This is a genomic window from Marinobacter sp. M5B, from assembly GCF_042604615.1.
GTDB lineage: Bacteria > Pseudomonadota > Gammaproteobacteria > Pseudomonadales > Oleiphilaceae > Marinobacter > Marinobacter salarius.
In genome coordinates this window covers 3,563,808-3,621,478 of record NZ_CP156894.1, presented here as the reverse complement: position 1 = coordinate 3,621,478, position 57,671 = coordinate 3,563,808, and the positions used below count along the sequence as shown (strand labels likewise).

General features: G+C 57.5%; 48 protein-coding genes (2 of these 48 cut by a window edge). 26 read left to right on the top strand and 22 right to left on the bottom strand.

Annotation, left to right across the window (positions count from 1 at the left end; translation table 11 throughout):
* The 6 genes from fabB to AAGD24_RS16380 all read right to left on the bottom strand — a co-directional run.
* On the bottom strand, window positions 1–1,169 hold the 5' portion of the coding sequence (gene fabB, locus AAGD24_RS16405; protein WP_085679192.1) for a beta-ketoacyl-ACP synthase I. The gene continues 43 nt to the left of window position 1, outside the view; only the first 1,169 of its 1,212 coding nucleotides appear in the window; it begins with the start codon at window positions 1,167–1,169; its stop codon lies beyond the left edge, outside the window.
* Window positions 1,170–1,179: 10 nt separating this feature from the next.
* Complete coding sequence (fabA, locus tag AAGD24_RS16400) at window positions 1,180–1,689, bottom strand: bifunctional 3-hydroxydecanoyl-ACP dehydratase/trans-2-decenoyl-ACP isomerase (protein WP_007153372.1); 510 nt, start codon at window positions 1,687–1,689, stop codon at window positions 1,180–1,182.
* Between the two features lie 159 nt (window positions 1,690–1,848).
* Window positions 1,849–2,679 carry an ion transporter gene (locus AAGD24_RS16395; RefSeq protein ID WP_041334003.1) on the bottom strand — a complete coding sequence of 277 codons (831 nt, stop codon included), beginning with the start codon at window positions 2,677–2,679 and terminating at the stop codon, window positions 1,849–1,851.
* A 79-nt stretch (window positions 2,680–2,758) separates the two neighbouring features.
* Window positions 2,759–3,214, bottom strand: coding sequence for an EVE domain-containing protein (locus tag AAGD24_RS16390; protein ID WP_379865710.1), 456 nt, complete (start codon window positions 3,212–3,214; stop codon window positions 2,759–2,761).
* A gap of 79 nt (window positions 3,215–3,293) precedes the next feature.
* The gene (locus tag AAGD24_RS16385; RefSeq protein ID WP_081899296.1) at window positions 3,294–3,983 is read right to left on the bottom strand and encodes a hemolysin III family protein; all 690 of its coding nucleotides are present in this window, start codon (window positions 3,981–3,983) and stop codon (window positions 3,294–3,296) included.
* Window positions 3,984–4,074: 91 nt separating this feature from the next.
* Window positions 4,075–4,785, bottom strand: a complete 711-nt coding sequence (locus AAGD24_RS16380) for a Crp/Fnr family transcriptional regulator (RefSeq protein ID WP_085679204.1) — start codon at window positions 4,783–4,785, stop codon at window positions 4,075–4,077.
* Between the two features lie 147 nt (window positions 4,786–4,932).
* Between AAGD24_RS16380 and AAGD24_RS16375 the strand changes: the two genes are divergently transcribed.
* Window positions 4,933–5,853 (top strand): AEC family transporter, encoded by a 921-nt coding sequence (locus tag AAGD24_RS16375; RefSeq protein WP_379865708.1) that lies wholly within the window; start codon window positions 4,933–4,935, stop codon window positions 5,851–5,853.
* Here the strand turns inward: AAGD24_RS16375 and rrtA are convergent.
* The gene (rrtA, locus tag AAGD24_RS16370; protein WP_127401852.1) at window positions 5,843–6,430 is read right to left on the bottom strand and encodes a rhombosortase; all 588 of its coding nucleotides are present in this window, start codon (window positions 6,428–6,430) and stop codon (window positions 5,843–5,845) included. The two genes, AAGD24_RS16375 and rrtA, sit on opposite strands and share 11 nt — an antisense overlap.
* A 93-nt stretch (window positions 6,431–6,523) precedes the next feature.
* Between rrtA and AAGD24_RS16365 the strand changes: the two genes are divergently transcribed.
* A complete protein-coding gene (locus tag AAGD24_RS16365; protein WP_228210152.1) occupies window positions 6,524–8,185 on the top strand; it encodes a M12 family metallo-peptidase in 1,662 nt (553 codons plus the stop codon).
* Here AAGD24_RS16365 and AAGD24_RS16360 read toward each other — a convergent pair.
* The 3 genes from AAGD24_RS16360 to thpD all read right to left on the bottom strand — a co-directional run bounded on the left by AAGD24_RS16360 (window position 8,157) and on the right by thpD (window position 10,288).
* Window positions 8,157–8,807 carry a cation transporter gene (locus tag AAGD24_RS16360; protein WP_041334016.1) on the bottom strand — a complete coding sequence of 217 codons (651 nt, stop codon included), beginning with the start codon at window positions 8,805–8,807 and terminating at the stop codon, window positions 8,157–8,159. The two genes, AAGD24_RS16365 and AAGD24_RS16360, sit on opposite strands and share 29 nt — an antisense overlap.
* 80 nt (window positions 8,808–8,887) lie before the next feature.
* Window positions 8,888–9,340, bottom strand: a complete 453-nt coding sequence (cadR, locus tag AAGD24_RS16355) for a Cd(II)/Pb(II)-responsive transcriptional regulator (protein WP_085679212.1) — start codon at window positions 9,338–9,340, stop codon at window positions 8,888–8,890.
* Window positions 9,341–9,373: 33 nt separating this feature from the next.
* Complete coding sequence (gene thpD, locus AAGD24_RS16350) at window positions 9,374–10,288, bottom strand: ectoine hydroxylase (RefSeq protein ID WP_036208857.1); 915 nt, start codon at window positions 10,286–10,288, stop codon at window positions 9,374–9,376.
* A gap of 282 nt (window positions 10,289–10,570) precedes the next feature.
* On the opposite strand from thpD, the gene AAGD24_RS16345 reads away from it, so the two are divergent.
* Together AAGD24_RS16345 and AAGD24_RS16340 are read left to right on the top strand one after the other, a co-directional pair.
* Window positions 10,571–11,164 (top strand): DUF2845 domain-containing protein, encoded by a 594-nt coding sequence (locus tag AAGD24_RS16345; protein ID WP_036208860.1) that lies wholly within the window; start codon window positions 10,571–10,573, stop codon window positions 11,162–11,164.
* Between the two features lie 2 nt (window positions 11,165–11,166).
* Window positions 11,167–12,855 carry an HAD family hydrolase gene (locus AAGD24_RS16340; RefSeq protein ID WP_228210153.1) on the top strand — a complete coding sequence of 563 codons (1,689 nt, stop codon included), beginning with the start codon at window positions 11,167–11,169 and terminating at the stop codon, window positions 12,853–12,855.
* A gap of 2 nt (window positions 12,856–12,857) precedes the next feature.
* On the opposite strand, the gene AAGD24_RS16335 is transcribed toward AAGD24_RS16340, so the two are convergent.
* Window positions 12,858–14,105, bottom strand: a complete 1,248-nt coding sequence (locus AAGD24_RS16335; protein WP_228210154.1) for an ABC transporter substrate-binding protein — start codon at window positions 14,103–14,105, stop codon at window positions 12,858–12,860.
* 141 nt (window positions 14,106–14,246) lie between these two features.
* Between AAGD24_RS16335 and AAGD24_RS16330 the strand changes: the two genes are divergently transcribed.
* From AAGD24_RS16330 to AAGD24_RS16300, 7 genes are all read left to right on the top strand, one after another.
* Window positions 14,247–14,963, top strand: a complete 717-nt coding sequence (locus AAGD24_RS16330; RefSeq protein ID WP_075194409.1) for a response regulator — start codon at window positions 14,247–14,249, stop codon at window positions 14,961–14,963.
* A complete protein-coding gene (locus tag AAGD24_RS16325) occupies window positions 14,950–16,419 on the top strand; it encodes an ATP-binding protein (RefSeq protein WP_379865705.1) in 1,470 nt (489 codons plus the stop codon). The genes AAGD24_RS16330 and AAGD24_RS16325 overlap by 14 nt, the downstream gene beginning before the upstream one ends.
* 109 nt (window positions 16,420–16,528) lie before the next feature.
* Window positions 16,529–17,965 carry a carbohydrate porin gene (locus AAGD24_RS16320; RefSeq protein WP_379865703.1) on the top strand — a complete coding sequence of 479 codons (1,437 nt, stop codon included), beginning with the start codon at window positions 16,529–16,531 and terminating at the stop codon, window positions 17,963–17,965.
* Between the two features lie 41 nt (window positions 17,966–18,006).
* Entirely contained in the window at window positions 18,007–19,266 is a 1,260-nt protein-coding gene (locus AAGD24_RS16315; RefSeq protein ID WP_379865701.1) for an ABC transporter substrate-binding protein, read from the top strand.
* 54 nt (window positions 19,267–19,320) lie between these two features.
* On the top strand, window positions 19,321–20,247 hold the full coding sequence (locus AAGD24_RS16310; RefSeq protein ID WP_075194413.1) for a carbohydrate ABC transporter permease: 927 nt from the start codon (window positions 19,321–19,323) through the stop codon (window positions 20,245–20,247).
* A complete protein-coding gene (locus AAGD24_RS16305) occupies window positions 20,240–21,109 on the top strand; it encodes a carbohydrate ABC transporter permease (RefSeq protein ID WP_036208880.1) in 870 nt (289 codons plus the stop codon). Before AAGD24_RS16310 ends, AAGD24_RS16305 begins: the two co-directional genes overlap by 8 nt.
* 6 nt (window positions 21,110–21,115) lie before the next feature.
* The gene (locus AAGD24_RS16300) at window positions 21,116–22,231 is read left to right on the top strand and encodes an ABC transporter ATP-binding protein (RefSeq protein WP_228210156.1); all 1,116 of its coding nucleotides are present in this window, start codon (window positions 21,116–21,118) and stop codon (window positions 22,229–22,231) included.
* Window positions 22,232–22,253: 22 nt separating this feature from the next.
* Here AAGD24_RS16300 and AAGD24_RS16295 read toward each other — a convergent pair whose 3' ends face one another.
* Together AAGD24_RS16295 and moaA are read right to left on the bottom strand one after the other, a co-directional pair.
* On the bottom strand, window positions 22,254–23,786 hold the full coding sequence (locus AAGD24_RS16295; RefSeq protein ID WP_228210157.1) for a cryptochrome/photolyase family protein: 1,533 nt from the start codon (window positions 23,784–23,786) through the stop codon (window positions 22,254–22,256).
* 100 nt (window positions 23,787–23,886) lie between these two features.
* Window positions 23,887–24,879 (bottom strand): GTP 3',8-cyclase MoaA, encoded by a 993-nt coding sequence (moaA, locus tag AAGD24_RS16290; RefSeq protein WP_228210158.1) that lies wholly within the window; start codon window positions 24,877–24,879, stop codon window positions 23,887–23,889.
* A 185-nt stretch (window positions 24,880–25,064) separates the two neighbouring features.
* Between moaA and AAGD24_RS16285 the strand changes: the two genes are divergently transcribed.
* A complete protein-coding gene (locus tag AAGD24_RS16285) occupies window positions 25,065–25,502 on the top strand; it encodes an Rrf2 family transcriptional regulator (protein WP_036208891.1) in 438 nt (145 codons plus the stop codon).
* Here AAGD24_RS16285 and AAGD24_RS16280 read toward each other — a convergent pair.
* Together AAGD24_RS16280 and AAGD24_RS16275 are read right to left on the bottom strand one after the other, a co-directional pair.
* The gene (locus tag AAGD24_RS16280) at window positions 25,499–26,593 is read right to left on the bottom strand and encodes an acyl-CoA desaturase (RefSeq protein ID WP_228210159.1); all 1,095 of its coding nucleotides are present in this window, start codon (window positions 26,591–26,593) and stop codon (window positions 25,499–25,501) included. The two genes, AAGD24_RS16285 and AAGD24_RS16280, sit on opposite strands and share 4 nt — an antisense overlap.
* Before the next feature lie 68 nt (window positions 26,594–26,661).
* Entirely contained in the window at window positions 26,662–27,765 is a 1,104-nt protein-coding gene (locus tag AAGD24_RS16275; RefSeq protein ID WP_228210160.1) for a ferredoxin reductase, read from the bottom strand.
* Window positions 27,766–27,947: 182 nt separating this feature from the next.
* Here AAGD24_RS16275 and AAGD24_RS16270 point away from each other — a divergent pair, with 182 nt between their 5' ends.
* Window positions 27,948–28,574, top strand: coding sequence for a TetR family transcriptional regulator (locus tag AAGD24_RS16270; protein ID WP_007153344.1), 627 nt, complete (start codon window positions 27,948–27,950; stop codon window positions 28,572–28,574).
* A 19-nt stretch (window positions 28,575–28,593) separates the two neighbouring features.
* Here the strand turns inward: AAGD24_RS16270 and AAGD24_RS16265 are convergent, their stop codons facing one another.
* Both AAGD24_RS16265 and AAGD24_RS16260 read right to left on the bottom strand, forming a co-directional pair.
* Entirely contained in the window at window positions 28,594–29,187 is a 594-nt protein-coding gene (locus AAGD24_RS16265; RefSeq protein WP_007153343.1) for an HD domain-containing protein, read from the bottom strand.
* Between the two features lie 13 nt (window positions 29,188–29,200).
* Window positions 29,201–29,971 carry a class II aldolase/adducin family protein gene (locus tag AAGD24_RS16260; RefSeq protein WP_007153342.1) on the bottom strand — a complete coding sequence of 257 codons (771 nt, stop codon included), beginning with the start codon at window positions 29,969–29,971 and terminating at the stop codon, window positions 29,201–29,203.
* Between the two features lie 110 nt (window positions 29,972–30,081).
* Between AAGD24_RS16260 and AAGD24_RS16255 the strand changes: the two genes are divergently transcribed.
* On the top strand, window positions 30,082–30,774 hold the full coding sequence (locus AAGD24_RS16255; RefSeq protein ID WP_007153341.1) for a Crp/Fnr family transcriptional regulator: 693 nt from the start codon (window positions 30,082–30,084) through the stop codon (window positions 30,772–30,774).
* Window positions 30,775–30,801: 27 nt separating this feature from the next.
* Here AAGD24_RS16255 and AAGD24_RS16250 read toward each other — a convergent pair whose 3' ends face one another.
* On the bottom strand, window positions 30,802–32,259 hold the full coding sequence (locus AAGD24_RS16250) for a wax ester/triacylglycerol synthase family O-acyltransferase (RefSeq protein WP_007153340.1): 1,458 nt from the start codon (window positions 32,257–32,259) through the stop codon (window positions 30,802–30,804).
* Window positions 32,260–32,526: 267 nt separating this feature from the next.
* Between AAGD24_RS16250 and AAGD24_RS16245 the strand changes: the two genes are divergently transcribed.
* From AAGD24_RS16245 to AAGD24_RS16230, 4 genes are all read left to right on the top strand, one after another.
* On the top strand, window positions 32,527–33,438 hold the full coding sequence (locus tag AAGD24_RS16245) for a bile acid:sodium symporter family protein (RefSeq protein WP_036208907.1): 912 nt from the start codon (window positions 32,527–32,529) through the stop codon (window positions 33,436–33,438).
* Window positions 33,439–33,502: 64 nt separating this feature from the next.
* On the top strand, window positions 33,503–33,883 hold the full coding sequence (locus AAGD24_RS16240) for a CidA/LrgA family protein (protein WP_085679244.1): 381 nt from the start codon (window positions 33,503–33,505) through the stop codon (window positions 33,881–33,883).
* Window positions 33,876–34,601, top strand: a complete 726-nt coding sequence (locus AAGD24_RS16235) for an LrgB family protein (RefSeq protein WP_036208912.1) — start codon at window positions 33,876–33,878, stop codon at window positions 34,599–34,601. The genes AAGD24_RS16240 and AAGD24_RS16235 overlap by 8 nt, the downstream gene beginning before the upstream one ends.
* A 43-nt stretch (window positions 34,602–34,644) precedes the next feature.
* The gene (locus AAGD24_RS16230; protein WP_323133528.1) at window positions 34,645–36,693 is read left to right on the top strand and encodes a TonB-dependent receptor; all 2,049 of its coding nucleotides are present in this window, start codon (window positions 34,645–34,647) and stop codon (window positions 36,691–36,693) included.
* Between the two features lie 16 nt (window positions 36,694–36,709).
* Here AAGD24_RS16230 and AAGD24_RS16225 read toward each other — a convergent pair whose 3' ends face one another.
* The 4 genes from AAGD24_RS16225 to tmpT form a co-directional block, all read right to left on the bottom strand.
* The gene (locus tag AAGD24_RS16225) at window positions 36,710–38,257 is read right to left on the bottom strand and encodes a SpoVR family protein (protein ID WP_041334047.1); all 1,548 of its coding nucleotides are present in this window, start codon (window positions 38,255–38,257) and stop codon (window positions 36,710–36,712) included.
* The gene (locus AAGD24_RS16220; RefSeq protein ID WP_206512165.1) at window positions 38,254–39,543 is read right to left on the bottom strand and encodes a YeaH/YhbH family protein; all 1,290 of its coding nucleotides are present in this window, start codon (window positions 39,541–39,543) and stop codon (window positions 38,254–38,256) included. Before AAGD24_RS16220 ends, AAGD24_RS16225 begins: the two co-directional genes overlap by 4 nt.
* Before the next feature lie 39 nt (window positions 39,544–39,582).
* Window positions 39,583–41,505, bottom strand: coding sequence for a PrkA family serine protein kinase (locus AAGD24_RS16215; protein ID WP_036208922.1), 1,923 nt, complete (start codon window positions 41,503–41,505; stop codon window positions 39,583–39,585).
* 233 nt (window positions 41,506–41,738) lie between these two features.
* Entirely contained in the window at window positions 41,739–42,392 is a 654-nt protein-coding gene (gene tmpT / locus AAGD24_RS16210; protein ID WP_228210161.1) for a thiopurine S-methyltransferase, read from the bottom strand.
* Between the two features lie 97 nt (window positions 42,393–42,489).
* Between tmpT and AAGD24_RS16205 the strand changes: the two genes are divergently transcribed.
* From AAGD24_RS16205 to AAGD24_RS16170, 8 genes are all read left to right on the top strand, one after another.
* Window positions 42,490–43,422, top strand: a complete 933-nt coding sequence (locus tag AAGD24_RS16205) for a D-2-hydroxyacid dehydrogenase (protein ID WP_228210162.1) — start codon at window positions 42,490–42,492, stop codon at window positions 43,420–43,422.
* 155 nt (window positions 43,423–43,577) lie between these two features.
* On the top strand, window positions 43,578–44,405 hold the full coding sequence (locus AAGD24_RS16200; RefSeq protein WP_075194428.1) for a sulfotransferase: 828 nt from the start codon (window positions 43,578–43,580) through the stop codon (window positions 44,403–44,405).
* A 33-nt stretch (window positions 44,406–44,438) separates the two neighbouring features.
* A complete protein-coding gene (locus AAGD24_RS16195) occupies window positions 44,439–52,931 on the top strand; it encodes an Ig-like domain-containing protein (RefSeq protein ID WP_379865695.1) in 8,493 nt (2,830 codons plus the stop codon).
* 10 nt (window positions 52,932–52,941) lie between these two features.
* Complete coding sequence (locus AAGD24_RS16190) at window positions 52,942–53,232, top strand: hypothetical protein (protein WP_085679260.1); 291 nt, start codon at window positions 52,942–52,944, stop codon at window positions 53,230–53,232.
* Entirely contained in the window at window positions 53,219–53,836 is a 618-nt protein-coding gene (locus AAGD24_RS16185; protein ID WP_085679263.1) for a hypothetical protein, read from the top strand. Before AAGD24_RS16190 ends, AAGD24_RS16185 begins: the two co-directional genes overlap by 14 nt.
* Before the next feature lie 173 nt (window positions 53,837–54,009).
* Window positions 54,010–55,227: a maltose/maltodextrin ABC transporter substrate-binding protein MalE gene (gene malE / locus AAGD24_RS16180; protein WP_085679266.1), complete on the top strand. Its 1,218-nt coding sequence runs from the start codon at window positions 54,010–54,012 to the stop codon at window positions 55,225–55,227.
* 11 nt (window positions 55,228–55,238) lie between these two features.
* Entirely contained in the window at window positions 55,239–56,975 is a 1,737-nt protein-coding gene (locus tag AAGD24_RS16175) for a methyl-accepting chemotaxis protein (RefSeq protein ID WP_379865693.1), read from the top strand.
* 99 nt (window positions 56,976–57,074) lie between these two features.
* On the top strand, window positions 57,075–57,671 hold the 5' portion of the coding sequence (locus AAGD24_RS16170; RefSeq protein WP_041334063.1) for a YihY/virulence factor BrkB family protein. It continues 726 nt past the right edge of the window; the window shows 597 of its 1,323 coding nt (coding positions 1–597); the start codon lies at window positions 57,075–57,077; its stop codon lies off the right edge, out of view.

Below are 57,671 nucleotides of genomic sequence, written 5' to 3'. Positions count from 1 at the left end.
CCAAAGCTGTTGCTCATCACCAGGGGCAGATCCACGTTGTCCTGCCGTTCCCGCACGATGGGGTAGCCTTCGGCGCCTTCATCCAGGTTCTCGATATTGGCTGACGGAGCAATAAAGTTCCCCCGCTGCATGATCAGGCTGTAGATGGCCTCGTGCACACCGGCTGCGCCCAGAGCATGGCCGCAAAGTGGCTTGGTTGAGCTCAGTGGCGGTATCTTGTCGCCAAAGGTTTCCTTCAGGGCTTTGAGTTCGGTGACATCCCCCGCTGGCGTGCTGGTGCCATGGGTGTTGATGTAGCTGATCTCGCCATCGATGTTTTTCATCGCCTGCTGCATGCAGCGAATGGCGCCTTCACCGCTGGGCGCCACCATATCGGCGCCGTCAGAGGTTGCGCCGAAGCCCACCAACTCGGCCAGGATGTTGGCTCCGCGAGCTTCCGCATGCTCCAGGGCTTCCAGTACCAGGATGCCGCCGCCGCCAGAGATGACGAAACCGTCCCGATCCCGATCGTAGGTGCGGGAGGCTTTTCCGGGGGTGTCGTTGTATTTGGTGGAGAGCGCACCCATGGCGTCGAACATCAGGCTCAACGTCCAGTGGATGTCTTCACCGCCACCGGCAAACATCACGTCCTGGCGGCCCAGGGCAATCATATCGGCGGCATGGCCAATGGAATGGGCGCTGGTGGCGCAGGCTGAGGTGATGCCGTAGTTGATGCCGGTAATGCCAAATGCCGTGGCAAGAGAGGCGTTGATAGCGCTGCCCATGGTGCGGGGCACACGATAAGGTCCTACCCGGCGGATGCCTTTCTCACGGTGGGTGTCGATGGCGTCCATCAGCTCCACCGTTGATGCACCGCCAGCGCCGGTAATGACGCCGGTAGAGTTGGCGCGGATATGCTCTTCTGTCAGCCCGGCTTGTTCAATGGCTTCTTTCATCGCCAGGTAGGTGTAGCCGGAGGCCGGGCACATGAAGCGCATCAGTTTGCGGTCGATCAGTTCCGGCAGATTCAGGTCAATCTGTCCGCATACATGGCTGCGCAGACCGTTGTCCTTGGCTTCCTGGCTAAAGCCAATGCCAGGAATTGAATCCCGCAGGGACCGGGTTACTTCGTCTTGATTGGTTCCGAGGCTGGAGACGATTCCCATGCCTGTAATAACAACACGACGCATTTAATGGCTCCTAGAAGTCATCCGTAGAATTGAACATGCCGACCTTCAGGTCTTTGGCGGTGTATATTTCCCGGCCATCCACTTCCATACGGGCATCGGCAATGGCCATGGTGAGCTTGCGGCGGATGACCCGTTTGATGTCGAGGTGATACCGAACGAGTTTGTTCGTGGGTAGCACCTGGCCGGAAAACTTCACCTCACCGCTTCCAAGCGCGCGCCCCTTGCCTTCACCTCCGGTGGCTGCCAGGAAAAAACCCACCAACTGCCACATGGCGTCCAGGCCCAGACAGCCTGGCATGACCGGATCGTCCACAAAATGAACCTTGAAGAACCAGAGGTCCGGGTTGATGTCCAGCTCCGCAACGATGCTGCCTTTGCCATAGAGCCCGTCGGTTTCGCTGAAATGGGTAACGCGGTCCATCATCAGCATTTCATTGATGGGCAGTCGCATCTTGCCGGGGAAGAGCGTGCCTTGTCCGCAGGCTTCCAGATCGGCCTTGGTAAAGTGATCAGGGGTCATAATGCCAGTGTTCCTGTTACAAAATGGTTTCTTATACTTTAGCTGGTATTACCGCTAAGGCTATTGACCATTGGTTGCAGTTTGCAGTCGGGCACAAATTTTCTGTGACGATTTTTCACTTCGCCATGGCGACGCCACCCTGGCCAACGACTCCGGAGGTCAGCGCCCCCCGGATTTCTCGGATACCTGCTTCGTCAGTTCCTGCAACTGTTGCTGAACCGCCTTTAACTGGCGTGCGATCTCGTCCCGTTCATCGTGGGCTTTTTGGGCCTGCTCCGCATTCTGTTCCTCACTCATGACTTCCAGGATAGCCCCGATCATCATGTTGAGGAATACGAAGGCCGTCAGGAATATGAACGTCAGGTAGTAGAGCCAACTGAGCGGGTAGGATTCCATCGTGGCATACATCACATCCGTCCAGTCCTCGAAGGTTGCCACCCGGAACAGAGTAAGCATGGCTATGGCGACATCGCCCCAAAGGGTCTCGTCCACGTCGGCAAAGAACATTGAGCCCATGGCCGCATAAATGTAGAAAATGATAAACATCAACAGGGCGATGTAGCCCATGCGCGGGATGGCTTTCAGAAGAGAGTTGATCAGGAAGCGCAGCTCTGGCACCACAGAGACCAGGCGCAACACCCGGAACACACGCAACAATCGACCAAGCAGCACGGCGTCGGAGTTGTCCAGGGGGATGAGGCTACCAACCACGACCAGTGTGTCGAACAGGTTCCAGCCGTCCATCAGAAAGCGTTTCTTATTGGGGCAGGCAGCAAAGCGGAACAGGATTTCTATCAGAAAAAATACGGTGATGGCGCTGTCCATCACGCTAAGGGAACCCTCCACCAGTGGCGGAAGCTCATAGGTCTTTGCGCCAATGGTGAGCGCCGACAGGATGATAATGCCGATAACCACGCTCTGGAAGATCCGGCTGGACTCTATGCGGCGCAGTTGTTCGAATCCGGTTGTAGGGCTTGGTTGGGCAGACATGGGAAAACAGCAACTCCATAACGATCGCGGAGCCTGAATTCTAAAGGGAGTAGGGCGGATTGGGTAGCGGGAACTTTGCTCAGGCGTTGGCGAGTATGATCCGCCACTGCTCTTCAGTAACGGGCATCACCGACAGGCGGTTGCCACGCCTGATCAATGCCAGACCCTCAAGCTCTGGCAGGGACTTGATTTCATCCAGTGGGATCAGTCGTGGCAGTTTTTTTTCAAAGGCCATATCCACGGCCTGCCAGCGCGGTTTTTCCGGTGTGCTTTTGGGGTCGTAGTAGGGCGAATCTTCCCGGAACTGGGTCGGGTCCGGATAGGCGGAAGTCACGACGCGGACAATCCCCGCCACGCCAATGTGTTTGCAGCTGGAGTGGTAAACAAACACGTCGTCCCCCTCGGCCATTTCCCGCAGGAAATTTCGCGCCTGATAGTTGCGCACTCCGTCCCAGGGGATGGTCTGATCCTTTGCGTTCTCAAAGTCATCGATGCTGCATTCGGACGGTTCGGTCTTGACCAGCCACTTTGCCATCGCTCGGCTCCCGACATGGTGAGGTTATACAGTATAACCAAAATCCGGCTCGTCTGGCCGTTATGGCACGGTCACGCTGTCACAGGGTATGGGGCAGGACGCCGTAGTAGATTGCGCTGAAGTGCAGGGCGCTGCCGCCGATGACGAACAGGTGCCATACCGCATGCATGTAGGGAATGCGGTCCGCGAGGTAGAAGCCGACGCCGGCTGTATAGACCACGCCACCCGCGATGGTCAGGTAGAGGGCTGTCTCGCTGATGCTCGCTACCAGGTCCGATGAGGCGAAGGTGATCAGCCAACCCATGGCAATGTAGATACCTACACGTGCCAGTTTGAAGCGGTTCTGGAAGATGACTTTCAGAACCACGCCGGTAGCCGCCAGGGACCAGATGATGGCAAACAGGGTCCAGCCGCTGGTACCGCGCATGTTGACCAGCAGGAAAGGGGTGTAGGTGCCGGCGATCAGCACGAAGATGGCGCAGTGATCCAGGGTCTTGAACAGCGCTCGCATCCGGGGATGGCGAGCACCATGGTAAAGCGCCGATGCCAGGTAAAGCATGATCAGGGACGCGCCAAAAATGCTGAAGCTTACAACCTTCCAGACATCACCCAGTTGGCTGGCCGCGACGATCAATGCAACCGTGCCGATCACGCTAAGAAGGGCGCCGAGGCCGTGGGTGGCACTGTTCAGCCATTCCTCGATACGGTGATGGACGGATTCTTCGGGGTTCTCGCGAGCTTTCATGGGTACCTGGTTCGGTTCTGTCATGCCGCTACGGTACTTCAGCGTACAGGTGTACGCAATAGACGAAGTGTGACGTGTTGTTCAGCTCGAACCTGTAATGACACTGTTCGATGGATTATCCCGAGCTGCGGCCGTTGCCGGACGCCTTTTTCAGCCTTGAGAAGGTTGCCGGCACCACGCCCAGCCACGACGCCAGCTGGTTGTCCGGCACCCGCTTGATCAGCTCGGGATACTCGTCCAGCAACAGCCGGTAACGCTCTTGGGCCGGCATGGTTTGCTTGCGGAACTCCCTCATGCTGGTCAGCTCGGCGACTTCCTCCGTCAGCACAATGGCGAACTTTTCCCAGGCGCCATCCCCCTGTGCCTGGACTGCTGCCCGGAACGCGGAAAAATCGGCCACCCAGAGTGTTGCGGGGGTAACGGCTGTGAGGCACAGGGTGTTGCGGGAAGTTCGGCTTCTGCCAAAGACAGGCCAGATCAGATCCCCTTCCGTGAAAAAATGGTGGATGGCCACCTTTCCCGCCAGTGATTCCCGGAACAGTCGAAGCACACCGTGCTGGATCAGGTACACGTTACCCCAGGGGCGGTTGTGTCGCTCCAGATCGGTTTCAGCGTCCACCCGGCATTTCTGGAACAGTCCGCCCAGTTCACTGACGAAGCGCTGTTGGGGGTTGTCGCTGTCGTTGCTCAGATGAATGCCAAAGCAGTGGCTGAGCCCACTGAGTAACGCATGGGACTCCGGCGCGGGCTCATGCCAGATAATATCCCGGTGTCGCTCTGCCAGCATGCAGGGGGGCGATGAGCTGGCAATCGGTTCCTGTTTCATGGGAGCACCTTGGCTGAGTCGGTTGTCGGAGTTTGGCATCTGGATAGGTACATTCAAAATAAATTAAACCAGTTTGTCTTAGCGGCTGAATCAATATTCCTGCTGGTGTTAAACTCGGTGCCTTTCTTGCCCTGTACCGGAGTCAGCATGGCCGCGGCCCTCGCACTGTTCTACAAACTGCTCCCCCTGTATATCACGGTTGCCCTGGGTTGGGTTGCCGGGCGTTATCTTCAGGCCAGCGGTAAACACATCGCCGGTATCATGCTCTACATTGTAACGCCCTCTGTGGTGTTTTCCGGCGTTATGGCGGCACCGCTCTCGACGGAAGTGATCCTGTTGCCACTACTGGTTTTTACGCTGTGTTCGGTGCTCGGTTTTGCGCACATGAGGATTGCCCGCGGAATAATCTCGGACGGCAGTGCCAGTCTTATTCCGTTGTCGGTGGGCACGGGCAATACCGGTTATTTTGGCATACCGGTGGCATTGCTGCTGTTTGGTCAGGAAGGACTGGCGCTTTATATCGTGTGCATGCTGGGTACGACGCTGTTCGAGAATTCCGTGGGCTTCTATCTGGCCGCCCGGGGACGGTACAGCCTCAAGGATTCCCTCGTGAGGGTGGCGCGGCTGCCTTCGGTCTACGCCTTTATGTTGGCGGTTGTGCTGAACCTGAACGGATTTTCCATCCCGGATGTTTTCACGCCGCTTTTCGACAACCTTCGTGGGGCCTACAGCGTCCTCGGCATGATGATTATTGGCATGGGGATTCTCAGTTTTCGCGGGCTGGCGGGCAACCCGCGTTTTACCGGCCTGGCGTTCTTCGGCAAGTTCGTGTTCTGGCCGCTGGCAGCCATCGTGCTCTGGTGGCTGGATGCCCGTTTCTTCGGTATCTATAACCTGGCCGTCTACCAGGCGATTTTCCTGATTTCCATAACGCCCATTGCCGCCAATACGGTGGTCATAGCCACGCTGCTGGACACCGCGCCAAAACAGGCCGCCGGCACTGCCTTGCTGAGCACCTTGTTTGCCCTGGCGTTTATTCCGGTGATGGTGGCCCTGGTTATGCCGTAACCCGGGGAGCGGTGCGTAAGGTGAACAAGCCCGCTATCAGGCCGGTGAGCGCGCCAAGCCAGTGGGATTGGACGATGACATGGCCCCCAATCAATGGGTTTTCGCCAACCGCCGGGTATAGAAACACCTCCGTTGCCATCTTCAGCAGAATGAATGCCAGTATGGTGATGCTCCAGCGGGTATCCGTTTTGATATTGAACAAGGCCGTAAACACCAGAAGCCCATGAAGACAGCCTGAAAACCCCCGATACCAGTCAACCTCGGGCGCCGCCAGAAACAGGCCTGAAGAGATGGCGAGAGGGGAGAGAATCAGGTAGCTTATCCAGCTCGGCAGGGGGGGATGCCTTGTGAACAACAGGCCGGTTACCAGTAGCCCCGCCAGGTTGAGTAGCAGGTGGTTCGGGCCCAGGTGGGTCCAGTGGCCGGTGAGCAGCCGCCAGTACTCGCCGCCAGGAATACCCTCACGAGACCATTCCAGAGCGCTTGCCGGCCACAGGAATGCAGCCGCCAGCAGCGCTGCCAGTACCGTGAATCTCGGCCAGTAAGGGAACAGTTGTGGTGATCGTGTGTGTGTCATAAATACACGGCGTTACGCAAAACGCCTGGTGCCCTGTTTGCGAAGTGATTAGATTTTGTGCACCCCCTTTAAACAACAAAACAGGGATGTTCAATGCAGTTCAAGTTTATACAGGTTGTTGCGGCCATAATCACCCTCATGCTCCTTGCTGTAACCCCTGTGGTTGCGGACACCAGCACGGCTCGTGATATCTGGATCGACGGCCATGATTACGCGGCGGTGTTGGAGGAGAACTTGCGGGTGGACAACACCCGGGATTCCGACCTTGCCGGCACTCACTATAAAGGGCACTTCCCGGAAGACCCGGACAGTTGGGTGAGGGTTTCCCGCCTGGACAGCGGTTGGGAAGGCTTGGCGTACGTTTTCGGGCGTATGCATGCCATCGGCGATGCCCCTCGTGCCAGTCGCGTGACCAGTTTTAGTACCAGCCAGTTGGAGGCGCCGCAGTGCGGTCTTGATCATCTCCATGGCCGAACATTCATCACTCCGCAAAGCTTGACCGGTCGTGCCATGGCGCAGGCGGTCTCCGCCAGTTACGACACACTCTGCGCAAACAAGGTAGACGGCGCCTGCTTGATGCTGGAACTTGAGCTGGCATTTGACCAGCAGTTCCAGGATCGCTTCCCGGGCGACTTCCAGGGCCGTGCAGGAGCCATACTGAATATGGTGGAGGGCTTCTACGCCGATCAGTTCGGGATTGTGTTCGATACCTTATCGCTGACGTTCACCGGGCCGGGGACGTTCGACAGCACCACGGATGCGGGAACCCTGCTGGACGACGTAACTGCCCGGAGAGGCAGCCGAATTTTACCGTTCCTGGAAAGCGAACGGTCGATATTTCACCTGATCAGCGGTCGCGATTTTGCTGGCTCCACGGCAGGTCTGGCGTGGGTTGGTACGGTGTGTTACTCGCAAGGCTATGCCTCCGGTATTACCAATGCTTATAACTCTAACGCAACCACTGCGGTTGTGATCGCCCACGAGATCGGCCATAACCTGGGTGCAAGCCATGACTCGCCAGATAACGGGTGCGATGAAGGCGTAAATATCATGAGCCCTTATGTGGTGTCCTCGGCCACGCAGTTCTCCCAGTGCTCCGACGATGCCATTACCAACAGGATTTCCCAGCTAAGTTCGGTCGAACAATGTTTTAACTTCCCGGCGGATGCGGGGCTCACCGCCGTCTCCGGAAACCCGAGTGAGGTTCAGGCTCAGTCGTCGTTTCAGGCGCATTTCGACATTGCGTATCGCCGGGCTGCCGAGCCAGCAGACGGCCTTGTCGTTGCAGGGGCTATCGGTGATCAGGAGGGGCGCTTGCTGGGCGTCAGTGTAGGTGGCGCAGCCTGTACCTTGCTGGGCACCGATGCCTATGACTGTGGTGAAATACAGGCTAGAACGGGGCTTCAGCTCAGCGTTCACGCGGTTGCCGGCGATCGCCCGACTTTCAGTTTGCTGCAGAATGTGAGTCTGGCCAGCAACAGCGGTGACGTTAAGGATATCCGGCCGATAAACGATTCGATACTGACGGAAATTGCGGTTACCGACAATGAGTCTGGGACGACGGGAGATCCGGACGACGCTGAACCGACATCAGGCACGCCGGAAGCCACCGGCTCGGATTCCGGAGGCGGTGGTGGCGGTGGTTCCGTTTCCTGGTGGTGGCTTGTGGCCGCAGTATTCGCGGCAGGCCTTCGTGGTCAGGGCCGTGTGGGCCAGCCAGTACGAGTTATCGGACTTCCGGGCTGGCGGAACTGACTGACGCCTGTTTGGCGCCTTCAATATCCTTCCGGGCATGACGCACTACGCTGACACCCGCGGTAATAGCCAAGCCGCCCATGATGGTCGCCACGGCCAGGTCAGGCCACGCGGTGCCAGTACCAAATACCCCCAGGGCGGCCACCATGACAGCGACATTGCCGATAGCATCGTTGCGACTGCACAGCCACACCGAGCGCATGTCTGAATCGCCATCCCGGTAACGGAACAGTATCAGTGCCACAACGACGTTTGCCACCAGTGCCATAAGGCCCACGACCCCCATGGTCAGCGGCTCCGGTGTGATGCCGCTCTGAAGTACCCAGATGGCCCGGGCGAGTACGATGACACCGAAAACGGCCATCGTAATACCTTTCACCAGGGCGGCCCGGCCGCGCCAAAGCATACCCATGGAAAGTACGGTCAGGGACAGCACGTAGTTGGCGCTGTCGCCAAAGAAGTCGATGGCATCGGCCATCAACGACACCGACCCGGATTGAAGGCTTGCGATGCCTTCCACCAGAAACATTGCAAGGTTGACCCAAAGCGCAATCCACAATGCCTTTCGAAAGCCTGGAGCGGGGGATTTTGGGTTGGGGGCGGAGCAGCTACTGCAGGCCATGAATACCTCCTTATGTGAGACTGTATTCATTAAAAACCCTGTAGCTACTACAGAGTCAAACCTCGTCGCGAAAATGGTGTTCAGCGAGAGCCGTGAGTGCCGGGAATATGGTTGTGGTTGCCGGAGGACGCTTCATGGGCCGGCTCCGAAGTCAGTCCGCCGAGGATGCCGCACTCGCTGACTGTACGGCCTTCGGAGCAGGCATGCTGCAGTTGTTCAAGGGTATCTTCCAGGCTTTCAAGCTCCTGCAAACGCTCGCGTACATGGCTGAGGTGCCGAGCCAGAAGGGCATCCACCTCACTGCAATCAGAGTCCGGCTGGTCGGCCAGGCGTATGAGCTCCCGGATTTCGTCCTGTGCCATATCCAGGTTACGGCAACGTTTGATGAACAGCAGGCGATCAAGGTGGCTTTGCCGGTATTGGCGATAGCCACTGGCCAGGCGGTCGGGTGCCGGCACCAGCCCGATTTTTTCGTAGTAGCGAATGGTTTCTACCGGAATGCCTGTGGTTTTCGAGATTTCGCCAATTTTCATGGTTGTTCGCCTGCCGTTTGTCCGCCAAGACCGTTATGGGTTCTTGACCGGCTTCAATGGTTCCAGATTTTTCCGGTTGGCCAGAAATTCAGGCCGTGGTTTATTGCCACAATAAGGCTCTTCCAGAGTATTGTGAATGCTGTTGTAAACGAAAAACAGGTTGCTTCGCGGCCAGCACGACATATTCACGTTGGAACCATGCAGCGTGTTGCACTCGAAGATGATCAACGACCCCGGTGGGCCCTTCGGTGCCTCAATGGCGTTCTCGTCCATCAACCGGGTCAGACTGGCTGCGTCTGGAACCCCGAGATCCTGGCTCTTGAGGGATTCTTTGTAGTTGTCCTCCGGCGTGCGACCGACGCAGGGGATAAAATACTTCTGGGAACCCGGAATCAGCATCAACGGGCCGTTGAACTCGTTGTTGTCCGTCATCACGATGGAACAACTGAGGCTGCGCATGCGCGGCATGCCATCCTCGCTGTGCCAGGTTTCGAAATCGGAATGCCAGTTGAACCCCTTGCCTTTGAAACCGGGCTTGTAGTTGATCCGCGACTGGTGAATGTAGACCTCGCTGTCCAGCAACTGACGCACGATGTTGAGCAGGTGAGCATCACGGGTCAGCCGGTCAAAGCGTTCCGAAATGTCATGAATGCCGAAGATGGATCGAATCTCCTCCTTTCCGGGCTCAAGGATGGTGCCCTCAGACAACTTGAGGTCGTCATCGTCCTCGTAGTCTTTAAGCTCTTTGATAAACCCGTCCATCTCGTCCTTGGAGAAGAAGGAATCAAAAAACAGAAACCCCCTCTCATCGAACTCTCGCACCTGTTTGGCGGATAGTGGGCCGTCCGACAGGCGCTCCGAAGGGGTGTGTACCACAGGATCCAGTCGCTCAAACATGCCCAGTTTGCGTTCGAGGCGTGTCGGAAACAGGTCTTGTGGGCGTGCCATATGTGTCCTCCTTATTGCGTAGGTAACCTGATCCGTTGGGGTCTTAAGATGTATTTCAACCGTTGATATGGAGGAGACCCTTGAAACATCTTCGAGCGAGGCCGCAGTTTGAAAAGTCCACTACCAACCCAACCGGCCATGGGTAGTGGTCCTTTGAACAGTGAACGTTGATTGCTGAGGATCAGACGGTGGTTGTTTACGTGTTTTTTACGCTTTACGGGTGCCCAACTCCTTTTCATGCTTCTACTATGGAAGGTTAGGAGCGTTCAGGGGAGGAAAGGTATGCGGTTGCCGTTATCAATCAGAGTGTTGTTACTTTTGGTTCTTCCGGGGTTGGCTGCCTTGCCGGGTGCCGCCAATGGTGCTTTTCGCTGTGGCTCGTCACTGGTGGACGTCGGCGACTGGCCAGTGGAGGTTGAAGAGCGCTGCGGTGCGCCGGATTACGTAGCGACCTACCCAACGGCCACCGTTCCCGGAATAGGTGTTGTGGGCGAAGTCGAGCATTGGTACTACAACCCCGGCCCACAGGGATTTATTCGCCGCCTTGAATTCAGGAATGGCAAGCTCCGGCATGAGCACAGCCTGGGCTATGGCTTCGCCGGCGACAGTGCCGGTGACTGCTCTCCGGCGCGGCTGCAAAGCGGGCTCAGCGAATTCGAAATGGTGGCCTATTGCGGTGAGCCGCTTTCCCGGCGGGTCACCTGGGAACCCGTTGGCCGTGGATCAACGGTCGCCGGTCACTACCGTGCCGATCAACTGGTGCCTGTGGAAGAGTGGCTGTACGAGACTGGAAAGACCCAGTTCCGCCGCATCGTCAAGTTGCGTAATGGGCGGGTGGTTCACGTGGAGACCGCGAAGAAACCAACGGGAAACTGATTATGGCCCGATTCAGCGATGGACTGCCCGCACCCTCGGTATTGATGTTTGACTGGCATGGCACGCTGGTGGATACGCACGACGCCATGTTCAGCGCCATGGAAGAGATGCTGCCGCAGCTGGAAGACCTGGGCCTGGTGGACCGGCTGCTGCCCGAGGACAAATGTCGCACCTCAGACGATGCTCGCCTGGTCCGTTACATACGGATCTTCAGGCGGCTGCACCCGCGCATTCTGGCGGAACGGCGGGTATCACGAACCGATATCTTCAACGCCATCTTTGGCGACGATAAAGACGCCAAGCTGATTGCCCATAAAGCCTACAATGATTGTTACCGGAAATACTTCGGCAAGGTGCGGCCCTTCCAGCAGGGCGCCTACGAGTACCTGACCGCCATGAAGGAAATGGGCATCCAGCTGGCGGTGTCCACCAACCGCAACCGGGAGTTCCTGGACAAGGAGCTGAGCATGGTGGACGAGGGGCGCTGGAGCAACCTGTTTGACGCTACGGTGTGCGCTGACGATGTCACCGAGTACAAGCCCGACCCGGAAGTGATTACCCGCGTGCTGGAGAAACTGGGGCTGCCAGTCGACGAACAGGCCTGGTATGTGGGCGATAGCTACGTGGATATGCTCACGGCCAACCGTGCCGGGGTATCGGGTGTTTTCTACAATGGCGCCTGTTGGGAGCCGGATCGAATTGACAGTTGGTTCAGTTATCGCGACGCTCCGGCCGCCATACTGGACAGCTTCGAAGACCTCATAGACCTGTTGGCGTTGCTGGAGCGACATCAGCCAAAGGCGTTTCGGGCCACTCCGGCGGAAGTCCGGCCACGGCCCTATCCTCGGCCGGAACCGCCACAGCCCCGCATTGAGCCGGATTGGCATCCTGCCGTTGTCAGCCTGATCCGCCCGTCGGTGGTGTTGTTCGACTGGCACGCCACGCTGGTGGATACCCTGGACGCCATGTATCACGCGGTGGATGATATGTTCCCGGAATTCGAGGAACTGGGCCTGGTCAGCCGTATGCTGGCGCCGGAAGACAGCAAGACACCGGAAGACGCTCGGCTGGTGGCTTACGTGCGGGAGTTTGCCAAGCTTCACCCCAAGGTTCGGGCCGACCGCAAGATTTCGCGCACCGATATTTTCGAGGTCTTGTTCGGGGAGGATCAGGAGGCCAAGCAGATCGCCCACAAAGCGTTCAATCGTCACTACCGCGAGCACTACGGCACGGTGAAAGCCTTTGAGCCGAAGGTGCGGGCCGTTCTTGAGGGACTTCGGCGGATCAATATTCAGGTGGGTGTTATTACCAATCGTGACCGGGAATTCTTCGAGCATGAGTTGGCCGCCGTAGAGGACACCGGTTGGACGCATCTGTTTGATGTGGACGTCTGTGGAGACGACACGCCGCTGAGAAAACCTCATCCCGATCAGCTTTATCTTGCCGTGCAGAAGCTGGATTACCCGCCAGACCCGAGCGTCTGGTACGTAGGTGACAGCACCACAGACGTGATAGCCGCCAAACGCGCCGGCATGACGGCGGTGTTTTTCAACGGTGCGCAGTGGGATTTGCCCTGGCTGAACCGGATCTTTCCGGGCACTCACAAGCATCCGGATAAGCCGGATGTGGTGGTCAATGACTTTTCGGAATTCTGGGCGCTGGTGCTGGCCTGCGAAATCGGCCCGCCGTAATCTCAGTGAGGCCGGCTGTTCGCCAGCGCCTCTTCGATGTCGAGTCCAAGGGAGATAACGCCCTTTGGCAGCTTGTCGGTAATGGGCCCAACGGGGGCGCTGACCGTCACCTGAAAGCGGGACGTCGAGGCATCGTATCGAATGTCCGAAAGGTACATGGCCTCCAGCCCGGTTAAGCCGGAGCGGATGTTTGATACGACAGCGCTGAACTTTGGCTCATCCCCCTGCCAGTAATCCGAGGTAAGTTGGCTCATGGCGACCAGAGTGCCCATGTTATTGGAGAGCAATGCCTCGGTGACCAGTTCCGGGTGAGTAAGCGTCCAGGCATTCAGAGTTCGCGATCCCGGCAACTCAAGTATGGTAGTGGCAAGGTCGGTTGCCTTTTCCGGTGCCCGTGCCTGCCACATGCTGTCGAAGGTCAGTACGTCCGCCAGGGTTTCGAGGCGTGGGCCGGCATCAATGGCTTGTTGCAGGTCCAGCATGCTGTCGAGCTCGCTGAACAGCCGGTCCGCCAATTGCCTTATGCGCTTGTCCTCCTCTGCGGAGAGTGTAATCTGCCCCTCCATGCACCCGGGTAGATAGCGGTTAAAGCTTGAGATGAAGCCCGGGTTGTTGGCGCTGAAATTCTCGCTCATATACAGATACAGCGGCGCGTAGCGAAGAAAGTGTGCGTTCAACTCGTTGTAACCCGTACCCTCCATGTGTTGCAGGCCACTCATGGTTCGCTCATCCATCAGAGCGGCGTCAATTCGCCCGCGCCTGAGCAGGGCTGGCAACTGGCTTGGTGATGACACGCTCAGAAAAATGTTATAACCATTGGCTTCGAGCCAGGCTTTCTCGTTGCTGCCGTCGACAACGCCGATACGGGCGGTGTCTGGGATGGGGCCGGGTTCTGTGTTGAAAAGGTACCACTTCTCCAGCGATACCGGGTCACTTCTTTTTGCCGTGATATCCAGCTCTGTGGACGGATCTATGGCAAAGTATCCGTCAATGAGATTGCGGCTGAGTGAGTGCGCAGCCCGGTTCTGGGGAGCGAGCCGAATGTTCGTGGACCAGCCGGCCTGGTTGGCCGCGCAGGTCACGGTATCTACGGTTTCGCCAACCACATTCGCTACGCCATCCGCTGTCTGTGCAGACATCTGGTAAGGCGGGGATTCAAATGTGTAGAGAGTGAGTGTGGGAGGCCCGGCGTGGCACACGGAAACAGCTAGGGTGCCGAGTACGCTCAGGGCCATAGGCCGAAGATCCATGATGACCGTGTCATCCCTTTTGTTGACAATGCTGACTGAAGACTAGCATTTGGATGTGGGTTTTGCCTTACTTTGTCTGACAGCGGCCCGACAAAGTTCAGGCATCTCCCCGCTCGAATGAATAACAATAAAGGCTTATGAATGTCTGATGTAAAAACATCGATTCTGGTTGTTGACGACGACCTGGCAATCCGTGAGTTGTTGCATGAGCACCTGTCTCGTGTCGGCTACGATGTCATGACCGCGGCCGAGGGCGACAGTATGCGCCGCACTCTGTCAGAGGCACGGGTCGATCTGATTGTCCTTGATGTCATGTTGCCGGGCGACGATGGCTTCACGCTGTGCCGTGAGATTCGTGAGCACTCACAGGTGCCGATCATCATGCTGACCGCGAGCTCGGACGAAACCGACCGTGTGGTCGGCCTTGAAATCGGTGCCGACGACTACCTGGCCAAGCCCTTCAGCGCCCGGGAGTTGCAGGCCCGGGTCAAGGCACTGTTGCGACGCTCCGGGTTCAATCGTGCGGACAATCCCCGGTTCGTATGCTTTGATCGCTGGCGGCTGGACACCCAGGCCCATGAGCTTATCTCGGACCAGGGAGAAGTCACTCCGTTGTCCGGCGCGGATTTTTCGTTGTTGCAACTGTTCCTGGCACACCCCAATGAAGTCCTGGACCGTGACACCATTTCCGGCGTTACCCGGGGGCGGGAGTCCATGCCGCTGGACCGGGTGGTGGATGTGGCGGTCAGCCGCCTGCGCCAGCGCTTGGGAGACCAGGGGCGGAGCCCCAGGCTGATCAAGACGGTGCGAGGGGCAGGGTATCTGCTGGCGGCAACGGTGACCCATGGCGCGGAATAACGAGGGAGCCATAGAAACCGGCCGCAAGGTCTGGCGTCTTGTGCCTTCGTCGCTTCTCGGGCGCATTCTGTTGCTGACTCTGCTGGCAATGGGCGTTGCCCAGATCGCCTCCAGCGTGATCTGGGTGGGCACATTTCGCGCCCAGCAGGTGGAGGGCCTGGTCAGCACCACCCGCAACCTGGCCTCATCAGCGGCGGCAACAACGCAGTTCTTCAAGTCCCTGCCACTGGAATACCGGCATATTGTGCTGGACCAGCTGCGGGATATGGGAGGCTCCCGCTTTTTTGTCTCCCTCAACGACAAACACATCGATATGCGTGCGTTGCCTGACAGTGAACGCAAGCGGCTGGTGACAGACGAAGTCGTGGCGGTGTTGAAAAGCCGGTTGGGCAAATCGATAAATCTGCACGTGGAATTTGTTCACCCCGATGACCTGCGAATACTGAATACCCAGTTGCCATTGGATGCGTTGCCGAAATCCTGGGCCCACTATGCTTTGACGCTGGAACCCATCAAACCGCCCGTTCTGGTGACTCAGGTGGAGATTGCCACAGGAGAGTGGCTGTACCTGGCTTCGCTGTTGCCGGCGCCCTATGTCTCTCTGGATGATGAAAGCATCCCGGGCCAGCAGATCGTGTTTATCCTGGTGATGATAGGGGTTCTGTTCCCGGTGCTGGCCTGGCTGGTGCGTCGCCAGACCCGACCATTGCACAAGCTGGCCAGGGCAGCGCGGGACCTGCCGCTGGATGAACACCGGTCACCATTGAGAGAGCAGGGTAGTGCGGAAATTGTGGCGGTAACCCGTGGCTTCAATACCATGCATCGGCGGCTACAAAGTTACATCAGCGACCGGGATCAGCTGTTCCGCGCAATCTCCCACGATCTGAAAACCCCGATAACCCGGCTTCGCCTGCGCGCCGACCTGATTGACGATGCCGACATTCGCGAGCGATTCGAGAGCGACCTTCAGGAGCTGGAATTGCTGGTGAAGGGGGCCTTGCAGGGTATGAAGGACACCGACATCCATGAAAACGTGGAGTTGGTCGATATTGACGGCATGTTACGGAGAATGGCGGAAGCGTATGGAGGAGAGAGCCCGCGGGTGGTCGTGGAAGGAAACTGCGCGGCTTATCGCGGCAAACCACTGGCGCTCAAACGATGCCTGGGTAACCTGGTGGACAATGCCGTCAAGTATGGGGACTCTGCGACCATCAGTGTGGAGGACTCCCCAGAGCAGTTGACGATCCACGTCCGGGATTACGGGCCGGGTATTCCGGAGGCCGAACTTGGACGGATTTTCGAGCCCTACTACCGCCTGGGTCAGGAACACCGGCGAGGGCATGGGCTTGGTCTCGGCATAGCCCGTAACATTGCCCAAAGCCATGGTGGCGACCTTGAAATCGCGAATTGTCCAGGCGGTGGCCTGGACGTCACCCTCACGCTGCCCCGACATTGAGGTGGCATGTAACAACCGTGTTACATCGGCCTTTCAGTTTGATACGTTCCTCCCCGAGGTATTGCCATAGACTCCGATATTGCTAATACAACAAAAACAAGGAGTCATTATGAATACCCATAAAACGTATCGTTCTGCCCTGATCCTGGGCGCCAAGCCTCTTCACAGACTGACAGCCGCCGTAGGCGTGGCGTCGTTGGGGTTGTTTGCCGGCCAGGCGCATGCCCAGGAGAGCGTGGAAGAACGCTTGTCCGCCCTGGAGCAACAATTGGCTGAGGTCGAACCCCATGCCAAGGGTGAGCAGGGCTTCTCCTTCAACACCTACGCCCGTTCGGGCCTGCTGCTCAACAGCGATGGTAAAAGTGCCCCCGGCGGACCCTACCTGACCCCCGCCGGCTCTGTTGGTGGGGCCGTGGGTCGGCTGGGTAACGAGCCGGACACCTATCTCGAGGCCATCCTCAACTACAAAACCGTGGCGGAAAACGGCACCAAGGCTCACTACCGCCTGATGATTGCCGACGCTACAACCTCCAGCAACGACTGGACTGCTGATGATGGCGCCCTGAACGTGCGGCAGGCCTATGTCCAGTTCAGTAACCTGGCCAGCTTCACGGGTATCTTTGAGGACGCCTCGATCTGGGCCGGAAAGCGCTTTGATCGCGACCTGGATTTCGACATCCATTGGCTCGACAGCGATATCGTCTTCCTGGGAGGCACCGGCGCCGGTATCTATGACGTGACGTTCAGCGAGTCAGTGACATCCAACTTTTCCTTCTATGGCCGCAGTTTCCTGGACTTCCCCTCCGACCCCACCACCACTGACGGCACTTCCGACACCGACAACCTGATTCTTACCGCCAATAACTATTTCGGTAACGTTGAGTGGCTGATCAGCGGCATGTCCGCTGCGGATAACGACGAGCGCATCGTCAATGGTGTTATGGAAGCGGCCGACACCGGTGTGCATACCATGCTGGCCTACCACGGCGACAGCTTCTTCGGACTCTCCGATGGCAGCTTCAAGGTGGCGCTGCTGCATGGCCAGGGGCTTGGCGCGGAGGTCAAGAACATTGGTGCCGATGGCAACCTGCATGAAGATGCCGCCAGCACACGAATCGCCGCCTACGGCACCACCCGACTGGGTGATAGCTGGCGCATTGCCCCGGCGATCATGGCGGAAACCAGCAAAGACCGTTATGTGGAAGGGGACGAGTACCAATGGTTGACCTTCAATACCCGCCTGGCCAATGAGCTTGGCGCCAACTTTGAAATGCAGTACGAAGCCTCCTGGCAGGTGATGGACCTGGAAACCGAAGGCTTCGAAGGCCGTGGTGATGTGGATGGCGACTACGCCCGCTTTACCATTGCACCGACTTTCAAGCCCCAGGTAGGCGGCTTCTGGAACCGCCCGGAAATTCGGGTTTTTGCTACCTACTCCACCTGGGATGACGAGCTCAACCGCTACGACGGTGGCGATGCCCTGGGGCAGGAAGACTTTGGCGGAAGCCAGTGGACCTTTGGTACCCAGATGGAAGTCTGGTTCTAAGCCTGACAAACGTCTCCACGACAAGAATAAGGAGTCATGATATGAAATCGTTCAAGCGTCATCTTACAGCTCTGGCGGTCTCTGCCGCCCTGATGCCAACAGCGGCCGTTCAGGCCGGAGAAGTTGAGGTTCTGCACTGGTGGACCGCCGGCGGTGAAGCGCGTGCTGCGGCCGCCCTCAAGAAAATGATGGAAGAGCAGGGCCACACCTGGAAAGACTTTGCCGTAGCCGGCGGTGGTGGTGAAGCCGCCATGACCGTCCTGAAAACCCGCGCCGTTTCTGGCAATCCTCCTGCTGCCGCCCAGATCAAGGGCCTGGATATTCGTGAATGGGCGGAGCTGGGTTTTCTGAGCAGCCTCGACAGCGTCGCTGAGGCGGAGAACTGGGATCAGCTCATACCGCCAATGATTTCCGACGTTATGAAATACGAAGGCGAGTACGTGGCTGTGCCCGTGAACGTCCACCGGGTGAACTGGTTGTGGGTGAACCCGGAGGTCATGAAAGATGTTGGTGTTGAGGTTCCCACTACGCTGGACGAGTTCTTCGAGGTGGCCGACAAGCTCAAGGCCGAGGGCTACATTCCCCTGGCGCACGGTGGACAGCCGTGGCAGGACGCAACGGTGTTCGATGCCGTGGCACTTGCCGAGCTTGGCCCCGATGATTACCGTAAGGCTTTTGTCGACCACGACATGGACGTGATCAACAGCGACAAAATGGAAGAGGTCTTTGCACAGTTCGCCAAGGTCATGAGCTACGTCGATGACGATGCCGCGGGCCGCGACTGGAACACTGCCACCGGTATGGTCATTCGAGGTGAGGCCGCCATGCAGATTATGGGCGACTGGGCCAAGGGCGAATTCACCGCCGCAGGTCTGACACCAGGAGAGGATTACGTGTGCGCTCCGGCCCCGGGCACAACCGGGCAGTTCACCTTCAACGTGGACTCATTCGCGATGTTCACGCTGTCCGAGGAAGAGGACATCAAGGCCCAGAAGGATCTCGCCCGAACCATTCTGGAACCGGAATTCCAGACCCTGTTCAATCAGAACAAAGGCTCGATCCCGGTTCGTACCGACATGGACATGGGTGACTTCGATACCTGTGCCCAGGCGTCGATGGATACGTTCAAGTCCAGCGCCGACGACGGTGGCCTGGTGCCGAGCTTCTCTCATGGCCTGGCGACGACCAGCTACATCCAGGGCCAGATCTTCGATGTGGTCACCAACTTCGTCAACTCCAACAACCCGGACCCGGCAAAAACCACGGACCAACTGGCAGCCGCCATCCAGTCCGCCATGTAATGCCGTATCAGGCCGCCCGGCGGGCGGCCTTCGGGTTTCTTCAGGGGATTCCTCATGGAACACACTCAACGTCGCCCCACCGGGGTGGCCAGGGCATCGTCTGGCCTGATGGATGGCCTGCAGCGCTGGTTGCCCAAGCTGGTGGTGGCCCCGACCTTCCTGCTGGTTGGCATCGGGATCTATGGCTACATGCTATGGACGGGCGTGCTGTCATTTACCAATTCCAGCTTCCTGCCCAGTTACAATTTCGTCGGCCTTGAGCAATACGCCAAGCTGATGGAGAGCGAGCGCTGGATCGTCGCTTCATGGAATCTGGCGATATTTGGCGGGCTCTTTATCGGCATCTGCCTGTTGATCGGTGTGGTGCTGGCGATTTTTCTGGATCAGCGCATCCGCCAGGAAGGCGCGATCCGGACTATTTATCTCTATCCCATGGCGCTGTCCATGATTGTCACCGGCACCGTCTGGCGCTGGATTCTTAACCCGCGCCTGGGCCTGGAAAAACTGATGCACGACTGGGGCTGGACGTCCTTCAGCTTCGACTGGCTGGTGAATTCCGACTTCGCCATCTACACCATTGTGATGGCCGCTGTCTGGCAGGCCTCCGGCTTTGTGATGGCGCTGTTTCTGGCCGGGCTGCGGGGCGTCGATTCATCCATTATCCGTGCTGCTCGGGTGGATGGCGCCAGCCTGCCGGTGATCTACTGGAAAATCATCCTGCCGTCCTTGCGGCCGGTGTTCTTCAGCTCCGTGATGGTGCTGGCCCACATTGCTATCAAGAGTTTTGACCTGGTGATGGCCATGACGGCGGGTGGCCCGGGCTATTCCACCGACCTGCCGGCGGTGTTCATGTACGCCCACACCTTTACCCGTGGCCAGATGGGGCTGGGCTCTGCCAGCGCCATGCTGATGCTGGGTGCGATTCTGGCATTGCTGGTGCCTTACCTGTATTCCGAACTGAGGGAGAAACGCCATGACTGATATGGTTCGTACCGGCTTTCGCCCCAGCCGCATTGCCATCTATGGCGTGCTGCTTCTGGCCTGCCTGGTGTACCTGATTCCGCTGATCGTGATGTTGATCACCAGTTTCAAGACGCCCATGGATATCCGCTCTGGCAACCTGTTGGCACTGCCCACCGACTGGACAACCATCGGTTGGACCAAGGCCTGGTCCGAGGCCTGCACCGGTGTGCAGTGTGAGGGCGTGAAAGGGTATTTCTGGAACTCGTTCAAGATGACGGTGCCAGCGGTGATGATTTCCACCCTGCTGGGTGCCTTTAACGGCTACGTGCTGTCGAAATGGAAGTTCAAGGGCTCGGATCTGTTGTTCGGCATGTTGCTGTTCGGTTGTTTTGTGCCCTTCCAGGTGGTGCTTCTGCCCATGGCGGCCACCCTGGGCAAGTTGGGTATGGCCAACACCACCGCCGGGCTGGTGCTGGTTCACGTGATCTACGGGGTGGCCTTCACCACGCTGTTTTTCCGCAACTATTACGTGGCCATCCCCGACGCTTTGGTGAAGGCGGCCCGGCTCGACGGCGCCGGCTTTTTCACCATCTTCTTCCGCATCCTTCTGCCCATGTCCACACCCATCTTCATGGTGTCACTGATCTGGCAGTTCACCCAGATCTGGAACGACTTCCTGTTCGGCGTGGTCTTCGCCAGCGGCGACAGCCAGCCGATAACGGTCGCCCTGAATAACCTGGTGAACACCAGCACCGGGGTGAAGGAATACAACGTGGATATGGCCGCCGCCATGATTGCCGCCCTGCCAACGCTGGTGGTGTACATCGTGGCCGGCAAGTACTTTATACGCGGCCTGACGGCCGGCTCGGTTAAAGGGTAAAACAACATGTCACAACTTGAACTGCGGGACATTCGCAAGACATACCCGGGGGCTCTCGATGAGACGCTCAAGGGCATCAATATTGACATCGCCTCCGGTGAATTCCTGACCTTGGTCGGACCTTCCGGCTGCGGCAAGTCAACCCTGATGAACAGCATTGCCGGCCTGGAATCCATTACCGGTGGGTCGATTGTGGTGGAAGGCAAGGATATATCCACCATGGAGCCGAAGGACCGGGACATCGCCATGGTGTTCCAGTCCTACGCGCTGTATCCCACCATGTCGGTGCGCGAGAACATTGCCTTTGGCCTGAAAATCCGCGGTATGCCAAAAGACGAGATCCAGCAGGAGGTAGAGCGGGTGGCTGATTTGCTGCAGATTTCCGCATTGCTGGACAAGAAACCGGCCCGACTTTCAGGCGGTCAGCAACAGCGGGTCGCCATGGGGCGCGCCCTGGCTCGCAGGCCGAAGATCTATCTGTTCGATGAGCCGTTGTCCAACCTGGACGCCAAGCTGCGGGTGGAAATGCGCACCGAAATCAAGAAGCTGCACCAGCGCCTGAAAACCACCATTGTGTACGTGACCCACGACCAGATCGAAGCCATGACGCTGGCGGACCGGATCGCGGTGCTCAAAGACGGCGAACTGCAGCAACTGGGCACGCCGAAGGAAGTGTACGACACGCCGGAGAACCTGTTTGTGGCGGGCTTTATGGGCTCGCCGTCCATGAGTTTTATCAATGTGACGGTAGAGCAGGCTGGAGCAGGCCTGGTGGTCAACGTTGAGGGCAGCGATGGTCGGAAACTTGCCCTGCCAGTGCCGGGTTACCTGCAGGGGTGGGCCGGTAAACAGGTGGTGCTCGGCATCCGCCCGGAGCACATAAGCCAGCCAGACGAACAGAAAAGGGATAGCCAGATGGTGGCTGAGAGCCGGTTTACGGTGGAGGTGACCGAACCCACCGGGCCGGACATCCTCGCCGTGATTCGCCTCAACAATGTTGATGTGCAGTGCCGGCTGGATGCGGAACACCCGGTGAACTGGGGGGAAGAGGCGGAGCTGATGTTCGACATGAGAAAGGTCGTGTTTTTCGACCCGGACAGCGAGAAGCGCATCCGCCCATAGTCGCCCCAGTTCCTCTCTGTTTTCAGAGTTGCTCCAGGTGTGCCAGCAAGTTGTCGGCACGCTGGAGCAGCGCCTCCCGCCTTTCTGGTTTCTGCTTGTCCCAGTTACGGTACATCATGCCCATGCGCGGATTGCTGGCAAAGTCGTCCCGATGGCGATTGATGAAATGCCAATAGAGCGCATTGAACGGGCAGGCGTCGTCTTCCGTGGCCTTGTTGACCTTGTAGTGGCAGTTGCTGCAATGGTCCGACATGCGCTGGATGTATTTGCCGCTGGCGGCATAGGGTTTTGATCCCAGATAGCCACCGTCTGCGTGCATCACCATGCCCAGCACGTTGGGTAGCTCCACCCAGTCGTAGGCATCGGCATACACGGCCAGGTACCAGTCACAGATCTCCTCCGGCTTGACGCCGGCCAGCAGCGCAAAATTACCGGTCACCATCAGCCGCTGGATATGATGTGCATAGGCGTTGCGACGGGTGGCATCAATGGCCTTGTGCATGCAACGCATCCTGGTGTCCCCGGTCCAGTAGAACCAGGGCAGGGAACGGGTATTACCGAGCCGGTTTTCCTGTGCGTACCCTGGCATATGCAACCAGTAGATACCCCGCACAAACTCACGCCATCCCAGGATCTGGCGGATAAAGCCCTCCACTGCGTTAATCGGCGCACGCCCCGAATACCAGGCCTGTTCGGCGGCCTCGCAGACGGCGAGTGGATCCAGCAAGCCGCAATTGATGTAGGGCGACAGGATGGAGTGGAACAGCCAGTCTTCATTGTCGGACATGGCATCCTGAAAGTCGCCGAAACAGGGCAGGGCGAAATCGATGAAGTACTCCAATGCCTGCTCTGCGTCCTCGTGGGTGACGGCAAAGTGAAAATCCTCCGTGGTGCCGAAGTGTTCGGTAAAGTGTTGCTCTACCGCCTCAATCACCTCCCGGGTCACCTTGTCGGGCTCAACGCGAAAGGGAGCCGGAGCCGCCGGTTTTCCCGTCCACTTGCGGCGGTTGTCGGCGTCGAAATTCCATTCGCCGCCCTCAGGCTTGCCATCTGGAGTCATCAACAAACCGGTTTTTCGTCGCATTTCCCGGTAGAAGAACTCCATTCGCAGCTGTTTGCGCCCCTCTGCCCAGTCCGAAAACGCCTGCTTGCTGGCGATAAAACGCGTATCCGGCCGGATCTCGACCGGCACGCCCAGGCGCTCATGCCAATGGCTAACTTGCTCGTGCAATCGCCACTCGCCGCACTCTGTCGTGATCACCCTGTCAGCGCCGGTTTCTTTGAGCTGATTGGCGATGACCGACTCGAGATTTCGGGTTTCGTTATCGGGGTGGTACGTCTGGTAGTGAACCTGCCAGCCGTCATCCTCCAGCCGCTGTGCGAAATGGCGCATGGCGCTGAACAGCAGAACCAGTTTTTTCTTGTGGTGATTGGTGTAGCTGGCCTCGTCGTGGACCTCTGCCATCACGATTCTGTCTCGTTTCCTGTCAGCGTTGTCGAGTGCGCTGATGGCGGTGGTCAGCTGGTCGCCGAGTATCAGAATCAGATTGGACATAGCGGGAAACGACCTCCGTACCTGGGGCAGCAATCACCCATGATCGCCACGATGTGGTACGAAGGATACGCCAGCGGCGCAAGGCTGGTTCAGCTGGAAGCTAGCCGCCGGTCATATTCATAAACCGAAGAATCTGAACGTCACCCTCGCTGGAAAAGTGATGGCGCTCCGGTTTCAGGTCCATGGCGTTGATGATGGTTTCACGGAGTTTGTCATCGGTTTCCGGGTGGCCGCGCAGCACGCGGCGCAGATCAACGGAATGCTCATTGCCCAGGCATAGCAGCAGGCGGCCTTCCACCGTGACCCGAACGCGGTTGCAGGTGGAGCAGAAATTGTGGGAATGGGGCGAGATGAAACCGACCCGAACGTCGCTGTCCGGCATGCGGTAGTAGCGGGCGGGCCCGCCGGAATCTTCCGGAGTGGGAACCAGCTCATGGCGCTGGCTGATGATATCGCGCACTTCGTCGCTGGTGCATAGCACCTGACCGCGATCATGATCGGAAATTTCACCCAGTGGCATTTCCTCTATGAAGGTAATATCCACCTTCTTTTTACGGGCAAACTCAACCAGCTCTGGTACTTCCTGGTCGTTGCCACCTTTCATGACAACGGTATTGAGTTTGATGCCCTCAAATCCCGCCTCTTTTGCGGCGTCTATACCATCAAGAACCTGGGCAAGCCGGCCAGTGCGGGTGATGCGGCTGAACTTCTCGGCATCCAGGGAATCCAGGCTGATATTCAGCCGCTTGAGTCCGGCCTTGCGCAGTGGCTCTGCCATGGTGGGCAACTGGCTGCCATTGGTGGTCATGGCGAAGTCCCGCAGGCCAAATGTGCCGATTTCCTTGACCAGTTCCAGAATGCCCCGTCTGACAAGCGGCTCTCCCCCGGTCAACCGAATCTTTTCGGTGCCCAGGGATACGAAGGTCTTTGCCACCTGGGCAATCTCTTCAAGTGTCAGCACCTGCTGCCGTGGCAGGAAGGTCATCTCCTCGGCCATGCAGTACACGCACCGGAAATCGCAGCGGTCTGTGACGGACAGACGCACATAGTTGACGGTGCGACCAAAACGGTCTGTCAGCGTGGCGTTGGGCATGGGTAAATTCCCCGTCTGGCTTTGTATACAACAAGCATAACCAATGTGTGGCGAATAACCCAACCCAATATCGACAAAAGAACCATTCGGGCGTAAGAACCGGTTTCATGAATTCTGCGTATACAAGTATCGGTTTGGCCACTTTCGGTGTGAACCTGATATCGATGACTTATTGGAGTTGATGAATGCATATCACCCGTTACACCGATTACTCCCTGCGTGTTCTGATTTACCTGGCGGTGCAGGGTGATGAGCTGGCGACCATTCAGCAGATCGCCGACAGCTATGAGATCTCCAAGAATCACCTGATGAAAGTCGTTCATCAACTCAACAAGAAGGGCTACATCGAAACCGTTCGTGGCAAGAAAGGAGGGATGCGCCTGCACATGGCGCCGGAGGACATTAACGTTGGCATCCTGGTCAGGGAAACCGAACAGGATCTCAGTGTTGTGGAGTGCTTTTCCTCCAGGAATGCCTGCCGCATCACGCCGGTCTGTGGGTTGAAATCAATGTTCGGCGAGGCCTTGGCGGCATTCCTGGAAGTGCTGGACCGATACACGCTGGCCGATATTATTAACGACCAGCATCGCCCTCAGTTACTACGACTTTTGCAGATCGCTTAACTCAAGGCCCGGTTGCTGAATTCCGGTAGCAGCCGGTTGCGCATCCGGTCCGGCAGTGAATAGCCGAAAATGCGTTTCAGCACGGTTGAATACTGTTTGGCGAAGGTGCCGGTGTTGTACGGAATACCGTGCTTTTTACACACCGCTTGAACTTTCTCCGACATTTCGGGGTAGCGGTGGGCTGGCAGGTCCGGGAACACATGGTGTTCAATCTGGTAGCTCAGATGGCCGCTCAGCAGGTGCACCCACTTACCGCCGGTAAAGTTGCTGGAGCCTGTCAGTTGGCGCAGATACCAGTGGCCCTTGCTCTCACCTTCGCATTCCTCCTCGGTAAACGTCTCCGCATCCTGGGTAAAGTGGCCACAGAAAATGACCGTGGACGACCACAGGTTACGGATCAGGTTGGCGCCAATGTTGCCCGCCAGTACCACCGGAGCCACCGGAAAGGTGATCAGCGGGAAGAACACATAGTCCTTGAAGGCCTGACGGCCGCCCTTGCGGAAGAAGTCCTTCAGGAACGGAATCTTTTCCCGTACCGAGATTTCCCGGCGGCGGATCCGTTCAGACTCCAGCTCATGCAACCCAACGCCCCACTGGAAGAACACACTCAGCAGAATATAGTTGATGAACTGCAGGGTATGAGCCGGCTTCCATTTGTCGTCGTCGCTCAGGCGGAGCAGGGCATAGCCGTAGTCCCGATCCTTGCCGATGATATTGGTGTAGGTGTGGTGCTCGTAGTTATGGGTGCGGCGCCAGGAATCGCCAGTGCACACCGTATCCCATTCATAGGTCTGGGAGTGCAGCGATGGGTCGTTCATCCAGTCGTACTGGCCGTGCATGACGTTGTGGCCGATCTCCATGTTTTCGATAATCTTGGAGATACCCAGCGCCGTGGTGGCGGCGAGGAACACGGGCGGGATAAACCCGAAGGGCATCAGCACCCGGCCGCCGATTTCCAGGGACCGGTGGAGCCGAACGATCCTGCGGATGTAACGTGCATCCCGTTCGCCAAGATCGGAGATCACCTGGTCACGAATGGTGTCCAGGTCGTTTTCAAGCTCTTTCAGTTGTGTTTCGTTCATCGTTTTCATGGTGACTCCTTGCAGAATGGTCGAACCATGTCTGCCAATAATGGGTTCAGGCGTTGTGGTGCGGCCGGTCAGAGTTCAACAGTCACCGGCCCGCTCGGAACAGACACACAAAGCTGAATGGTTTCCTCGCCCGGGCCGGATGCTTTCCCGGTCAGGCGGTTGATCACAGTGCCGCTGGTCTTGCGGCAACTGCACTGGTGACAGATGCCCATGCGGCAGCCGTAGCGTGGCGACAGTTTCGCGGCCTCGGCAATGTCCAGCAGCACCGCATCGCCTTCGGACGAGACATCCAGGTTGCTGCGTTGGAAATGCACCGCTCCTCCGAGGGACTCGGTGTCGAGATTTGCGGTCGGCGCGGAGAAGAAGGTGCTGTGAATGCGGTCTTCGCCAATCCCCCGCCGATACAGGAGATCGTTGGCCAGATCCATGAGCCCTTTCGGCCCGCAGAGGTAGCACCGCCGGGCCGCAATGCCGGGAACCTCATCCAGATGTTGCTCGCTGAGGAACTGGGGCGGGTGGGTGTCGCTGGTGGCAAACACCTTCAGGGTGAAGGCCGGCCAGCGACTGGCCAGCGCGTGCAGCTTTTCCGCAGCAATCACATCGGCCTGGGTGCGCACGAAATACAGCAGGGTCACCGGCGCCCGATAGTCTGATGCCGCCATGGTTTCCAGTTGGCTCAGCACCGGGGTGATGCCGCTGCCACCGGCGATGTATAGGGCTGGCTCCTGCGGATCGGGAATCCGGAAGTCGCCGAACGCCTCGCCCAGCCCGATGACCGCGCCTGGCTCCAGGTGGTCGTGCATCCAGTTGGTCACCAGGCCACCGGGAAGCCGTTTGATGGTCAGGGTGACGGTGCCGTCTGCGCGCCATTGAATGGGCGAACTGGACAGGCTGAAGGTTCGGTTGCGACGCACGCCGTCAACATCGATGCCAATATTGACGTGCTGGCCGGCGGCAAAGCCTTTCCAGCGCCCGGCCGGCGCCAGGACAAAGGTTTTGGTGTCGGCGGTTTCGTTGTAGATGGCCTTCACCCTGGCCGGCGTGTATTGCCGTACCCACATGGGGTTGATGCGCTCCAGCAGGGGATCAAAAAAGGCAGCCGGGTCGTCCCGGTTAAAAAGCTGCCTGCCCAGCCAGTGCAGGGTCGGTGACTTTTCCAGTACAGATATCATGATTGCTCTCCTTTGTACTGATGTGTACAAGTGTTCACTAATGTGTACGACTGTACACAGCGAAGTGTTAGGCGGCAATCAAGCCACTAACATTGTCCTATAATGACAAGTTTGGGTTATTTTTAGTGTGGGCCTGTGTACACTTGTTGGCTTGTGATCAACCGATGAGCTAGTTCCAGGCGATGGCAGAAAAACAACGACGTAAGCCGGGTGAAACCCGCGAGAAACTGATGAACGCCGCATTGGCCCTGGTGGGAAAGGGGCGGCACTTTGCCAGCCTGGGCATCCGCGAAGTCACCCGACAGGCAGGCGTGGTGCCGACGTCTTTTTACCGGCACTTCCGCAACATGGATGACCTTGGGCTGCAGTTGGTGGACGAATTGGGGCTGGTGCTTCGACGGATGATGCGCGAGGCGCGGGCGAACGTATTGCAGGCGGACAAACTGATCGACGAATCAGTTGGTATTTTTATCTCCCATGCCCGCAATAAACGCAGTTTTTTCATGTTTATGGCCCAGGGGCTGGCGGGGGAGAGCCGGGCGGTACAGGAAGGCATCCGCAGCGAAATGCGTTATTTTGCCAGCGAACTGGCCAATGATCTTCGGCGTCTGAAAGTGGCGGATCACCTGAGCGATGCCGACCTGGATATGACCTGCGACCTGGTGGTGCGCAGTGTGGCCTTCAGCCTGACGGACATCCTGGGGATCTCTCCCGACGACGACTATCAGGAAGAACAGGTGCGGCAGCGAACCGCACGCTTTCTACAGCTGATATTTGTGGGCGCAGCCAACTGGAAGAGTCAGTCCTGAGCCCACGTTGTGTTTCGGGTCACATGACGCTTTCGGCATCCTTGTAGAGGGATCGCACAGGCTGAGCGAACACCCGTTGCACCATGGGCTCGAAGTAGGAAAGCGGTAACGTTTCCGCATCAGGGTCGAACGCGGGTGAGTCATACTTGTGAACAAACTCGATGGTGCGTTCGAAGTGTGGATGGTCCCGGTACTGGTCTCTCATATCCCGGTTCATACCGAGATAGTGAAAGAAAAAGTAGCCCTGAAAGATGGCGTGGTGTTTTACCATCCAGTGATTAGCGTCGCTGACGAACGGTTCCAGTAGCACTGCGGCGACATCCGCATGGTTGTAGGTGCCCAGGGTGTCACCGATGTCGTGTAGCAGGGCGCAAACCACATACTCGTCGTCCTTCCCGTCCCGGTGTGCCAGGGTAGCCGTTTGCAGGCAGTGCGTCAGCCGGTCAACCGGAAAACCACCAAAGTCGCCCTCCAGCATTTTGAGGTGCGATAGAATTCGATCTGGCAGGCCTTTGGCGAATTCCCCGAAAGACGATGCGATGACCTGCCAGTCTTCGGCCTTGCCGTCTTTCATATGAGTAAACGTGGCCTGGTTCTTTGTCGGTTGGTTCATACTGTTCTCCCCCTTATTCCCGGAAACTGGCATCAATGCGGTCGAGCTTGCGTAGCAGGCCCGGCCAGGCCAGCTTGCCGCCCAGGCCTTTGGTCACCTGATCCGCCTGTTGCCGGATGGTATCCACAATGCCGGCAGGAATTGGCGTCAGTGGGCGATCGCCCGACAGTGCCCTGATCTGAATCTGACAGGACGTTTGCAGTATGTACATGGCCAGGAAGGCATCGGGAATACTGGAGCCGGTGGTCAGCAGGCCGTGGTTGCGAAGAATCATGAAATTGGTATTACCGAGATCCTTTTGCAGGCGGGCCTTCTCGTCTTCCCTTAGCGCCACACCTTCATAGTCGTGATACGACAGGCTTGCCAGTGCAAACAGGCTCTGCTGGGATAGCGGCAGCAGGCCCTCCTGTTGGGCGGATACAGCAATACCGTCGGTGGTGTGCAAATGCATGACGCAGGCGGCATCGTCCCTGACCTGGTGGATGGCGCTATGGATGGTAAAACCCGCGGGATTGATATCGAAGTCGTCGGGGTTGATCTTGTTGGCGTCCTGATCCACTCGCACCAGGCTGGAGGCTGTAATTTCCTCGAACATCATACCGTATGGATTAATAAGAAAGTGGTGCTCGTCACCGGGTATCCGTGCGGAGATATGGGTGAATACCAGATCGTCCCAGCCGTATAGGGCGACCAGACGATAGGCCGCGGCGAGGTCGACTCGGAGCTGCCATTCTTCCTTGCTGACCTGATCTCTTTTTGACGGAATTGAAAGTTGTTCGGACATGGTGCGGCCTCTCAAATCGGGTGTTCTTGTTGTGGTGAGTGTTTAGCCATTCATTGAGTGTAGGTGCGAGTGATCGGCGAAGACTGTCAAATCGTTTACAATTTCTTCCCATGAAGAATATCAAGACTGTCCTTGCCCGCTGCCCTTTATTCTCTGGCTTTTCAGAGTCGGCGATTGATGACCTGGAAGGTATCGCACGGATTCGCCGTTTTGAGGCTAACGAACTCATCTACAGTAAAGGTTCGGCAATATCGACCCTCAACATCATTGCCAGCGGGGTGGTTCGCATCAGTTCTGTGAACCCTGCAGGTCGGGAAGCCACCCTGATCATGTTCAGCGCGGGTACCTGGTTCGGAGATTCAGTGTTTTCTCCCGGGATGCGACGGGTATACGGCGCTACTGCCCACGAGGCCGTAACGCTGATAGAAATACCGGGCGAGGCATTTCGCGAACTCATGGCGACATACCCGGAAGGCTACCCGGTTATTCTTGATATGGTCAGCCGACGGCTATGGGCCGCTATGTCCATTATTGAGGATGATGCACTACGAGGTGTTGCCGCCAGGATAGGGCGACGACTGTTGTTTCTGGCGGAAATCCAGGGCAATGGCGACGTCGGCACTGACCCGGTCACGATCTGGATCACCCGCGAGCACATTGCCAATATGATGGGCATGACCCGCCAGGGCGTGCATAAGTGGATTAAAGACTTTGAGCGTTCAGGGCTGCTGGAGCTGGCTTACGGCCGGATCGTATTACCGGATCCGACCGCATTGCAGCGACACCTGGAGACCATTGAGTAACTCAGCCCCACGGGCACCGGAGCCCTGTTAGCTCTTTTCCGCAGTCTTTTTGCGAGGCGCCTTTCGAGCGTTGGTTTTGGTCTGATTTGGTGGTGGCGAAACCAGGCTTTCCAGTTCATCCAAAGCCTCACCGGTGTAGACCGCCAGCTTCTGCATACTGGGCAACGTATCGCGGCAGCCCGTGAAACCGAAGTTGAGCGAGCCGGCGTAGCTCAGGCAAGTAATGTTGAGCGCACCGCCGTGGGCAATAAGCGAAACCGGGTACATCGCCTCCAGTCGTGCTCCTTCATAGTAAAGGGTTTCCCCTGGCCCTGGCACGTTGGAGATGGTCACGTTGAACACCGGGCGCATTCGCCCGCCCAGGCCTGACATCAACTGCAGGATGTAGGGCGACATCAGCAGCATGGTGTATTGGGTCAGGGCTTTACGCGGCAGTTTCTGAAGGTGTTGTTTGGCCCTGCGGGTAGAGTGTTTGATGCTCTTCAGCCGCTTGAGGGGATCGGCTTCGTCGGTCGCCAGTGAGGCAATCATGAAGCTGATCTGGGTGCCCGTGCCCTGGTCATCGGAGGGGCGGATATTCACCGGAATTCCGGCGGTGAGTGGCGTATCCGGCAAACCATCCTGTTCAACAAGAAAGCGGCGCAGGGCAGTGCCACAGAGGTAGAGCACAATGTCGTTCAGGGAGCCGTTGGACGCCTGGGCGACCTGTTTGATCCGTTCGAGCTGGTAGTGCTGGGTGGCAAACCGCCGCTGACCGGTGACCCGGTGATTGAGGGCGGAAACCGGGCCGGCAAAGGGCGCGGTCAGCCCCTCTTCCGGGTGCCGTGCGGACTGGATCAGGCGGTTCATCGCATTCCAGAGCCTCGGCGCCATGTCGGCCTGAATCCTCAGGGCTTCCATGGCCTGGGACAGGGCGGCTGAAATGCTGGCTTCGGAATCTGTCTTGCTGCCCCGTGTCCGCTCCGGGCGTACCGACCATGGCGGCAGCATATTAATCTCACCGGGGTCCTCGCTGAGCACCCGCTGCATCAGCCGAACACCGCTTATGCCATCAATCATGGAATGATGCATCTTGGTGTAGAGGGCAAAACGGTTGTTCTCCAGGCCCTCGATAATGTGGCATTCCCAAAGCGGGCGGGAAAAATCCAGCGGGTTGGAATGCAGCCTGGATACCAGGATGCCAAGTTCCCGTTCACTGCCGGGGCGCGGCAACGCCGAGTGTCGAACGTGGTAGTCGAGATCCAGCTTCTTGTCGACCTTCCAGGACGGGGCGACCAGGCGGCCCAGGAACCCCGAAAAGGCGAGCTTGTAGCACCAGGGCGGCGCTACATCGGCATCGGCTTTCATGCGGGCGAGCATGTCTCTTAGAAACGTCTCCGGAGCATCTTCCGGTAGTGAAAAAATCTGCAGGTTGCCGACGTGCATCGGGGTGTCTTCCGATTCCACCGCCAACCAGGAAGCGTCCAGTGTGCCCAGGCGTTTCATTGATCGTCCTCTTGCTTTATGAAGCTGCCAAACTGCACTGAATCTGATGCGTTTGGATTCGTATAGTTGTTGTTCGAAAGTATACGCAACAACCGGGACAATCACACGAACAAGCAGGTTGAAAGGTTCAGGTTTTTGCGCGCAATCCCATTCCTACCCTTTGCGCAATTACATGTTGTTGCGAATCCATATTCACTCTTTTTCGGCAGCTTATGCTATTTTCACTAGCTGGCTAATCTAATCACAACAACAATCCTTGGAGGCTTTGTGGAATCGAGTCCACTGATCTCTGCGGGGCTGCCGATTGCCCTGTTTATCATCATGATCGGTATAGGTATGACCCTGACGGTCAGGGACTTCCGCCAAGTGGCGGTTTTTCCAAAAGGTATGGTGGTGGGTACCGTTGCCCAGATACTGCTCATGCCCATGGTGGCCTTTGCCATTGCCTCCATGCTCGACCTGTCATCGGCCATTGCCGTGGGGCTGGTGATCATTGCGGCCTGTCCGGGAGGCACTACCTCCAACCTGTTCGTGTTGCTGTCCCGGGGGAACATTGCCCTGTCGATCGTGTTGACGGTCACCGCCAGTCTTATAACCATCGTGACTCTGCCGTTGTTCACCAACTATGCGCTTCAACTCTATGCTGGCACCGAGGAGTCCATCACACTGCCGGTGGGAAGAACGGTAGGCATGCTGGTGGGTATTGTCCTGTTCCCTGTGGCGATTGGGATGATCTTCCGCACCCGGGCACCAGAGCTCTCACGCCGTGCTGAAAGCGCAGTCAGCGTGTTCGGGGGTGTGGTTCTGGCGTTGCTGGTTGTCGGTCTGATCTGGGGCGTACGCGACCAGATCTGGGACCTGCTGCGACAGGCCGGCCCGGCAACCCTCCTGCTGAACATTGCCGGTATATTCCTGGGGCTCCTGGCGGGCCGCGCCGTGGGTCTGACCCAGCGCGAATCCATTGCCGTTGCTGTGGAGTTGGGCATTAAAAACAGCACCATTGCCCTGTTGGTAACGCTGACGCTGCTGGAGTCCAGCACCATGTCGATTCCCGCAGCGGTATACGGCGTGCTGATGTTCCCGATCGGTTTCCTGCTGGCGGCCTATGGCCGGAAAGTGATTCCAGCGACTACCATCACGACCACCACCCCGCCGCGCACAGAGACCAAGGCCGGGTAGGCACGGCGCTGCTTAGTGGCTATGCTCCTGACTTGGGCCGTTTTTTCTGTCGGGAGCCGCCACCATGAACTTTCTCAACGGAATAACCCTGCTGCTGGTGTATCAGTTGGTAGGGGAAGTCACTGTTCGTCTTCTCTCACTGCCGATTCCAGGGCCCGTGCTGGGTATGGTGATGTTGTTCCTGACGCTGATGATTCGGGGCGCCACGCCAGAGCCACTTGAGAACGCTTCCAGCGCATTGCTCAGCCATCTGTCGCTACTGTTCGTGCCGGCGGGTGTTGGCATGATGAGTCATTTTGGCCGGATTGCGGATGAGTGGCTGCCGATCACGCTGGCCCTGTTTCTCTCCACTATTATCACCATGGTCGCCACCGCCGGCATTATGCAGGTAACCTCGCGATGGTTTGCCCGACCCGAAAATATGGGAGGGCAGCGGGATGAATGAGCCGGTCATTCGTGATATCTGGGTTTATCTTTCAACGTCGCCGTTGCTTGGCCTGACCATTACGCTGGTGGCCTATGGCCTTGCCTATCGGCTCTATCTCAAGTCCAACTCCAGCCCCCTGGCCAATCCGGTGGTTACCTCAGTGGCGATGCTGATTGCCCTGTTGATGCTCACTGGTACCTCCTACGAGGAGTACTTCGAAGGCGGGCAGTTCGTTCACTTCCTGTTGGGGCCTGCCACGGTGGCGCTGGCGGTTCCCCTTTACCAGCAGTTTTCCCGGCTGCGCCAACTCTGGTTGCCGGTATCCATTTCCCTGGTGTGTGGTGTTGTGATTGCAGCGGGCAGCTCCATTGGGCTTGCCTGGCTTCTTGGCGGCTCCACTGAGATTCAGGTGTCCCTGGCGCCCAAATCCGCCACGGCACCGGTTGCCATGGGGATCTCCGAAACCATCGGCGGCATTCCGTCCCTGACCGCCGTTCTGGTGGTGGCCACTGGTATTGTCGGTGCGGTGCTCGGTACCAAACTGTTTGAATGGATGCGTATCACCGACGACAGTGTGAAAGGCATCGCCATGGGTGTGGCGGCCCATGGCATTGGCACAGCACGGGCATTTCAGGTCAGTTCCCAGATGGGCGCTTTTTCGGGGCTGGCGATGGCGCTGTCGGCGTTTGCGACGGCATTGATTGTGCCCTGGTTGGTGGATTTACTCGGAATTTAGACCGGCAGCAGGAGGTAAAGTGATCGTTCACAGGAGATTGGTTGTGGTCTTTTCAGCGCTGATATCCGCTGGAACATGGGCTACCGCCAATGCGCAGCAAAGCGTGGAGTCGCAAGACAATGTCATCAAGGTGACGTCGCCCCGCCTTGAGAGAGACCTCTACGAGACCCCCGCTGCGGTGTCCGTGACCAATGCCCCGGACATCCAGGAGGGCCAGCAGAGGCTGCAACTGGACGAGTCCCTGGATACTGTCCCTGGCCTGTTCTTCCAGAACCGCTACAACTTCGCCCAGAATCTGCGGCTGTCCACCCGTGGTTTTGGTGCCCGGGCGCCATTCGGCATTCGCGGCATTCGTATACAGGTGGATGGCATCCCCTACACGTTGCCCGATGGGCAGTCTCAGATTGATGCGGTGGACCTGGACTCGGCACAGCGCATTGAAGTGATTCGCGGGCCGTCGTCGGTTCAGTACGGTAACGCCTCCGGTGGGGTGATCGACATTACCACGGCCCGTGGAGACGAAATGCCGCCGGGCGCGCGCCTAAGTCAGGATGTGGGAAGCAACGACTATTACAAAACCACGTTCCAGGCCAACGGAAGTGAGGGGGCGACGAGTGGCATCGCAACTGCGTCCTGGCTTAACTACAACGGTTACCGCGATCAGAGCCAGGTTGAGAAAGGCCTTTTCAATGGGCGTGTGTCTCATGGTTGGGGAGCCGGGCAGCGTTTAACGGCCACCTTCAATGCCTTGCACACGCCAAAAGCAGAAGACCCCGCCGGCCTGACAGCGAGCCAGGTGGAACAGGATCGCCGCCAGGCGACGGCCAATGCCGAACGGCTCGACGCCGGCCAGGACGTTGACCAGCAGACGCTTGGGTTGCTGTATGAAACCGCCGAGATGGGTACTGGGGACCTGGCCGTTAGTACCTTTTTTACGCACCGTGATTTTGCCCAGCAACTGCCGTTTCCCGGCCCCAGCCGAATTGCCTACGACCGGCAGTTCTACGGCGTCAGTACGGATTACCAGCAGGGCAGCGAGGTAGCGGGCCTTCCGCTGACCTGGATGGTGGGCGTTGACCTTCATCGCCAGGTTGATGAACGCCGGCGCTATTCGGTGTCGTTTAACGGTGATGTCACCGGACAAACCCAGGACGAAACCCAGAACGGCACTACCGCCGCGGTGTTTGCCCAGGGTGACCTGGCATTGACAGAACGCCTGAACGTGTCTCTGGGCACCCGGTTTGATCGCCTGCGGCTGTCGGTGGATGACCACAGGATCAGTGACGGAGACGATTCCGGCAGCCGCACCTATCGGGAATTCAGTGGTTTTGCAGGAGTCAGCTATCGGTTGGCGCCACGCCAGCAGTTCTACGCCACGGTGGGCACGGCCTTTGAAGCACCCACCTTCACGGAGTTTGCCAATCCCGACGGCAGCGGTGGCTTCAATCCAGACATTGAGCCCCAGCAGGCGCTTAACCGGGAAGTCGGTATACGCGGCGGCCTGGGGCAGGGGGTCCGTTATGACCTGGCACTGTTCTCCATCCGGGTGGACGACGAAATCCTGCCCTATGAGATCAATAACCGTACCTTCTACGAAAACGCAGGGCGCACAGAACGGAATGGGGTGGAGCTCGGCCTGAAGTGGGATATCTCCTACACCTGGCGGGTAACCAGTGCCGTGACCCTGGCGGACTACACACTGAAGGACTTTACCGACGAACAGGGCAATGACGCCGATGGCAATCGCCTGCCGGGGTTACCGCAGGAGCAATGGGTTACGGAGGTTGAGTGGCGCGGTGACGGGCAACGGTTTGCTGCCCTGGAGTGGCAGTACGTGGGTGACCTGTACGCCGAGAACAGCAACCAGACCAGGGTCAGTGACTACTGGCTGCTGGGGATTCGGGCCGGTGACAGCGTTCGCGTGGGCAGTCAGAAATTCAGCGTCTACGGCGGTATCCGCAACCTTCTGGATGAGGATTACTTCAGCAATATCCGCATCAATGCCAATGCAGACAGGCCTATAGAAGATCGCGGCTACTATGAACCCGCGCCCGGCAGAACTTTCTATGCCGGGCTGGAGTGGGCATTCTGACAATTAATGGCGACATTCAATCCGCGTCGTCCGGTTCCCGTTGCGGGCAGTGGCACTCCTCCATGACCACGCCGTTGTCGACGCTTTCAAGGTGGACATCAAAGCCCCACAAACGATGCACGTGACGAAGCACCTCGTCAGTGTCGTCGCCAAGTGGAACCCTGTCGACGGGGATGTGCCGCAGGGTCAGTGATCGATCCCCCCTGACATCCACATTCCAGACCTGGATATTGGGTTCGCGGTAGCTCAGGTTGTATTGCCGTGCCAGCTTTTCCCGAAGGCTGCGGTAGCCGGGGTCATCGTGGATGGCGGTGATCCGGTAGACGTCTTCCTCATCATCGTTCTGAATGGCAAAAAGCTTCAGATCCCTCATCACTTTTGGGGACAGGAACTGCTGGATGAAACTCTCATCCTTGAAATTCTTCATGGCGAAATGCAGGGTTTCCAGCCAATCAGAACCGGCAAAGTCCGGGAACCATTCGCGGTCCTCGTCGGTGGGATTCTCACAGATCCGCCGCAGGTCGGTGAACATCGAAAAACCCAGAGTGTAGGGGTTGATGCCCGAATACCAGGGGCTGTCAAACGGTGGTTGGTAAACCACGGCCGTATGACTTTGCAGGAACTCCATCATAAAGCCGTCGTTCACCAGACCCTTGTCGTACATCCGGTGCAGCAGGGTGTAATGCCAGAAGGTGGCCCAGCCTTCGTTCATCACCTGGGTCTGGCGCTGCGGGTAGAAGTACTGGCCCAGCTTGCGAACGATACGGATGATTTCCCGCTGCCAGGTTTCCAGTAGTGGCGCGTTCTTCTCGATGAAGTAGAGGATGTTTTCCTGGGGTTCTTCCGGGTAGCGCTTCTTGCGGCTCACCGGGTCGTCATCCTCGCCCATTTTGGGGATGGTGCGCCAAAGATCGTTGAGCCGGCGCTGCTGATATTCCTCGCGTTCCTTTTGCCGGCGCAGCTCTTCGGCGGCAGAGATCGGCGCGGGGCGTTTGTAGCGGTCAACGCCGTAGTTCATCAGAGCGTGGCAGGAATCCAGGATTTCTTCCACCGCATCCAGGCCATAACGCTCCTCGCACTCGGCCACGTAGTTACGGGCGAATACCAGATAGTCAATGATGGCGCTGGCGTCGGTCCAGGTGCGGAACAGGTAGTTGCCCTTGAAGAACGAGTTGTGGCCATAGGAAGCGTGGGCAATCACCAATGCCTGCATGGGTAGGGTGTTCTCCTCCATCAGGTAGGCGATGCAAGGATCGGAGTTGATCACGATCTCGTAGGCAAGCCCCATCTGCCCCCGCTGATACCCTTTGGAGGTAGACAGGAACTGCTTGCCGAAAGACCAATGGTGGTAACCCACGGGCATACCGACGGAGCTGTAGGCATCCATCATCTGTTCGGCGCTGATCACCTCCACCTGGTTGGGGTAGGTGTCGAGACCGAACTCCGCCGCGCATTTGGCGATTTCCTCGTCGTATTTCTCGATCAGCGGGAAGGTCCACTCGGAACTGGTGGAGATAGGTTCCCGGGTTTTCGGCTCGTTGGGTCTGTCGATGGTGTCGGTCATGCGGCTTTCCTCTCGAACAACTGGCGGAAGACCGGATAGATTTCACCAGGGTCGGCGATCTGTTGCAGCGCGAAGCTCTGCGGGAACCGCTCCTGAATTTTCTCGTATTCGTACCACAGCATCTGGTGATCCTGGGGCGTGATCTCCACATAAGCGTAGTACTGCACCAAAGGCAGGATGCTGTCGGCCAGCAACTTGCTGCATATGGGCGAATCATCGTTCCAGTTGTCGCCGTCCGAGGCCTGGGCGGCATAGATGTTCCATTCCGCAGGGGAATACCGGGACTCGATGATCTTGTGCATCAGTTTCAGGGCACTGGATACGATGGTGCCGCCGGTTTCCCGTGAGTAGAAGAACTCTTCCTCGTCCACTTCCTTGGCGCTGGTGTGGTGGCGGATGAAGACCACTTCGATCTTCTTGTAGTTCTTCTTCAGGAACAGATACAGCAGGATGAAGAAACGTTTGGCGATGTCCTTGTGCATCTGGGTCATCGACCCGGACACATCCATCAGGCAGAACATTACGGCACTGGTGGCTGGCTGGGGCTTCTTCACGTGCTGGCGGTACCGCAGGTCAATCTCGTCAATGAACGGGATGCGCCGGACATTGGCCTTGAGATCGGCAATCTCATCCTCCAGGGCTTTGATCTGGTCCTCGTGGCTGAAGGCCGGGTCCAGATCCTCCGGCGCGCTTTTCAGCGCGGCCAGCTCTTCCTCCATTCGGCGGATTTTCTTGCGGCGCGCGCCACCGAGGCCAAGGCGTCGGGCATGGGCGCCCCGCAATGAGCGAACCACGTCCAGCTTGGCGGGTATGCCCTGGGTTGAAAAACCGGAGCGAACGTATTTGAACGCCTCGGTGTCTTTCAGCTTTTTACGGGCGAGATTGGGAAGTTCCAGATCATCAAACAGAAAGTCGAGGAATTCTTCCTGGGTGATCTGAAAGGCGAACTCATCCATGCCTTCGCCATCCGGGCTGGCCTGGCCCTGTCCCTGGCCTCCGCCGCCACCTCCTGGGGGTTTGGGCACCGTGTCACCCGTCACGAACTCCTTGTTGCCGGGGTGGACCATTTCCCGCTTGCCGCCCTGGCCATGGTGGAAGATCGGTTCGTCAGTATCCCGGGACGGAATACTGACATTCTCACCACGCTCAATATCCGTAATGGAGCGCCGGTGAACCGCGTCCGCCACGGCCTTCTTGATATGATGGCGGTAACGGCGCAGGAAACGTTCCCGGTTAACCGCGCTCTTGTTCTTGCCGTTCAGTCGCCGGTCGACTACGTGGGTCATACCCATAGTTTCACTCCAGTTCAGCGTATGAAGGCTGACTTATTGAGACTTACGAACCCGCAGGTACCATTCCGCAAGGAGACGGACCTGTTTCTCCGTGTAGCCTCGATCGACCATACGTTCGACGAACTGCTTGTGCTTGTTCTGATCCTCCTGGCTGGCCTTCGGATTGAAGGAAATAACCGGCAGCAGGTCCTCGGTATTGGAGAACATTTTCTTCTCGATCACGCTGCGCAGTTTTTCGTAGCTGAGCCAGGACGGGTTGCGACCCTGGTTGTTCGCCCGTGCCCGCAACACGAAATTGACCACCTCGTTGCGGAAGTCTTTCGGGTTGCTGATGCCGGCCGGCTTCTCGATTTTCTCCAGTTCGTCGTTAATGGACGAGCGGTCGAGAATCTCCCCGGTTTCCGGATCACGGTATTCCTGATCCTGAATCCAGAAGTCGGCATAGGTGACGTAGCGATCGAACAGGTTCTGGCCGTATTCGCTGTAGCTTTCTAGGTAAGCCGTCTGGATTTCCTTGCCAATAAACTCAACGTAGTGAGGCGCCAGGAACTCCTTGATAAACCGCAGGTAGCGGTCGTGGGTCTCGGCCTGGAACTGCTCCTGCTCGATCTGTTTTTCCAGCACATAGAGCAGATGAACCGGGTTAGCCGCCACCTCCGTGGTGTCGAAGTTGAAGACCTTGGACAGAATCTTGAACGCGAAACGGGTGGACAGTCCGTCCATGCCCTCATTCACGCCGGCTGAATCGCGATATTCCTGGATCGACTTGGCTTTGGGATCGGTATCCTTGATGTTCTGGCCATCGTAAACCCGCATCTTGGAAAAGATACTGGAGTTTTCCGGCTCTTTGACCCGCGACAGGATGGAGAACTGCGCCAGCATATCCAGGGTGTCCGGTGCGCAAGGGGCGCCGGAAAGGGAACTGTCGCGCAGCAATTTGCGATAAATATCAATCTCTTCCGTCACGCGCAGGCAGTAGGGCACCTTGACGATGTATACCCGGTCAAGGAAGGCCTCATTGTGCTTGTTGTTACGGAAGGTCTGCCACTCGGACTCGTTGGAGTGGGCCAGGATAATACCGTCGAACGGCACGGAGCCCATGCCTTCGGTGGTGTTGTAGTTGCCTTCCTGGGTGGCGGTCAGTAACGGATGCAGCACCTTGATAGGCGCCTTGAACATTTCCACGAATTCCATCAGGCCCTGGTTGGCTTTGCACAGGCCGCCGCTGAAGCTGTAGGCGTCCGGGTCATCCTGGGAGAAGTCTTCCAGCATGCGGATATTCACCTTGCCTACGAGGGCGGAGATGTCCTGGTTATTGTCATCGCCCGGCTCGGTCTTGGATACACCCACCTGGTCCAGTACCGACGGGTACATCTTCACCACACGGAACTGACTGATGTCGCCGCCGTACTCGTGCAGGCGTTTTACCGCCCAGGGCGACATGATGGACTTGAGGTAGCGGGACGGAATGCCGTATTCCTCTTCCAGAATACTCGCATCCTCAGCGGGATCGAACAGGCCTAGTGGCGACTCGTTAACGGGTGAGCCCTTGATCGCATAGAAGGGCACTTTCTGCATCAGTGACTTGAGTTTTTCAGCGAGAGAGGACTTGCCGCCACCGACGGGGCCAAGCAGGTAGAGGATCTGTTTCTTCTCTTCCAGGCCCTGGGCAGCGTGGCGGAAGAAGGAGACGATGTTTTCCACGGCCTCTTCCATGCCATAGAACTCGGAGAATTCCGGGTAACGCTTGATCACCTTGTTGGAAAAGATACGTGACAGCCGGGAGTCACGGGATGTATCGATATGCTCCGGCTCGCCGATGGCCAGTAACATCCTTTCTGCGGCAGTGGCGTATGCCGCCGGGTCCTTTTTGCAGATCTCCAGGTATTCCTCAAGAGTGTATTCTTCTTCTTGAGTTGCTTCATACCGGTCTTTGAAATGCTGCATTATGCTCATAGATGGCCCCTCGCTTGCTCTCTTGCCATGAAAAGACAGCTTTTAGTTCACACAATATCCCCGTTGCTGTTGGGTCCGCCGCTCCAGGCGGTCGTTATGGTTATGGGTGGAAGTATAGGGAGTAACAGACCGATTTACGCTGACGCGTTTATGTCGGTCTCGTTACTGTGAGCTTAGTTCAAGCTTCGGGACTTGGACAGGAGTAAAAGCGTTAAGGTTCATTAAATTGTGTATCAGCGCTTTGTAAGACGGAACACGCTCTCCGTCGCGCCAGTAAGCCCTTTACGCTTGGTAAAAGGGTGATCTTTTGCCAGTGTATTGGTGAGTATATGTTCGATCTCGTAATCGGCGGAGTATAGTTTCAGTACTTCTTCGTCACTGACATTGAACGGCGGGCCCTTGATGTCGGTGTCGTAGTCCAGGGTGATCAGAAGTATGCGGGTGCCATCCGGAATCACGGCGGTCAGGTGGTCGACATAATCCTGGCGCATGTGGGGTGGCAGGGCGATCAAGGCAGCACGATCGTACACCAGCCGAACGTGCTTCAGGTCCTCCGGGACCAACTGGAAAAAGTCGCCGCACCAAAGCTGGAGATCGTCGTGGGCAAATTTGGTGAAGGGTTCACCCGGGTGAACCTTCGCTTTCTCCTGGCCCTCTTCGAAGAAGTCCTTGCAGGCAACGTCACTCAATTCCACGCCGATGACAGCGTGGCCGCGGTCATGGAGCCACCACATGTCATGGGCCTTTCCGCACAGGGGAACGAGCACGGCACCGGTGCCATTGCCGGCGAGCTCTGGCCAGTGGTCATGGAGGTACTGATTGACGGTGCCTTCGTGGAAGCCGATTTCTTTCTTGGCCCAGCGTTCGTGCCAGAACTGATGTTCCATGAGTGTTCCCCTTTTCGCCAATTGGAGGTTTCGCTCAGTCTAACTTAATCTGGGGCTCTGTTGGTCGGCCAAAAACTTCATGAATAAGGAACGACGAATGAAAGCCGTATTTCTGGACGCAGACACACTGGGTAACGATGTGGACCTCTCGGCGATTGAGGCAGTGACCGGGGAAATGGTCAAACATCCGCGAACGTCCCCCGAGCAGGTGCAGGAGCGCATACGGGGATTCGACACGGTATTGGTGAATAAGGTTGTGCTGTCGCGGGAGCACTTCGAGGCCTGCCCGGAGCTAAAGACGGTTGCGGTGGTGGCGACGGGGCTGAACAACATTGATAAGGATGCGGCGAAAGACCACAGCGTAACGGTGATGAACGTGACCAACTATGGCCGCTCCACCGTGGCGCAACACACCATGGCGTTGATTCTCGCGCTGGCCACGCGCTTGGTGGATTACGACAAGGACGTGCGGGCCGGGCGCTGGGGGCAAAGCTCGATGTTCTGCCTGATGGATCATCCCATCATGGAACTGGAAGGGCGCACGCTGGGGGTTGTTGGCTATGGCGACCTTGGGCAGGGCGTTGTGGAGCGCGCAAAGGCGTTTGGGATGAATATTGTGCTTGGCGCAAGGCCCGGACAGGCAACTGGTGAGGTGGATGGTTACCCCCGGATTCCCCTGGATGAGCTGCTGCCCAAAGTGGATGTGCTGTCGCTTCACTGCCTGCTGACGGACGACACCCGGAATATGATAGGCGCCCGCGAACTGAAGATGATGAAAAAGGAGGCGCTGCTGATCAATACCAGCCGTGGCGGCCTGGTGGACGAGCAGGCGCTTGCGGACGCCCTGCGGGCGGGGACTATTGGCGGTGCCGGCTTTGATGTGCTGACGGAGGAGCCGCCACGAAATGGCAATGCGTTGCTGGCGGATGATATTCCCAACCTGATTGTGACGCCACATTCGGCCTGGGCGAGTCGGGAGGCGCGGCAACGAATTGTGGAGATTACTGCAAGTAACTTATCGACAATCTAATAAACCAATAAAAAATTACTAAATATTACCTTTGAAGAGGGGAAAGTGACGGCTCACTGAGCTATCTTTGGCGCCTAACAGAAAGTTAATGGTGGTAGGTCCAAGGAAATCGTTGTGATAACAGCGCAACGGTAGCTTCATCTCAGGGAGTCGTGATGCCCCCCAGTCAGTTTCATTTCATTTCAGGCCTGCCCCGGTCCGGGTCGACGTTGCTTGCAGGAATTCTGAGACAAAACCCCCGGCTTTACGCATCTATGAGTAGTCCTGTCGGAGGGTTGATAAATGGCGCTCTGGAGCAGATGGGTGCCGGCAGCGAATTCTATACCTTCTTCGATGAAACCCGGCGCAAGCGCATATGCCGTTCACTCTTTGACGCCTATTACGAAGACGTCGGCCAGAGACCGGTTATTTTTGACACCAATCGCCACTGGACGTCCCGCCTCCATCAACTCGTGGAGTTGTTTGATGACTTTAAAGTGATCTGTTGCGTTCGTAATCCGGCCTGGATTATGGACAGCTTCGAAGTCATCCACCGAAAAAACCCCTTTGATTACAGTCGGATGTTTAATTCCGGCAATCGCCAGACCGTCTATAGCCGATGTGACGCCTTGATTAGCGCTGGCGGCGCGGTTGGCTCTGCCTGGACAGCTTTGAAAGAGGCCTACTACGGGGAGTTCTCGGACCGTCTGCTGCTTCTGGATTATGACTTGCTGACTCAGCATCCGGGCCGTTGTCTCGAGTTGATTTATCAGTTTATCGGCGAAACCCCTTTTGAGCATGATTTTGACAGGGTGGAATACCAAGAAACTGAATTTGACGAAACCCTGGGCGTGAAGGGGCTTCATGCCGTTAAGAAGAAAGTGGAATTCAATAGCCGCCGCACCATCTTGCCGCCCGACCTGTTTTCGAAATATCAGGAAATGGATTTCTGGCAGGACAACACGGGTACTGCTGCCAACATCATCGCACCGAAGAAAAACTAGGCACGCCCCCAAGTGGTGGCGCGGAGAGGAATTATGCAAAAAAAGACTGTCCTGAATGGGCTTGGCGCATTGATGGCGCCTATGGGTATGTATGCCGCCGCTGCTACTGCATCGGCGGGTACCTATATGCCTCGGACCTATCTGCGAACCGCCCAGGGCATCCCTGATACCGCTGCTCAGTTGCCGTCGTTGAGCTCGCTGCCGAGAACTGCAGGCGAATTCTTGATCAATCAGCCAATACTAAGTGCTGACTTTCTGCAGGTAGAACAGGGGCAGCCGCTGCGGGAGTTGGTTCTCGTTGACGCCGGAGTGCCGCAAAGCGAGTGGTTTGATTACGTGACCAGGCCAGATACCGAGGTAGTCCACCTGTCTGACGGAAGCGGTCGACTTCAGCAGATCATCGACGTGCTTTCTGCTTACCGGGATCTGACGGCTATTCACCTTATCTCTCATGGTCAGGCCGGAGCTCTTATTCTCGGCAATGAGCGAGTCGATGAAGCTACTCTTGAGGATAACCCTGATTTCCTTGCCGCTTTTGAGGGGGCCACGCGCCCCGGCGCCGATCTTCTTCTATATGGTTGTGATGTTGCCGCAGGCGACGACAGTATTCTCGACATCATTCGTCGCGAAACACACCTTGATGTGGCGGCCTCATCCAGCCCTACCGGCAATGCCGGCCTTGGAGGCGACTGGGTTCTTGAAGTTGTCCGTGGGGATATTCAAACCACGTTGCCCTTTAGCGAAAAAGCTCTGAAGGACTTCTCTGGGGTACTTGGCAGCTTCTCGCCCCGTAATTTTTGTAACGACAGCAATGGCGGCAGGTACCGCTCTAACATAAATACTATTACGTCGGAAAATGGTGACTTCACCGTTACAACGTCCCCGAGTGCATTCCATTGCGGTTACAGCGGGCAGCTCGGTTATCTCAACCCTATCCAACCCTCTCATGCCATTTATCTGGCTAGCAACTCCGGAGGGGTTGAGTTCTCTTCACTTGTATTAGGGGGAGGATGCAGTGTCGTCGATGTTGCCGGCTATTCCGGGGGAGCACCGGTTGCTACTTCCCTGAACAACACTCCAGAAACTATGAGCAGTAACACCATTAACCTGAGCACATTCTCAGGAAAGAATGTAGATAGTTTGGCCCTCTATCTATCATCGTGCTCAGGCGCCACAGGAATATCTTCGTTCTCAACAGTGGAACCGAACGCCGCCCCCACCGATATCGCTCTTGGATCAGCGAGTATCAACCAGTCATCAACAGGGGCTGGGGCGGTCATAGGTTCTCTCTCAACAACGGATGCAGACAGCGGTGACAACCATAATTACAGCCTTGTCTCAAATGGCGCATCAAGTAATGGTAGCTGCGGTGCTTCTGGCGATGACGACAATGCGAGCTTCCAGGTAGACAACGCCAACGATGACCTGGAGACGGCTGGCAGTCTGGCATCGGGCTCCTACGATGTGTGTATTGAAACTAGCGACGGTACGGCCAGTTACCAGGAGTCGTTCGCTATTACCGTGAACGATAATGTTGCGCCATCTTATCAAAACGGCACTCCGTCGGTTTCGGGGACCACAGCCAATCAGACAACGTTGACTACCCGCCTAGACGAGGCTGGTGTTACCTATTGGGTTGCCCTATCCGACGGCGCGGCGGCTCCCTTGGCAGTCAACGTCCGGAATGGGACTGACCGATTAGGCAGCCCTGCTCCTTTTAGCGGTAGCTACAATGTCTCCTCCAATGGTGTGGACTTCACCGATGACATTACAGGTTTGTCGGCCGGGACATCCTATGACTTGTGGGTGGTGTCGGAAGATGGTGTGCCGAATTTGGGGAGCCCCACAAAAATAGATGTGACAACTCTCCGTGACAATGATGGCAGCCTGATCACTGCGGCAGGCGTTGCTGAGCCGGTTGCACTGTTTACTACGGTCGATACGGTGGCCGAGACCGTCAATGTGTTTGACTTCACTCTTGCAGACGGAGGCACCAGTGACAACCTCCCCCTGAATGTCACCGAAATCACCTTGAACGTCTCCGGGAGCAGCTCGGATACGGAGCGTTCAAAGATCACCTGGCGGCTTAATGGGCCGGATGTAAGCAACGTAACGGGCACCTACAATGGGGGCTCCGATACGATTACTTTCTCCTCGTTGGGTGTTTCTGTTGCACATGGTGCCAGCGAAACCTACACCGTCAACGCTTACTACAACGACAATACCGGCCTGACCGAAGATCGAACGGTCATCCTGTCGGTGGATGGCGATACCGATCTCACGGTAGGCGGATCTGGCACCCAGATGGGCTCCACCTCCACGGTTACCAACGGCACCGGAACAGCCATTGAAGTAGTGGCTTCGCAACTGGCATTTGCAACCCAGCCTTCTGGTTCGGTTTCCGGCAGTGCACTGACCACCCAGCCAGTGGTGGTCGCTCGTGATGCCTTCGGCAACATAGATTCTGATTTCACTGAAACAATCACCCTGGTGGAAGCCAGTGCGGGATCAATGTCAAACAACACCCAGGCGTCCGTTAATGGTGTTGCAACCTTTACAGGGCTGACCTACTCCGCCACCGCTGACCAGCAGAGTTTCACTCTGACGGCCGACGATCAAGCCGGTGTTGGCAGTGATCTGCCAACAGTCGATGCCAATGCCGTCACTTCCGACGTCGTGGCCACAAAGCTGATCTTCGACAATCAGCCTGCTCCCACCACGTTAACGAGTGGTGTGGCTACCGCCTTTACCACTGTCCCGGTTATATCGGCCGTTGACGGCAATAACGTTCCCGATACCGGATACTCGACCGACATAACGCTTGCGGAAGTCAACGGAGCCGGAAGCGCTAGCCTGACGGGGACGGGCGACACTGATGGTAGTGGGTCTACCGTCACCCTGACACCCAGTTCTGGCACCGCGACCTTTACCGGTTTTCAGGCCACTTACACTGCGTCCGGATCCAGTGATGAAACTTTCAATCTGCGGGCCTCTTCCGGCGCGTTGACCGCTGCGGACAGTAGCCAGTTAACCGCCAGTGTAACCCCGACCATCAACAGCGTTTCCGTTCCCTCCAACGGTACGTATGCAACCGGGCAGAATCTGGATTTCACCGTCAATACCAGCCAGCCGATGACCGTAAACACGGCGAGTGGCACTCCACGCCTTTCCCTGACGATTGGTGGCTCGGTCGTCTACGCCAGTTATATTTCTGGTAGCGGCACCAGTGCGCTGACATTCCGCTATACCCTCCAGGCGGGCGACCTTGATGCGGATGGCATCAGTGTCGGTGCTCTGGAGGCCAATGGCGGAACCCTGCAGGATGGCGCCGGTAACGATCTGGATACAACTCTGAACTCAGTGGGGAGTACCAGTTCCGTTCTGGTGGATGCAGTGGCCCCGACTGTCAGCAGCGTCTCGGTACCGTCAAACGACCTGTATGTTGCAGGCGAGAACCTGGATTTCACCGTTAATACCAGCGAGAACGTGACGGTCAATACCGCTGGCGGAACACCGCGAATCCCGCTGACGGTAGGAAGTACCACCCGCTACGCCAGCTATCTGAGTGGCAGTGGAGCTTCCGCCCTGGCGTTCAGATACACAGTGCAGTCGGGAGATGAAGATGCGGACGGCGTGGCCGTCTCGGCAGTGGTCGATCTGAATGGTGGCACGCTACAGGACAGCGCGGGGAACGATCTGAATACCACCCTGAACTCGTTGGGTAACACCAGTAGTGTGCTTGTAGATGCGGTAGCGCCGGCTGGCTACTCGGTTAGCTTTGATGACAGCACCCTGAACGCGTCCGAATCGGACTCTGTCAGTTTCACATTTGCGGGTGCAGAAGTGGGGGCCGATTACAGCTACAGTATTTCCAGTAACGGGGGAGGCACCCCAGTCACCGGCACGGGCACCGTGTCTGATGGTGCCCAGCAGATTACTGGTCTGGATGTCGGAAATCTTGGTGATGGAACGCTTACCCTGTCTGTTGCGCTGACGGATGAGGCCGGTAACCAGTCCTCTCCAGTCACTACAACAGCCACCCTGGATGCGACGGCGGCCTCTGTGACTCTGGACTCGGCGGCGGATCCGGTGACCCATGCCGAGTTCACGGTGTCCATCACGTTCGATGAGCCAGTCGATGGTTTTGCGGTCGGGGACATCACGGTGTCCAATGCCACTGTGGGAAGTTTTTCCGGTAGCGGGGCCAGTTATACGGCCACCATTACGCCCACCGATGATGGTACTGTCACCGTGGATGTTGGTGCTGGCGTTGCGCAGGATGCAGCGGGTAACGATTCTACGGCAGCGACTCAGCTCAGCCGAGTCTATGACGGTACAGCACCGATGCCTGCTATCACCACGGATGTGACGGCAGACGTTACCAACGCGCCTATTGGCGTGACGGTCGACTTCGGTGAAACCGTTACCGGTTTCGTGTCCGGAGATCTATCAGTCAACAACGGCTCTGTTACCGGGTTTACCGACTCCGGCAACGGCTTGTTTGAACTGACGGTTGAAGCTGCGGGTGATGGCGATGTAACCATTGAATTGCTTGCGGGCGTTGCCGAGGACGAGGCAGGTAATGCCAGTGAAGCCTCTGATCCACTGATTCTCGCGTTCGACGGCTCAGTCCCGGTTCTCCAGAGTTCTGTGCCGGCAGCAGGCGCCAGTGACGTTCCTTATCAGAGTGATTTGTCACTGACGTTTGACGAGCCCGTGTTTGCAGGTGTTGGTGAATTGGTGGTCCAGGATGCCACCGACGGCGTCGAGCACACACGCCTTGTCATTACGGACACACAAGTGTCTATAGACGATGCTCAGGTCACTATTGCCCTGGACGAGGTCTTGGTGCCAACGCACGAGTATTACGTAACATTCGCCGCGAACAGCTTGGAAGATGCAGCCGGCAATGGCTGGGCAGGCATCGTGGGCGATACTGCCTTCCGCTTTACCGTTGGGAACCAGGCACCGGAAGCTGGCAACGACAGCGCGAACCTTGACCAGGGCGCTCGCCTGGCGCTGGATGTTCTAGCGAACGATCGCGACGAGGAAGGGCGCCTGAATCTGGCCAGCGTGCGGGTTGTTGCCCAACCGACCCACGGCCGTGTGTCAGTCGAGACCGGCACGGGAGCCGTAACCTATGAGCCGGAAACCGACTACACTGGCTCGGACAGCTTCACCTACGTGGTGGAGGACGAGTTCGGTGGCCAATCCAATGCGGCGACGGTCAGCCTGATTGTCGAGCCGGCCGGCCTTCCTCCAGTCACTCGTGGGGATGTTGCTACAGTAGTTCCGGGTGGCACGGTGACTCTTGCGCCGCTGGATAACGATTACGTCGGAACCTCGGGTGTGAGTCTGGACCCGCAAAGCGCCGAACTGATCCTCCGCCCCCATCACGGCACGGCACAGTGGGCCGATGGGAAATTAACCTACACCGCGGAGAGTGATTTCGAGGGTGTGGAAAGCCTTGCCTATACCGTGTCCGATGCAAACGGTGTCCGCTCCGCAGTGACCCGTCTGTATATCAACGTGGCTGATGGCGCCATAGCGCCGCTTGCGCGGGATGATTCTGCCGACACGGAGATGGCCGCTGAGATTGCGGTGAATGTGCTCACAAACGACGAAGCCACAGGTAGCGCGCTTGCCAGTGGCACTGTTGAACTGGGCAGTCTGCCGCGCCACGGTGTGGCCGAGGTTGACCCAACCACAGGTGCAATTGCTTACATGCCGGACGCGGGCTTCCGGGGCGAGGACGCTTTCCACTACACCGTCCGTGATGATCGTGGACTGGTGTCGGAATCAGCACTTGTCACGATCAACGTCGGTCTTGCGGGTGTGCCGGTGGCTGGAAACGATCAGGTTCAGGCCATGGACGGTGCAACCATCGCAATCAACGTGCTAGGCAATGACCGTGGTTTGGGCTTGGCGTTGAGCCCGGCAACCCTGAGTGTAGTGGATAGCCCTGCTCAGGGACTGGTAACACTGGACACCGGGGCCGGCGTTTTCCGCTATACCCCGAATGACACCTTCGATGGCTCCGATACCTTCACCTATACCGTTCAGGATGAGGATGGCCATGTATCTGCCCCAGCCACTGTCACGGTAACCGACCAGCCAGGTAACAACCGGCCTTTGGCCAATGATCGTGACGTGACGGTAGCCGAGGACAACGATACCAGCTTGTCACCTCTGACCAATGACCAAGACCTCAACGGTACTCTGGATACGGCGTCACTGCAGGTTGAACAGCAACCGTTGAATGGCACCTTGTCCGTAGGTGCCGGTGGCACAGTCAGCTACACGCCAGGGGAAAATTTCTACGGTGAAGACCGATTTACCTATACGGTGGCAGACGATTTCGGCCGCAGATCCCGCCTGGCTGTGGTCCGTCTCGTGGTAGCACCGGTTCCGGATCAGCCACAGATCTCCGGCTCGCCGACCTCGACCGTTTCAGCCGGAAACGCGTATCGTTTCACCCCGGTGGTGACCGATACCGATGGCAACCCACTGACCTTCAGTGTCGTCAACCTGCCCGCATGGGCAACGTTCGATGAACAGAGTGGTCGTGTTAGCGGCACACCGGAACTGGACGATGTGGGCCGTTATGGTGGCATCGTGATCAGCGTCAGCAACGGCGATGAGTCTTCGGAGCTGGCAGCCTTTAGCGTTCGGGTAACCGGCAATTCCGGTGGTTCCGACGACGGTGGTCAGGGCTCTCCTGAAAGCCCGGTGACGCCAGGGTCGGATGAGGGCGCGGACATTCCTGTCGTCGACTCGGATAACCCTGTCGTTGAGGTAGGCAATGACAAATGGCCGTCCTACACCGACGATCAACCTTCGAAGGCGCTTTACGAAGCCACCTTCGTGGACGCCGCTGGCGAAAAGCGGAGTGTGTCAGTTCTCGTGGATGATCCCCAGGCACCGCTGCCTGCGACAGAATCGCCCGATGCGTCCGGGCGGCAAACGCTGACCTTCTCGCAATCTGACGGCAGTGAGCAAACCATTGCCGTGTCTCCCTCTGGCGAGACAACAATCGCGGTGTTCGGCCAGGCCGGTGATGCCGATCCAGTCAGCCAGCTGACCAGCGATGCCGCCGAACTGATGGTCACGGCCCTGGCTGGGGGTGACATGCTTAGCAAAGTGGTCATCGAGAATAGTGACGGTGGCAGCAGCGAAATGACGATCGTCCAGTCAGTCATGGAAAGGGTATTGGTCTCCGGAACCCGCTATTCGGCGGACGGTGCCGTACTTGAAACCACGGCTGTCCAGTTCGATATGGTGCCCGCGGACATTGAGCTGGCTGCCGACGGCACGGTTTCACTGAGGGGTGAGGCGACCAGTGGCAGCGAAACGACCGCTGTAGAGTATCGTGTGACGCCCGCTGGAACAGTCAGCGCTGTCAGCCAGTACGCGGATGGCATCATTACGCCGGTTTCTTCAGGTGTAACGGTTCGTCAAGGTGGTTCCGTGGGCATGGTGATGGTCGATGGTTACATCGCCCTTGATCAGCCTTATCCGAACGCTGGCGTCGAGCACATGGCTCGTGTGGCCAGTAATGGTCAGGTGGAGTATATCGACGGTAGCGCCAATACCACCAATCTGCCAGCCGGTTCGATTCTCATCATTGATGGCGATCAGGCAACTACCGGTGGCCGCGATCTGGACCCCGACGGTAACGAGTTGAATCGTGCCGGCGAGATATTAGGGGCGGCGAGTGGACAACCCATCATCAGTCGGCTGGAGGTTACGGACCTGTCCAACGGCAACGAGTCGGTATTCGTCAGTCCCGCGGTGAATGGTGATGGCATCAATGCGTCTCGTTCGCTGCCTGGGGGCGAACTGTCGGCCAGGATTCGCCTCGACGGCACATCGGTCCATCGACTGTCAGGACGTGTTGACATGCGGGATAACCAGGCCCGTTCCCTTATCCCAGGCAGCCTGTCGTTGTTCTTCAACGACCGCGTGGTAACCGTGGTTGACGAAACCGACGCCACGTTACTGACAGAGCTTCTGGGTAATGGCGAGGTTCGGCATGAAGTGGCCGCGGGCGGGGCATCCACCCGTGCCTTCAGTTACCTGCCAGGCTCATCCACGGTCATGGAGCGTGACGATGATGGTGATGCCCGGGTGGTGACACGTGCATCCGCAAACGGCCGTTCCCTTGAAGCAACCGCCAGTGCTGACGGCAGCGCCAACCATCGGTTGATCAATCGCCTGGGTGAGCGCTCTGAAGCGGACATCCGGGTTCCCGGTGCCTTCACCAGCTTGAACGAGGATGGCAATCTGCGCAGCCGCGTGAGGCTAGACGGCAGTGATGTGTGTGCCTGGGTGGAAACCTTCGGTAACGGTGAAGCCGGCACAGGCTTCGGAACATACGATCCCGATACACTGACCTGCCAGAGCGTGGAAATGCCCACAAGTCGTGAAAGCCTGTTCGAGGCCGGCAACACTGTCGAGGTTGAGAGCGAGTCCGGTAAGCATACTATTACCATCGAAACCCGCGTGACGCGGCCGATCCGGTTCTGAGGAGATGATGATGAATTCAATAGCCTGTGAGTCCGTTCGTCACGCTTTCCGCGCCAGTGCGTTGATTGTGATGATGTTGCTTTCCGCCTGTGGTGGGGGGTTCGACGAGGAACCGAACAATGCGAGATTGTTCCTGCAACCGGGAGATGAAGTGGAGGTCTTCAGGGGTGATGAGCTGACCCGCCCGTCGGAAGATTCGAGGATTGCGGTACGCCATGAACAGCAGGGGGACCGCAAGTTTGTAACGGTTCTGGCCGGAACGGCGGAGTTGGTCCGGGGAAACTATTATGCCCAGCGATAAGCGTCGGCAGTGGTTGGTCGCCTCTCTTCTGGTCGGGGCCATCTTGGCTCCGGCCAGTGTTGCGGCAGCCAGCGGTGCTCTCTTCGTGGGCGCCCAATTGGGCGGCTCGTCCCTGGCTGCAGACATCGAAGGACCCGGTGCGGCTTTTTCCAACCTGGATCACGGCACAACGCTGTCTGGTTCGGTTTTGGCAGCCTATGAGGGTGACCATTCTGGTCAAGGTTATCGGGTAACCGGGACCCTGGGGCATGCAAAGTGGGATAATGCGGGGTTGCTGGAAGCATTGGGCGGAGTGGATCTTCTCTGGCGTCAGGAAGATGGTAGTGGCGCTGTCTATGCTGGACCAAGACTGGGAGCGATTCGTTTTAGTGATGACATCACCGATGACAGCAATACCCGGTTTGCCTGGGGCGCCGAAGTGGGTGTCCTGACAACATTAGGCGCTGGGCCTGGTGGCGGTGACCGACCATTGTCCGCGGGCCTGTTCCTGCGACACACGGTCATCGATGCCCGCCAGTCCGGTGTAACCGGCAGTGGCCTTGATCGTGACATAAAGGTGAGCAGCCAGACTTCATTCGGTATTCAGGTACTCCTTCCGTTATAGCGAGCCGAGAGTGGGCTTTCGGCCCACTCTCGCTTACGCCCCTCATCTCATCCCCTTAAAGTTTGCACGCGTATGACGCGCCGACCCTCGCCTCCTGCATAAACTGCCAGTGGCATGTCTCATTTGAGGCATGGGATTCCCAACGCTCAAACAATAACAACAGGGCGATACCTATGATCAGACCTCTCCTGGCTCTTGTGCTTTCCTGTGTTTTCTTTTCTGCACCGGCATTCTCCTTTGAACGCGGTGAATTGCTTATCTGGATCAACTCCGACAAGGGGTATGAAGGGCTGGCTGAGGTTGGCCGACGCTTCGAAGCCGAAACCGGCATTCCTGTGACCGTGGAGACGCCGGACGATCTCACCTCCGAGTACGACCATTATGGCTATTCCTCCAAGGCGCCCGATATCGTGATCTGGCCCCATGATCGTTTTGGAAGCTGGATCAATGAGGGCCACCTGCGCCCCATCGAGCCGTCCGAGCAGGTGCGTGAGGCTATTGCACCCTTTGCCTGGCAGGCGGTTTCCGTGGGCGATCGGGTGTATGGCTACCCAATCGCCATGGAAGTGGTCAGTCTGCTCTACAACAAGGATTTGGTCTCAACACCGCCCGCCACTCTGAAAGGCGTGAAAGCTGAGCATCAACGACTGAGCGCACAGGGTATTGAGGCCATCTCCTGGGACTACAAGAATGTGTATTTTTCCTGGCCAGTGTTCGCCGGATCCGGTGGGTACAGTTTCGGCCTGGAAAACCAGGTTTACGACCTCTCCGATGTTGGTGTGGACACAGATGGCGCTGTCGGTGCCGTGGCAGGCATAAAAGACTTGCTGGATTCCGGTGTGCTGTCGGCAGATGCGGATTACGGCACCATGATGGACGGCTTCAAGGCCGGTCAGACTGCGATGATCATTAACGGTCCCTGGGCCTGGAGTGAGATACGGGACGCCGGTATAAACGTGGGCATAGCCGACGTGCCCACTGTCAGCGGTGAACCTGGAAAACCCTTTGTGGGCGTGCTGGCCGCGGGGATCAGCGCGGTATCCACCAACCATGAACTGGCCCGTCAGTTCATGGAGGACTATCTGCTGACCGAATCCGGCCTGCACGCCGTGAATGACGACAAGCCCCTTGGCGCCGTGGCCCATCTGGAAGTGGTGAAAACCCTCAGCGAAGACCCGTTTATTGACCATACCTTCCGCTCCGCCAGTCGTGGGGAAATCATGCCCAACATTCCTGAGATGAAACGCTTCTGGGACCTGATGACCATCCGCTTTGACGGCATGCTGGCCGATGATTACCCCATAGCGTCCACGCTCAAGGAGGCTGCAGGTCGGCTTGAAAGGCTGGATGACATGCGGGGCTGGACACGCCGGCATTACGTTACGAACTGAGTGAGCTCGCTATGGCATTCCCCCGATTAGAATTGACCATCCGTTCCCGGGTGATCCTGTTGTTTACCCTGTTGATTGGCCTGTCCGTTGCGTCATCGGCCCTGGTTTACCAGCGCATAGCCGGCATTGGTGACAGTGTTGATCAGCAGGCACGCGGCATCGCCGGCCAAATGGTTGCCATTGATGAGCAGTCCGAGCTCATTGACCAGCAAAGGGCGTTGGGCAAGCTGTCCGAACGCGTTACGGTCGCCCAGCAACATATGGGTGCGATGCAGTATTGGTATTTTCACGCCGCTCTGAATGCGGACATGGAGTCCCTGGACAAGGCTCAAGCCGCCTCCGAACAGTTGGTGGGCGAACTGGCTGCCATGGTGGCGGCCGATAGCAGCCTGCAGGCGGAGATCGCGGAAATGACAGAAACCGTGGAGCAGTACCGCACGCTCGGCGAAAAAATGTTCGAGTTCTTTGAAAAGTCCATGATGCTGATGGGGCGTTCGATGGCGGAGGCCGCCCGGGAACAGGCCGTTAGTCTCACGGCTAGCCTCAACGATATCCGCAGCGGCTACCAGCAACGGGAGGCCGTACTCACCGAGGGCGTGTTGGAAGCCGGAGAGACAGTCAGGCGTGCCAGTGATCAGGTCGCCATAAGTGGCGGTGCTATTCGACACGAAATTGATCGGGCTGGATCGGTCAGCCTGATAATGGCTGGCGCGCTCGTTATCTCGGCATTGTTGCTGGGCACGCTGTTCCTGCGTTCACTGCTTCGTCCGGTGCGCAGGTTGGGGCAGCGTATTGGCGAAATACAGGCCGACAATGACCTGCGGGGCAGTCTCGAGTATCGCAAGAACGATGAATTAAGCGTGATCACCCGCGCCTTTGATCAGATGCTGGCGCGATTTGGCGGTCTGATCGGTCATGTCGCCGCCTCCACCAATGAATTGGGGGATATGGCGGCTCAGGGACGGGAAAGCAGTCAGAGTCTTGCCGACCAGGTTGGACGCCAGCAACAGGAAACCAGTCTGGTGGCGACAGCCGCAAACGAAGTTACTGCCACTGCGGAAGAAGTCCGGAAGAGTGCCAACCACGCGGCATGCCTTGCCGATGAGGTTGGTGGATTGACGCACAGTGGCGGTCAATCGGCGGACGAAGCCGTTGCCGCCATGGCTAGGCTGGAAACACGAGTGGAAGCCGTGGCCGAAACCATCGCCGGGCTGGCCAGCCAAAGCCAGTCTATCGGCCAGGTCGTGGATGTAATCCGGGGCATTTCGGAGAAAACCAACCTGCTGGCATTGAACGCTGCCATTGAAGCGGCCAGGGCCGGTGAAATGGGCCGGGGGTTTGCCATTGTGGCCGACGAAGTGCGGGGCCTGGCCAGCCAGACGGCGAACTCGACCGGGCAGATAGACGATCTCGTGTCATCGTTGCAGGCACAATCCCGTGATGCCGTTGAAGTGGTGGAGGCGGGGCGGGAGGAGAGCCGTACAACCGTCCAGCGCATCCGGCAATGCAGCGAGAGCCTGGGGCTGATCGATGAGAAGGCGGGCGAGATGCGTTTGCTCAACCAACAGGTCGCCCAGGCTGCGGCTGAGCAGAGCGAGGCTGTTAGCAAAATCGACGAAAACCTGATCAACCTCAAGCGCCAGATTGAAGACATTTCAGACAATGCCCGCGATACCGGAAGCATGACCGATTCCCTCGCGTCACTGAGCGAAGTGCTGAGAGGAAATATCAGCCAGTTCCGATACTGAGCCGAAACCGCTAGTAAAAGCCACACAATACGCCATACTTTGTTGTGATTTGGTATCTGACTGATAATCTGTACAAAACACTGGCAAACAGGACGTTGTGTGGCTTCATTTCAATTCAAAGATCGGCTTCAGTCTGCGGAAACCTGGATTCTCGCCAACCCCAATCCACCGCAACACTGGCCATGGACCTGGCTTTATAAAACCGGGCGTACCGCCTATGCGCTGGTGCGGGACGTCGTTAGTGGCAACCTGACGCTTCATGCCATGAGCCTGGTGTATACCACCTTGCTGAGTATTGTGCCGTTGCTGGCCTTGAGCTTTTCGGTGCTCAAGGCGCTGGGCGTACACCAGCGTATGGAACCCTTCCTGTTCCAGTTCTTTCGGCCCATGGGCCCCCAGGGCGTCGAGATTGCCGAGCAGATTCTGGGCTTCGTGGATAACATGAAAGTGGGTGTGCTCGGCTCGGTCGGCCTGGCACTGCTGGTTTATACCGTGGTGTCACTGGTGCAGAAGATCGAGCGTTCTTTCAACATGATCTGGCGGGTGCCGGACATGCGCTCGATGGCCCAGCGCTTCAGTAATTATCTCAGCGTTATCATGGTGGGGCCGTTGTTGATGGTGTCGGCCATCGGTATCAGTGCCACCATTTTCTCGTCTGCGTTCGTGCAGGCGCTGATGGAAATCGAACCGCTCGGC

Excerpts from the sequence above, each read along its gene's own strand:
- fabA (WP_007153372.1), bottom strand. The coding sequence starts at position 1,689 with ATGACCCCTGATCACTTTACCAAGGCCGATCTGGAAGCCTGCGGACAA.
- rrtA (WP_127401852.1), bottom strand. The coding sequence starts at position 6,430 with ATGACACACACACGATCACCACAACTGTTCCCTTACTGGCCGAGATTC.
- AAGD24_RS16285 (WP_036208891.1), top strand. The coding sequence starts at position 25,065 with ATGCATATCACCCGTTACACCGATTACTCCCTGCGTGTTCTGATTTAC.
- AAGD24_RS16300 (WP_228210156.1), top strand. The coding sequence starts at position 21,116 with ATGTCACAACTTGAACTGCGGGACATTCGCAAGACATACCCGGGGGCT.
- thpD (WP_036208857.1), bottom strand. The coding sequence starts at position 10,288 with ATGGCACGCCCACAAGACCTGTTTCCGACACGCCTCGAACGCAAACTG.
- AAGD24_RS16380 (WP_085679204.1), bottom strand. The coding sequence starts at position 4,785 with ATGAAACAGGAACCGATTGCCAGCTCATCGCCCCCCTGCATGCTGGCA.
- AAGD24_RS16365 (WP_228210152.1), top strand. The coding sequence starts at position 6,524 with ATGCAGTTCAAGTTTATACAGGTTGTTGCGGCCATAATCACCCTCATG.
- AAGD24_RS16235 (WP_036208912.1), top strand. The coding sequence starts at position 33,876 with ATGAATGAGCCGGTCATTCGTGATATCTGGGTTTATCTTTCAACGTCG.
- malE (WP_085679266.1), top strand. The coding sequence starts at position 54,010 with ATGATCAGACCTCTCCTGGCTCTTGTGCTTTCCTGTGTTTTCTTTTCT.
- AAGD24_RS16185 (WP_085679263.1), top strand. The coding sequence starts at position 53,219 with ATGCCCAGCGATAAGCGTCGGCAGTGGTTGGTCGCCTCTCTTCTGGTC.
- AAGD24_RS16310 (WP_075194413.1), top strand. The coding sequence starts at position 19,321 with ATGGAACACACTCAACGTCGCCCCACCGGGGTGGCCAGGGCATCGTCT.
- AAGD24_RS16200 (WP_075194428.1), top strand. The coding sequence starts at position 43,578 with ATGCCCCCCAGTCAGTTTCATTTCATTTCAGGCCTGCCCCGGTCCGGG.
- AAGD24_RS16270 (WP_007153344.1), top strand. The coding sequence starts at position 27,948 with ATGGCAGAAAAACAACGACGTAAGCCGGGTGAAACCCGCGAGAAACTG.
- AAGD24_RS16325 (WP_379865705.1), top strand. The coding sequence starts at position 14,950 with ATGGCGCGGAATAACGAGGGAGCCATAGAAACCGGCCGCAAGGTCTGG.
- AAGD24_RS16225 (WP_041334047.1), bottom strand. The coding sequence starts at position 38,257 with ATGACCGACACCATCGACAGACCCAACGAGCCGAAAACCCGGGAACCT.
- AAGD24_RS16215 (WP_036208922.1), bottom strand. The coding sequence starts at position 41,505 with ATGAGCATAATGCAGCATTTCAAAGACCGGTATGAAGCAACTCAAGAA.
- AAGD24_RS16295 (WP_228210157.1), bottom strand. The coding sequence starts at position 23,786 with ATGTCCAATCTGATTCTGATACTCGGCGACCAGCTGACCACCGCCATC.
- AAGD24_RS16340 (WP_228210153.1), top strand. The coding sequence starts at position 11,167 with ATGGCCCGATTCAGCGATGGACTGCCCGCACCCTCGGTATTGATGTTT.
- AAGD24_RS16190 (WP_085679260.1), top strand. The coding sequence starts at position 52,942 with ATGAATTCAATAGCCTGTGAGTCCGTTCGTCACGCTTTCCGCGCCAGT.
- AAGD24_RS16220 (WP_206512165.1), bottom strand. The coding sequence starts at position 39,543 with ATGACCCACGTAGTCGACCGGCGACTGAACGGCAAGAACAAGAGCGCG.
- AAGD24_RS16315 (WP_379865701.1), top strand. The coding sequence starts at position 18,007 with ATGAAATCGTTCAAGCGTCATCTTACAGCTCTGGCGGTCTCTGCCGCC.
- AAGD24_RS16275 (WP_228210160.1), bottom strand. The coding sequence starts at position 27,765 with ATGATATCTGTACTGGAAAAGTCACCGACCCTGCACTGGCTGGGCAGG.
- AAGD24_RS16335 (WP_228210154.1), bottom strand. The coding sequence starts at position 14,105 with ATGGATCTTCGGCCTATGGCCCTGAGCGTACTCGGCACCCTAGCTGTT.
- tmpT (WP_228210161.1), bottom strand. The coding sequence starts at position 42,392 with ATGGAACATCAGTTCTGGCACGAACGCTGGGCCAAGAAAGAAATCGGC.
- AAGD24_RS16305 (WP_036208880.1), top strand. The coding sequence starts at position 20,240 with ATGACTGATATGGTTCGTACCGGCTTTCGCCCCAGCCGCATTGCCATC.
- moaA (WP_228210158.1), bottom strand. The coding sequence starts at position 24,879 with ATGCCCAACGCCACGCTGACAGACCGTTTTGGTCGCACCGTCAACTAT.
- AAGD24_RS16240 (WP_085679244.1), top strand. The coding sequence starts at position 33,503 with ATGAACTTTCTCAACGGAATAACCCTGCTGCTGGTGTATCAGTTGGTA.
- AAGD24_RS16360 (WP_041334016.1), bottom strand. The coding sequence starts at position 8,807 with ATGGCCTGCAGTAGCTGCTCCGCCCCCAACCCAAAATCCCCCGCTCCA.
- AAGD24_RS16345 (WP_036208860.1), top strand. The coding sequence starts at position 10,571 with ATGCGGTTGCCGTTATCAATCAGAGTGTTGTTACTTTTGGTTCTTCCG.
- AAGD24_RS16195 (WP_379865695.1), top strand. The coding sequence starts at position 44,439 with ATGCAAAAAAAGACTGTCCTGAATGGGCTTGGCGCATTGATGGCGCCT.
- AAGD24_RS16390 (WP_379865710.1), bottom strand. The coding sequence starts at position 3,214 with ATGGCAAAGTGGCTGGTCAAGACCGAACCGTCCGAATGCAGCATCGAT.
- AAGD24_RS16175 (WP_379865693.1), top strand. The coding sequence starts at position 55,239 with ATGGCATTCCCCCGATTAGAATTGACCATCCGTTCCCGGGTGATCCTG.
- AAGD24_RS16255 (WP_007153341.1), top strand. The coding sequence starts at position 30,082 with ATGAAGAATATCAAGACTGTCCTTGCCCGCTGCCCTTTATTCTCTGGC.
- AAGD24_RS16250 (WP_007153340.1), bottom strand. The coding sequence starts at position 32,259 with ATGAAACGCCTGGGCACACTGGACGCTTCCTGGTTGGCGGTGGAATCG.
- AAGD24_RS16260 (WP_007153342.1), bottom strand. The coding sequence starts at position 29,971 with ATGTCCGAACAACTTTCAATTCCGTCAAAAAGAGATCAGGTCAGCAAG.
- AAGD24_RS16395 (WP_041334003.1), bottom strand. The coding sequence starts at position 2,679 with ATGTCTGCCCAACCAAGCCCTACAACCGGATTCGAACAACTGCGCCGC.
- cadR (WP_085679212.1), bottom strand. The coding sequence starts at position 9,340 with ATGAAAATTGGCGAAATCTCGAAAACCACAGGCATTCCGGTAGAAACC.
- AAGD24_RS16320 (WP_379865703.1), top strand. The coding sequence starts at position 16,529 with ATGAATACCCATAAAACGTATCGTTCTGCCCTGATCCTGGGCGCCAAG.
- AAGD24_RS16375 (WP_379865708.1), top strand. The coding sequence starts at position 4,933 with ATGGCCGCGGCCCTCGCACTGTTCTACAAACTGCTCCCCCTGTATATC.
- AAGD24_RS16280 (WP_228210159.1), bottom strand. The coding sequence starts at position 26,593 with ATGAAAACGATGAACGAAACACAACTGAAAGAGCTTGAAAACGACCTG.
- AAGD24_RS16330 (WP_075194409.1), top strand. The coding sequence starts at position 14,247 with ATGTCTGATGTAAAAACATCGATTCTGGTTGTTGACGACGACCTGGCA.
- AAGD24_RS16205 (WP_228210162.1), top strand. The coding sequence starts at position 42,490 with ATGAAAGCCGTATTTCTGGACGCAGACACACTGGGTAACGATGTGGAC.
- AAGD24_RS16385 (WP_081899296.1), bottom strand. The coding sequence starts at position 3,983 with ATGACAGAACCGAACCAGGTACCCATGAAAGCTCGCGAGAACCCCGAA.
- AAGD24_RS16265 (WP_007153343.1), bottom strand. The coding sequence starts at position 29,187 with ATGAACCAACCGACAAAGAACCAGGCCACGTTTACTCATATGAAAGAC.